Here is a 57195-nt window from a genome sequence, read left to right on the forward strand (position 1 = left end):
CAGGTCGCCATCTCCGGGGTGATCGTGAGGGTGCCGTACTCGTTGTCGGCGTGGCCGTCGGTCTCGCCGTTGGTGGTGTAGAGCTGGGCGCCCAGCTCGGGCGTGTAGCCGGGGACGGCCGGGTGGTCGATGTCGCCGAGCAGCGCGTCGTGGATCACGTCGTCCGGGCTGCGGGTGAGGGCCTGCCAGCCCACGCCGTGCAGCAGCAGCTGCGCCGCCGAGTGGTAGTTGATCAAGTAGGTGGGGCGGACCCGCTTGTAGAGGTCCAGCTGCGCGCGCGTCTCGGGCTCGGACGCTGGAGCCTTGCCGCGGTAGGTCTGGCTGGCCGGCAGCGGCGACGAGCCCTCGTTGTCGTAGCCCCACTTGTACGGGAAGTTGCGATTGAGGTCGATGCCGTCCGCGCCGGTGATCTGCCCGTCGCCGTTGTTGTCGCGGACGTTCTTGCGCCACAGCCGGAAGCCGTCCTGGAACGTCAGGTCGTAGCCGTCGACGTTGACGACCGGGATGAACCACAGCTCCGTCGTGTCGACGATCTTCGTGACATCGGCGTTCGTCCCGTAGCCCTCGACGTAGTAGTGCAGCAGCCGGCGGACCATCTCGGGGGTGATCCACTCGCGGGCGTGCTGGGCGGCCTGGTAGACCACCACGGGCCGCTTGCGGCGTCCCCCGTCATGGCCGTGCCGCTCCTTGGCGGCGACCCGGACGGCGGTGATCGGCCGACCCTTGACGGACGTGCCGATGTCCACGGCCTTCGCGATCGACGCGTGGTCGGAGGCGACTTTGAGCAGCTCTTCGCGGATGTTGCCGGGGCCGCTGTAGGGGCGGAAGACGTTCTGCGCTGCGGCCTTCGCGCGCAGGCGGGCGTCGTTCTTCGCGGTGAGGCCGAGCCCCTGCGCGTTGAGCGCGGCGGCCTGCGCGCCGCTCATGACGGCCTCGACGTGGACGCGGTCCTTCTGCGCGCTCTTGGAGAAGCGGACGTCCTCCCGGTCGAGCGCGGTGCCGTTGAGGACCTTCACCTGGTCGGAGGTCAGGTCGGCGGCGTAGACGGCCACGGCAGGGCCGGGTGCGGACGGTTTCGGGGCGGCGTCCGCGGGAGCCGCGGCGAACGTCCCGATCAGGAGCGCGGCCGCGGCGAGGACGGGCGGGAGTCTTCGGTGGAGTGTTCGATGCCGGAACTGCGTGCGCGACATTGCGCCCTCCCTGGCAGGGATCACGACGGGGGTTGCGTGATCGTCTGACAGGGGACAAAAGGCGTCAATGGGGCAAAAGTTGCCTATATCCGGATGAGGTCACCGGGCCGGGAGATGGCCGGCCAGCACCGCGCGGACGAGCCGCGCCGCGAACTCCTCGGGCTCCGCCGGGAGCCCCGCCCCCGCGAGCACCGCCTCCGGGCCGGCCAGCCGCGTCAGGAAGGCGTGCTGCTGGCAGCCTCCGAGCAGGGCCGCCGCGATGTACGGCAGCGGCGCGTCCGCCCCGATCCGCCCGGCCTCCCGCTCGGCCTCCAGGTAGCCGATCAGCGCGGAGTGCCCCATCACCGGACCGGTCGCCGCGCCCCCGGGAGGACCCGCGGGGGGACCGCCGGGCGCCCCGGGCGGCAGGTCCGCGCCGTCCTGGCCACCTCCGGTCCCCGCGCGCACCTTGGCGGCCGCCTCATTTTGTGCTTTGACGGGCCCGTTGTCGCGGAGCCAGGCGATCAGTTCGGGATCGGCCAGGACGGGCCCCGTCATCGGCAGCAGCTCGCCGTAGAAGCGGACCATGCCGGCGGCCAGCCGGACGAGGTTCTCCTCGACGGTGTTCCGCCCGGCCGACCCGGCGAGCGCGGCCATGGCGGCCCGCGCCGTCGCGGTCACCTCGGCCAGAGCCGCCGCGAACAGCGCCGTCTTGTTCGCGAAATGGTTGTAGAGGCTGCCCTCGGAGACCCCCGCGGTCCGCGCGATCTCCTTGGTCGTCGCGGCCGTGATACCGCGCGCCCGGATCACCGTGACGGCCGCGGCCAGGATCCGGTCGCGCATGGACGCCGTGCGTGCCGCCAACCCCGCGTCACCTCCCGCGTCGTCGCCCTTCAGCACCGCTTTTTCCGTGGACGTTAGCACCGGCGCGGCCCTGAGTGAGCACTCACCCGATGCTTTTCCGGGAAGTCCCGGCGACCCCGTCTAACAGGAGGTAGCGTCCCCCTCACCGCGCGTTGCCGGGACTTCGAGCGCCGCCGCTCGGGGAGGGGGACCGCATGGTCATCGCGGACTTGCTGGGGGTGGCGAGGATGGCCGCCATCACGCTGAACGAGCGCGGCCGCATCAGCCACTGGGACGACACCGCCACCCGGCTGTTCGGGGTCGGGCCGCCGCACGCGCTGGGCCGCGCGCCCGCCTCGCTGCTGCGGCTGCCGCGCGAGCACCGCGGCGCCTTCGAGCCGGAGGGCTTCGGGCACGCCTGGTGCGGCGCCTGCACGCTGCCGCGCGTCGACAACGGCGAGCCCGCCGAGGTCGGCTGGTGGGTCTACCCGATCGACGGGGCGTCGGACGGGCGCGGCGTCAGCGTGCTCGCGCTCGCCGCCGACCTGCGCCGGCTGCGCCGCGACGGGATCGGGATCACCGTCGGCGACCTGCTGCTCGCCCCGCCCGACGGCCCGGGCCCCGTACCGGGCGGGCGCCCGGCCACCGTCCGGCTGCTGCGGGTCGAGCCCGCGCTCACCGCGCCGTCCGACGACGGGTCCGACGCGTTCGCCGCCCCGCTCGCCGGGCGGCTCGCCGCGCTGCTGCCCGCGCTCGACCCGGCCGCGTTCCAGCAGATCACCTCCCGGGTGCTCGGGATCGGCTGCCCGGCCGTCTCGCTCGGCCTGACGATCCGGCTGCCGATCGTCCCGCACGCCGACCGGCCCGCGGCCGGGCCGCCGCCCGTCCCGCGGCCGCCCGGGCCGGGGCGGTCCCGCCCGGCCGGCCCCGCCCGGCGGGAGGTCCCGCCGGCCTGGGAGCCCCTCGCCTACCTGGGCGAGGCCGGCGAGCAGATCGGCAGCTCGCTCGACCATCTGCAGGCCGCCCGGACGTTCGCCGAGGTCCTCGTCCCGCGGCTCGCCGACTTCGCCGCCGTCGAACTGCTCGAACGCGTCGTCGCCGACTCGGCGCCGCCCGTCGCCGAGGTCGGCGAGACCGCGCTGATGCGCCGCGTCGCCGTCGCGCACAACGACGAGCCCGGACGCTGGGACGAGGCCGTCCCCGAGGGCGAGGCGCTGTTCCTGCCGCCCGGCACGCCGTTCGTCCAGGCCATGCGGACCGGGCGGGCCGTGCACATCCGGCGCGTCGGGCCCGCGCAGGCCGCCCGGTTCGCCGCCGCGTTCGGCGACCGCGAGCTGCGCCCCCTGCTCACCGGGCGCGCGCTGCTGATCGCCCCGCTGATCGCGCGCGGGCGGGTGCTCGGCACGTTCAAGCTGCTCCGCAAGCCCGACCGGCCCTGGTTCGACGAGCTCGACCTCACCATGGTGGACGAGCTGGCCCGCCGCGCCGCGCTGTGCATCGACAACGGGCGGCTGTACCGGCGCGAGGTCACGGTCGCCGAGCAGCTGCAGCGCAGCATGCTGCCCGACGACCCGCCCGACGTCGCCGGGGCCAGGGTCCGTTACCGCTACCGGCCCGCCGAGCAGGCCGCGCAGGTCGGCGGCGACTGGTTCGACGCCATCGCGCTGCCCGGCTGCCGCCTCGGGCTCGTCGTCGGCGACGTGATGGGGCACGGGCTCACCTCCGCGGCGATCATGGGGCAGATGCGCACCGCCGTCCGCACGCTCGCCACCGACGACATGCGGCCCGACCGGCTGCTGCGCCGGCTCGACGGGCTCGCCCGCAGGCTCGGCGAGGACTACCTCGCCACCTGCCTGTACGCGGTGTACGACCCGGTCGAGCGGCGCTGCACGTTCGCCAACGCGGGGCACGTCCCGCCGGTGCTCGTGTCCGCGGACGGCGAGAGCCGCGTGCTGCCCGTGCCGTCCGGTGTGCCGATCGGGGTGGGCGGCGAGCCGTTCGAGACGATGGAGGTCAAGGTCGACGACGGGGCGCAGCTCGTCCTGTGCACCGACGGGCTCCTCGAACGCCGCGGCCGCGACGTCGAGCAGGGCCTGGAGGAGCTGCGCGCGCGGCTCACCGGGGCGTCCGCCGACCTCGACGGCACCTGCGACGACCTGCTCGACGCGCTCGCCGCCCCCCGGCCCGCCGACGACATCGCCATCGTCGCGGTCGGGCTCGACGGCATCCCCGGGGACGAGGTCGTCACCTGGGAGCTCGAACCCGAGCCCGCCAGCGTTCCGTGGATCCGCGCGCAGGTGTCGTCCCGGCTCGCCGGCTGGGGCCTCAGCGGCCTCGGCGACACGGCGCAGGTGCTGGTCAGCGAGCTGGTCACCAACGCCCTCGTGCACGGCGCCGGCTCCCTCGGCGTCCGGCTGATCAAGGGGCGGACGCTGCTCTGCGAGGTCCACGACGACGGCACGGACCTGCCGCACCTGCGGCACGCCGACGCCACCGACGAGTCGGGCCGCGGGCTCCAGCTCGTCCACCACCTCGCCGAGCGCTGGGGCACGCACCGCACCGACACCGGCAAGATCGTGTGGGTCGAGCAGCGGCTGCCGCGCTGATCGTGGGTCCGCCTCGCCGGTTCGGGAGGTAAATGTCGCGCCGCCGCCAGATCCTCTCCGCCGTCCCCTCGGCTCTGATCGAAGGGTGCCGACTACCACCGGGGGACGAGTTTGGGTGAGAATCTGACGCTGCCCGTTCCGGAGACGCTCTACGGGACCTACGCCGTGGCGCTCGCCGAACCCCTCGACGACCCCGCGTCCCTCGCCCACGACCACGTGGCGCGGCACACTGCGCCGCCGTTGCGCGATCTCGTGCTCGGCATGCTCGGCAGCCCCATGCTCACCGTCGACCAGCGTCCCGCGGACGGCTTCCCCCCGCTGCCCACCGACCTCCTCGCCGCCTACGGCGCCGCCGCGCCCGACCTGGCGGCGGTCTCGGCCGCCGCCCACGTGATCGCCGTCCGCGCCGCGTACCGGCCGGGCCGCCCGCCCGCGCACGAATGGGCGTCCCGCACCGTCGCCGGAGCCCTCGGCGCCGTCGCCGGCGCCCCGGTGATCGACGTGCTCACCCCGCAGATCCTCACCCGCCCGCACCTGCTCCGCTCGCTGCCCGGCCCGGACGGCGCCTTCCGGCTCACCGACTGGATGCTCCTGCCGCACACGTCCGGCCCCGGCGGCTTCGTCTTCACCACCAAGGGCCTCGCCCGGTTCGGGCTCCCCGAGCTGCGGACGGAGAACGTCCCGCCCAGCCTGGTCGAACCGTGGGGCCGCCTGCTGAACGGCCTGGCCCACCGCCTCCTCAACCTGTGGCTGGACGAGGTCCCCGCCGACGCCCTCACCTTCGACGTCCCGGAGACTGTTTCCGTCGGCCTCCAGGACATCGCCGCCGCCCAGGGCACCGAAGACCCGATGCGCCGCGAGGTCCCCGTCCGGCTCCGCCTGGACCGGGGCGTCCTCACCACCGGCGACGACCCCGAGACGCTGTGCACCGCCCTCTTCGGCGACCCACCTTGCCGATGACCCTGAAGAGAGCGCAGGATCGACACCGTGAGATTCGGCCCGCGTGACCGCCCCGAGCCCGAGGACCATCCGGCCCCGGAGGGCACCGCCCGTCCACCCCACCCGGGAGACGTCCACGTAGCGGGCAAGAGCACCTCCGACTGGACTCCGCACACACCCCAACCCGAGTCGGGCGCGGCCCCGGAGGGCGCGCAGCCGCCTACACCCCCCCGGCCCCGACCACCACAGGACGCCGCGACACCGGCGGGCGAACCCCCATCGGCCTCTTGGACGCCATACGAGCCGGGCAGCGCACCCCCAGCCGGAACACCCCCCACTCGCCCCCCGGAAGCCCTAGGCCAATCCGAAGCGCCCTCGTGGAACCCGCCCGAGTCAGGCACGACCCCCGCAGACCGCGAGCGCCCCGCATGGGCGTCCCAAGAGCCTGAGGGCGCGCAGCCGCCGGGCCGGGCGACGCCCACCTCTGGTGAGGTGTGGGCGCCCCACGACTCCGGCTCTGTCGGGTCTTCTGGTGCGTCTGAGGGCGCGCCTGGATCAGAACAGTCGTGGACGCCGTCGTCGGGTACGCCGCCGGAGTCAGGCACCGCCCCTACGGACCGCGACCGCCCCGCATGGGCGTCCCAAGAGCCTGAGGGCGCGCAGTCACCAAGCCCGGCGGCATCCACTCCAAGCGAGGCGTGGGCACCCCATGACCCCATGCCCGCGAGGCTTGAGCCGGGCACTCCACCCACGGAACGTGAGCGTCCCACGTGGGCGTCAGAGGCGCCGTCAGGCCGGACATGGGCGCCGGATGACTCCACGCCCGGGGCAGAAGAGGTGGGCAGCGCGCCAACCGGAGGCGACCGTCCTACGTGGGCTTCGGAGGGTGCGCAACCGTCAGATTCGGCAGCCTCCGGTTCGAGTTCGAGCGAGACGTGGGCGCGGCACGATCCTGCTACCGGCTCTTCGGGTGGGCCGGAGTCGGAAGGTGCGACTCCTTCTGAGCCGCCCTCGTGGGCGGGGCGTGAGCCGGGCAGTGCGTCCACGGGCCGCGACCGTTCTACGTGGGCGTCGCCTGAATCGGAGGGTGCGCGGTTGCCGGGTTCGGGGGCGTCTGGTTCGGGCGAGGCTTGGGCACGGCATGATTCCGCTGCCGGCTCGGGGGCGTCCGCGTCTGAGGGGTTGTCGTCTGATTCGGTGTCGTGGGCGCCTCACGAATCTGGGGGTGCGCCAACCGGCAGTGACCGTTCTGCGTGGGCGTCGCGGGAGTCGGCTGCGCCTGGTGGGGGGCCGCCGTTTCCGGCCGAGCCGGGGCCGGTCGGCGAGCCTTCAGAGGAGCGGGCGTCGGCGTCGTGGGCGCCGGAGTCGGGGCGCTCGCCGCAGGCGCGGGCCGGCGTCCCGCGATCGGGTGCGGTGGACGAGCCGTTCTTGCCGGGGAAGGGGCTGTCGGCGGAGCCTCCCGGGGTGACCGTTCCCGATGCTCGGGTGGTGCGGCCCCGGGCCATGGCGGATCCTGCGCTTCGCAGGGCCATGGCGGACGCGTTCGTGGGCGAGTTCGTCGGCGGGGCGACGTGGCGGGCGATGCTCGCGGTGCTGGAGAGCGCGTTCCCGGGGATGGGCATCGCCTCGGGGCTCACGCGGCGCAGCGATGTGGCCATGGACCCGCTCGACCGGAGGGCGGCGGCGAAGCTCGGCGTGCCCGTGTGGCTGGACGGCGCCGGGATGGTGCTCGACCTCAGCGCCCACCACGGGATGCGGACCGTCCGGGGGCGGAGGCGGACGGTCCCGCCGCGGGCGTCCAGGCCCTACGCGGGGGCCTTCGTCATCGACACGCTGGATCCGCTGCGGTACCACCGGGCGGTGGGCGGGCCGCAGGCGCCGCGTGACGTGCCGGGAGAGGGCGCCCTGCGGGCGCCGTCCGGGGCCGAGGACGACGACGGCGGAGTCGTGATCGTCGCGAACCTCACCGAGGCGGGCGTGCGGGTGCTGGACTCGGCGGAGCTGTGGCGGTACGCGGGCCGCGTCGTCGCCGAGACGCTGCGCGGACCCGACCGGGCGCGGGTGCGGCGGGCGCTGCGGGCGCTGCGGCAGGTCGTCGTCGTCGATCCCGACCTGCGGCTCGGGCTGTGCCTGCAGATCGACGCGTCGCGGGTGCCGCGGTGCCTGCTGGCGTTCGGGGTGCGGGAGGACGGCCCCCGGTTCGTCCGGCCGTGATCAGTCGTCGGAGCGCAGCCAGGACAGGTCGCGCTGCCGGTCGGCGGGCAGTTCGCGGATGTGGTCCACGAGCTGCCACGGTTCCGGCGGCACGCTCTCGTCGTCCGGGAGCACCCCGCACAGCAGCGCGCTCTGCGTGCTCACGGCGACGAACGGGCCGAACTGGGCGATGCCGCCGCCGCGCAGCGACGCCAGCTCCGTCAGCAGTGCGTTGACGGCGGACGCGTCCTGCGGGTCGTAGAGGCCGCGGACGAAGGAGAACAGGTCCTCGGCGAGGACGTCGGGCCGCCGCCCGGACATGTGGTAGACGGTGCCCCAGTAGGTGCCGGTCGCCTGCGCGGAGCGCCGGTCGCGGATGCGGACGCGCAGCCCGCACTCGGCGGCGCACTTCTCGTACGCCTCGGCGAGCAGCGCCTCGCCCTCGCCCTCCTCGCTGAGCAGGACGCCGGTGACGACGCCCTCCTCGCGGTCCAGGCGGTCGAGCATCTCGCGGTGCAGCTCCAGGACGTCCTGCTCCACCGCGTCCAGGGAGCGGGCGAGCGCACGCTGGGCATCGCGGTCGAGGTCGATGCCGGCCAGCTCCTCGGAGATGTCGCCGAACTGCTTCTCCAGCCGCTCGACCCGCCCGGTGACGGAGTCCAGCCGCTCCAGGACCTCGGCGGGCGGCTCCTCCGGCTGGGGCGGGATGGGGATGCCCGCCGGCTCCGTGGCGTTGTCGACCACCGTCTTGAGCTCGCGGTGGTCGTCGGCGAGGTCGTCCAGCCGCCTCTGCAGCCGGCGCAGCTCCGCCAGGGCGCGCGGGAGCCGTTTGTCGGACGCGAGGTAGATCTCGCGTCCGGCGATCGCGAGGCAGAGCAGAACCAGGATCACGGTGGTCATGTGACTCCTCGGGAAGCGGGCCGCGCCCTCGACGATAACCATCCGTGGCCGGGTTGGACGAGGACGCGGCGCATCTGGTCCGAATGGTCCCGCATTTTCGGTGGTCAGCCGAAGAGGCCGCCCAGCAGGCCGCCGAGGACCTCGGCGGCGCCGCCGGCGATCTCCCCGGCGACGTCGCCCGCGATGTCCCCCGCGACGCCGCCGGCCGCGTCCGCGATCATGCCGCCGGCGACGTTCCCGGCGTATCCGGCGACGGCGTTGCCGAACGCGTCCACCGGAGCGCCCGCGACGTAGCCCGCCACGTTCGCGGCCTGTCCGGCCGCGTCGGCGGCGGCGCCGACCGCCATGGCCCCCGCGACGCCGGCGGCCGCGGCGCCGCCGACCAGCCCGGCCGCGGCGACGCCGTGGTGACCGCGGTGCCCGCGGTAGGCGGGAGGGCCGTGGTGGACGTGCACGGGCGGCGGGCCGGGGTGAGCGGGCGCGGGCGGCGGGCCGGGGTGAGCGGGCGCGGGCGGGTAGCCCGCGGGTCCGGGCGGAGCGGGCGGCGGCGGGCCGGCATGGCCCGGTGCCGGCGGGTAGGGGCCGCCGGGAACCGGGGGAGCCGGCGGAGGCGGGCCGCCGTGCGGGACGGCGCCGTACGGCGGCTGCCCCGGCGGTGGGGGCGTGGGGCCGTACCCCGGCGCGGGCGGCGGGGCGCCGTGCCCGGCCGCCCCTCCGGCGGGCGGTCCGCCGGGCGCGGGGGGCGGAGGCGGGGCGCCGTGCGGGAGATGACCGGGCGGCGGGGCGCCGAAACCGGGCGCCGGGGGGTTCCCGCCCTGGCCCGGCGGCGGAGGGGCGTGTCCGGGCATGGGCGTGTTCGCGGGCGGGGCGCCAGGGGGCGGCGGCGGGAACGCGTTCGGGCCGCCGGGGCGGCCGGGGCCCGGGTCCGCCGAGTAGGCCGGGCTCGGCGTCTCGCCGGGGGCCGGGGCCGGCGGCGGGAACTGGGCGTTGCCCGGCCGGCCGTAGGGCGCCGGAGCGTCCCCCGGCGGCGGGGGCGGGAAGGGCGTCCCGCCCCCGCCGCCGGGCGGCGGGAGCGGCGCACCGCCCCGCGGGGCGGACGAGCGCGGCAGCGCGGCGGCGGCCTCCAGCCATTCGCCGATCTTGGCGTTCCAGTCGGTCTCGGCGGCCTCGGCGTGCGCGACCTGGAACACGCCGAACGACTCGTCCCGCGGGGTGTCGCGGTCCTCGGCGCGCAGCACGAAGGCCATGCTGCGCGGGCTGGCGACGAAGCTCAGCCCGACCCCGTCGATCCGGTCGCGGTACGCGGCCGGCGGGTTGAGGTGGATCTCCTGGTGGAACGGCAGCTGCTGCGCGACCCCGCGCAGCTTGGACTCCTCGAACGTCACGTTCGCGACCTGGAAGCCGAGCCGCGCGATCGAGGCGAGCACCCACTGCTGGGACTCCAGCGGCTCGACCGAGATCGGGTCGATGTCGCCGGGGTCGGGCTGCCCGGCGACATCGACCTCGGTGCACATCCCGATCGTGAAGCCGGGCAGCTCGTGGCCGAGGACGGTCGTGAACGGCAGCTCGTACGGCAGCGGGATGGAGAACGCGAGGTCGCGCCGCTGCGCGGCGTCCAGCCGGAACCCGCGGGTGAGGGCGCCCCGGTACACCTCGGGCCCGGCGGTCTCGCCGCCGTAGCCGTTCTGCATGCGCGGCATCAGCGCGAGCGTCACGTGCCTGATCTCCACCGCCGCCGAGCCGCCGCGCAGGTGCACCTTGCCCGCGACGACACCGCCCGGTTTGCAGTTCGGCTCCGCAAGGATCGTGTCGACGGACGGCCCGCCACCCGCCATCTGCCCGTAGGACACAGGCCGTTCCCCTCTCCCGACCGCGAGGACGTCCTCCCCGCGCACGTCAGCCCGCGCACCGTAGGCCGCGCGCCCTGGGCCACGCAAGTTAGACCTTCTTCACCATGCCATCGGTTCACGCGTGCCGGGAGCGTTGTGCCGCGGGCGCCGAGGGCGGGCGGGTCAGTTCTCCTTGGCGGTCACCGTGACGGGGGCGTAGCCCAGCTCCTCCAGAGGGGTGCGGATCTGCTCCGCGTCGCCCACCGCGATGATCGTCAGCGCCTCCGGGTCGACGTGCTTGCGGTAGGCGCGGGCGACGCCGTCGGGGGTGGACGCGCGGACGGCGGCCAGGTAGGCGCTCGGGTAGCCGGAGCCCAGGCCGTTCGCGGCGGCGTCGGCCAGCTCGGCGGCCACGGCGCGGGCCGTCTCGTACTCGGCGGGCGCCCGGTCGGCGAGGGCGCGGACGGACGTGCCGTGCTCCTCCGGGTCGATGCCGCGGGAGATGACGCTGCGCAGCTCGGTCAGCGCGTCGGCGACCGCGTCGGCGGTGACCTCGGTGTGGACGGAGCCCTGCGCGATGAACAGGCCGCAGTGCCGCATCCGCAGGAGGCCCGCGCGCATGCCGTAGGTGTAGCCCTTCTCCTCGCGCAGCACCGCGTTCAGGCGGGACGTGAGGCCGCCGCCGAGGACGTGCGCCGCGACCGTCAGGGACGGCCAGTCGTGGTGCGAGCGGTCGGGGACGCCGTGCCCGAAGCTGAGGTAGGTCTGCACGGAGCCGGGGCGGTCGACGACGACGATGCGGGCCGCCGACTCGGGCGGGACGCGGTCGGCGGTGGGCAGCGGCTCGCCGGTCGCCGCCCAGGACCGCAGCGCCGACGCGAGGGCCGCGTCGGCGTCGGTGCCGGAGAGGTCGCCGGCGACCACCGCGGTGGCCTCGGCGGGGACCACGGAGCCGTAGAAGGCGCGGACGTCGGAGCCCTGCAGCGCGCCGACCGAGGACCGGGTGCCGCCCGTCGGGCGGGAGGCGCGCGCCTCCGCCGGGAACATCACCGCGCGCAGCTCGCGCATGGCCCGCGAACCCGGGTCGGCGTCCTCCTGGGCGATCTCCTCCAGGCGCTCGCGGACGAGCCGCCGGACGTCGGCGTCGTCGAGGGCCGGGCGGCGCATGACGCCGGAGAACAGGTCGAGGGCGGCGCCGAGCCGGGAGGTGGGCACGTCGAGGGCGACGCGCAGCGCGGTCAGGTCGGCGTGCGCGTAGAAGCTGGCGCCGAGGCGTTCGAAGGCGGCGGTGAGCGCGGTGCCGCCGCCGGGCTCGGTGCCCTCCATGAGGGCGTGCGCGGTGAGGGTGGCGACGCCGTCGAGGCCGGCGGGCTCGCGGCCCGCGCCGGCGTTCAGCACCAGCCGGACCGCGGCCAGGCGGCGGCCGGGCAGGTCGCAGCGCAGCGTCGCCGGGCCCGCCGGGACGCGGCCCTCGGTGCCGGCCGGGAACGCCCAGGCCGGGACGGGGCCGGGGACGGGACGGGGCTGCAGTGCCAGGCCGCTGCTCACGAGGTGCCTCCGTAGGTCAGGGCGGTGCGGGCGCCCGGGGCGAGCCAGCGGCCCGCCATCCGCTGGATCGCGTCCCCGGTGACGGCGGCGGCGCGCCCGGGGGCGGTGAAGACCCGGGCCGGGTCGTCGAACTGGGTGGCGTTCTGCGACAGCGCGTTGGCGAGGCCGGTGACCGTCTCGGTCTGCTCCAGGAAGCCGCGCTCGGCCTGCGCGGTGGCGCGGGCCGTCTCGTCGGCGTCCGGGCCGTCCGCGGCGAAGCGCTCGAGCTCCTCGTCCAGCACGGCGGCGATCTTGTCCGGTTCCGGTCCGATGGCGTCGACGATCGCCAGGGAGGGGCCGGCGGCCAGCCGGGTGACCCCGGCCCAGACCTCGGTGGCGATCTGGTCGCGCCGCACCATCCGGTCGTAGAGGCGGGAGCCGGAGCCCCCGCCGAGGATCTCGACCGCCAGTTCGGCGGCCTCGACGTCGTCGCCGCCGTCGGTCGGCAGCGTGAACATCGCGAAGTAGGCGGGGGACGGGACGTCCTCGGTGAGGGTCTCCTCGCGGACGCCGGTCAGCGGCCCGAGGTCGCCGGGGCGGGCGGCGGGCTTCTCCGGGCCGGCCGGGATGCCGCCGAAGTAGCGCTCCACCGCCTCGATGGTCGCGGCGGGGTCGACGTCGCCGACGACGGACAGGACGGCGTTGCCGGGCGCGTACCAGGTGGCGAAGAAGTCGGTGCAGTCTTCGAGGGTGGTGGCGTCCAGGTCTTCCATGGAGCCGATCGGCGTGTGCGCGTACGGGTGGCCCTCGGGGAACGTCAGCGCGCACAGCCGCTCGAAGGCCGTCCCGTAGGGCTGGTTGTCGTAGCGCTGGCGGCGCTCGTTCTTCACCACGTCGCGCTGGTTGTCGAGGTTGGCCTGGGTGAGCGCGGCGGGCAGCGTGCCCATCCGGTCGGCCTCCAGCCAGAGGGCGAGCTCCAGGTGGCTGACCGGCACCGTCTCGTAGTAGTTCGTGCGCTCGAACGACGTGCTGGCGTTGAACGCGGCGCCCGCGCTCTCCAGCAGCGCGGCGTGCTCGCCTTCCGCGACGTTCTCCGAGCCCTGGAACATCAGGTGCTCGAAGAGGTGGGCGAGGCCGGTGCGGCCGGACCGCTCGTGCCGCGAGCCCACCCCGTACCAGATGTTCACGGCGGCCAGTGGTACGACGTGGTCCTCGCAGACCACCACGCGCAGGCCATTGCCGAGCGTGTGCTCATGCAGCGGCTGTTCTGCCACGGAGCGCTCCCGTCCGTTTCGGAGTTGCGGACAGCACCGCGCGCGTCGGCGGGACGTGCCCGGGCGGCGGGCTTGATCTCGGTCTCACCGTACCGGGTGCGTCCGGCCCGGGGCGCGTTCGCGGCAACCTGTGGACGACCGGCCGGACGAAGCGGAACAGGAGCGGTCGAACGGGAGCAGAAGCGGGGGAGCAGAAGCAGGGGAGCTGAAGCGGGGGAGCGGGAGCAGGGGAGCGGAGCAGGGGAGCCGAAGAAAGGGGATCGTCAGGCTTCGGCGGCTTCGTGCGCCGCGATCGCTTCCTCCAGCGAGTCGTGCAGGACGAAGATCTTGGTGAGCTGGGTGACGTGGAACACCCGGCGCACCCGGTCGTTCACCCCCATGAACGACATCGAGCCGTCGCGCGCGCGGAGCCGGTGGTAGATGCCGACCAGCACGCCGAGGCCCGTGGAGTCCAGGAACGTCACCTCGCCGAGGTCGATGACGAGCCGGGTGCCGCCGTTGTCGATGATGTCGAGCAGCGCCTCCCGCAGCCGGGGGCTGGTGAAGACGTCGATCTCACCGCTGATCTTGACGACCGTGAGGCCCTTCTCGACGCGATGCTCGACGGCGAAGTCCACCGGTGCTCCTCTCGTCTCGCCGGGCCCGTTCGGGGGCCCGCCGGGGGGAAAATGGATAGTTACCCCTGTCGCGCGCCGTTACGCCCTTCGGTCAAGTGCGCCTTATTCAAGGGGAACGGAACAGCGCCCACACCACCTTGCCGTGGTGCAGCGCGCGCCACCCCCACCGGACGCTGAACGACTCCACGAGGTGGAGGCCGCGGCCCGTCTCGGCGATGTAGTCCGGCTCCCTGCGGCGCGGCGCGGTCCGGCTGGCGTCCATGATGCCGCAGATCAGCCAGGGGGCCTCGTGGCCGAGCCGCAGCCTTATCGCGGACGGGGCGGAGCCCAGCGGGTCGGCCGGGTCGCCGTACACGCCCTCGCGGTGCACGTCGACGCCCGGCCGCCCGCCGGAGTTCACCCCTCCGCTGTGCCGCAGCGCGTTCGTGACGAGCTCGGAGACGACGAGGCCGACGTCGTCGGAGAGCCCGGAGAGATTCCATTCGGCGAGCCGGGAGACGGCGAAGTGCCGGGCCGCGGTGACCGATTCCGGATCGGGCTCGACGGTGAACGACACCGTGGAGCCGCGCAGCTCGGTCAGCGCCGTGACGGCCGTCTCCAGCCGCGGCGGCAGATCGAGCGCCTCCGGGACGGGCATGGAGCACCCAGCGTGGCCCCGTGGGTCCGCCGGCCCCGCGACGGGGCCGAGCTCCCACCGCGTGTCGTCGTGCGCGTGGCGTGACGTCATTCCACCGGACCCCGCAGAGTGATCTCGTTGTGCAGCCGTGGCTCGGAAGTCTCGTGCGTTATCCTGCGCATCGTAGCGTGCGAATGCAAGACCCAATGCACGTGCATCCGCCTCGTGAAGGTGTGGGGGCGACGCGGATCGCACGCGAGTGAACGGAGGTAACCGCAGGACACTCATGCCAGTGGCACACTAGGTTCGCTGTCCGCCGAATAGCCGGAGGTTGGGCGTGACTCCAGAGACGCCGGGAAGCGGGTCGACGGTCCGTCGGATCCTGCTCGGGTCGCAACTGCGCCGTCTGCGGGAGCAGAAGGGCGTGACCCGTCAGGAGGCCGGCTACGTCATCCGTGCGTCGGAGTCCAAGATCAGCCGCCTGGAACTCGGCCGGGTCAGCTTCAAGGAACGCGACGTGGACGACCTGCTCACGTTGTACGGCGTCAGCGACAAGACAGAACGCGAGGCGCTGCTACAGCTTGCGCGGGAGGCCAACACTCCCGGTTGGTGGCACCGGTACAACGACGTGCTCCCCGGCTGGTTCCAGACCTATGTCGGCCTGGAAGAGTCGGCGGCGTTGATCCGCACATATGAACTGCAGTTCGTCCCGGGGCTGCTGCAGTCGGAGGGGTATGCGCGAGCGGTGATCCGCCTGGGCAACGCCGGAGCCGCCGACCATGAGATCGACCAGCGCGTTGAGCTGCGCATGCAGCGACAGGAACGCCTCACGGGCCCGGACGCTCCGCGTCTGTGGGCCGTGGTGGACGAGGGGGCGCTCAAGCGCCCCATCGGCGGTCCGGAGGTGATGCGGGGCCAGTTCGAGCACCTCATCGAGATGTCGAAGCTGCCCAACGTCACCATCCAGATCATGCCGTTCAGGTTCGGCGGCCACGCCGCCGAGGGAGGGGCCTTCACCATCCTGCGCTTTCCCGAGCAGGACCTGCCGGACGTGGTTTACGTCGAGAACCTCACCGGCGCGATGTACCTGGACAAGCGAGACGACGTCGACACCTATCTGCAGGCGATGGAACGCCTGTGCGTCGACAGTGCGACCCCGGAGCGCACCGTCGAGCTTCTCGGTGATCTTCTCAGAGAGACATGATGCTCCAATCCGATTACGACAACGGGATGCCGGCCGCCGAACTCCTCGGAGCGCGGTGGCTGAAGTCCCGGCGAAGCAACTCCCAGGGGAACTGTGTGGAAATCGCCGAACTGCCCGGTGGGCGTGTGGCGATGCGCAACTCTCGTCATCCCGACGGGCCCGCTCTCATCTACACCCGCCCGGAGATCGAGGCGCTGATCCTTGGAGCCAAGGACGGCGATTTCGACCATCTCATCGCCTCCCGCAACTGAACCAGCCAGCAAACCGCCAAGAATCGAACAGCGACGGGCCGGCTCCGGGGCGCCGAACGGCGCACCGAACGTCGGCCCGGCCGCAGAGAAGAGAAGGCCACCCTGGGCGCGGGGGTGGCCTTTCCCATTCCGCGGGCCGTGTCCTGCCGTGCCGGGCCGCGGCTCCGCGGGATCAGCCGCAGTTGCCGTAGGGCGCGCTGCGGCCGTTGCCGCCGAAGCGGACGCACGTCCCGGGCGCCTTCACGTACACCGGGCCCGCGTACCAGGAGAAGGACCCGCTGTCGGCGATCGCGCTGCCGCCCTTCTTCTGGATCCACACCGACACCGGTGACGCCTTGCCGACGTTCTTCGTCTTGATGGTGACCGCGCAGTTGTAGGTGGAGCTGTTGTAGAGCAGGTACGCGACGCCGCCGGAGACGCTGAGCGAGCGCTGCACGTAGTAGCCGCCGCCGTGGCCTCCGCTGTTGCACACCTGCTGCGGCGTGTACTTGTTGGCCGGCTCCGGGGCGGGCGTGGAGCCTCCGCCTCCTCCGCCGCCGCCCGTCCCCTTCGTGGGTTCCGGCTCGCCCGGCTTCTGCGGCGACCCCGGCTTCTGGGACGCGCCGGGGGACGCGGGCTGCCCGCTCTCGCCGGTCTGCGGCCGCCCCTGCTTCTTCTTGGCCGGGTTCTCCGCGGAGCCGCCCGCGCCGTCCGCGGTTCCGGTGTCGCCCTGGCCGCCCTGGTTCTGGTCGGGGGCCGCGACCTGCTGGTCCTTGCCCGAGTCGTGGCCGCTCCTGGTCGCCGCCCAGGCGGCGCCGCCGGCGATGACGACCGCGACCGCCGCCGCGGCGGCGATGGGCAGGAGGAGGCGCCCGCGTTTCCTGCCGCCTGCCACCTGCCCCTGGCCCTGCTCCTGGCCCTGGCCTTGAGCCGGCCCCTGCGGCGGGGCGGGCGGCAGCGGCGGAGGCGGGGCCGTCCCGCCGAACGGCGGCGGCTGCGGAGCCGTCCTGCCCCGGGCGCCGGACGGGTCGGTGACGTGGTCGGGAGGCAGCAGCGCGCCCGCCATGGCCGAGGGCGAGCCGTGCGGGTCGGTGGAGCTCCGCGGCGCTGCGTCGGCCGGCAGCCCGGGGAAGGCGGGCGGCGGCGGGATGGGCGGCGCGGCCGGGGACGCGCCGCTGGCCGCGCCGACCAGGCGCTCCTGGGCCTCCCGCGCGGTCGGGCGCTGCGCCGGCTCCTTGGCCAGGCACGCCAGCACCAGCCCGCGCATGGGCTCGGGCAGGTCGCCGAGGTCGGGCTCGCCGGTCAGGATCCGGTGCATGACCGTGGCCATCTCGTCGTTGCCGAACGCGGGACGCCCCGTCGCGGCGAAGGCCATCGTCGTGCCCCAGGCGAACATGTCCGCCGCGGGACCGACCTCGCCGCCGGTGAAGTGCTCGGGCGACATGTAGGCGGGCGTGCCGACGTTCTGCGTCTCGCCCGCCGCGCCCAGTGCCCGTGCCACGCCGAAGTCGATCACGCGGGGACCGTCAGGGCCGAGCATCACGTTGTGGGGCTTGAAGTCGCGGTGGACGATCCCGGCCTGGTGGATCGCGGTCAGCGCGGTCAGCGTGCTGATCGCGAGCCGCTCCAGCGCGCCGCCCGTGCGCGGGCCCTCCGTCCGCACGACGTGGTACAGGGACAGGCCAGGCACGTACTCGCTGACGATGTAGGGCTGGTCGCCCGCGACGTCGGCGTCGAGCACCTGCGCCGTGCAGAACCGGGCGACGCGCTTGGCGACCTCCAGTTCGCGGACGAAGCGCGCGCGGGCGGCCTCGTCGCCGGCGAGCCCGGCGTGCAGCAGCTTGATCGCGACGTGGTCGGCCGCGGGGAGCGCCCCGGTCGCGCCGGCCGGCCTGCCCAGGAAGACCGCGCCCTGCCCGCCCTCCCCGAGGCGGCCCAGGATCTCGTATCCGCCCAGCTCGGTCGGGTCGCCCGACCGCAGTGGAAGGGCGTCCGGCATCGTCCTGTCCGTCACACCACTCGCTCCCCGTCGCTTCCGGCCCACCTGTAAAGACCGTCCAGCAAGACTACGGGCACAGAATGGTAGGGGTTGCCCGCCCGGTGGCGGGCGGCATGGAACAGGACTATAGTCCGGTTGTGTCGGTGGGTTCAGTCGACCGGGGGAGGCGCCGATGGACCGCGGAGCCGCGGGCGGGCGGCGCGTCGACCTCGAACTGATGCGGACGCCGCCGCCCAAGGAGCGCGCCGACGCCGCGCGCAACCGGGTGAAGGTGCTGGACGCGGCCGCCGCGCTCTTCGCCCGGCACGGGGTCGAGTCCGTCTCCATGGACGCCGTCGCCGCCGCGGCGGGCGTCGGCAAGGGGACCCTCTTCCGCAGGTTCGGCGACAAGGCGGGCCTGGCCGCGGCCCTGCTGAACCAGCGCGAACGCGATCTGCAGGACGAGATCCTGTCCGGCCCGCCCCCGCTCGGCCCGGGCAAGGGGGACGCGCCGGTCCCGCCGTCCGACCGTTTGCACGCCTTCGCCGACGCCTACCTCGACTACGTGCTGGACCACCTCTCCCTGGTGCGCATGTCGGAGACCGCCTCACCGGGGGCGCGGTACCGCATCGGCGCCTACGGGTTCTGGCACCGGCACCTGGTGATCCTTCTCGACCAGATGGGCGAGGCGGTCGCGGACGGCGAGGCCGTGGCGCACGGGCTGCTGGCCGTCCTCGGCGCCGAGCACCTCACCGCGATGGTCGACAGCGTGGGAAGGGAACGCGCGCGCGCCGCCGTCCACACCCTCTTCAACGCGGCCGCCTGCTAGACCCCCTGGAAACGCCGAGGCCCCCGTGCGCGGTGCACGGGGGCCGGCAGAGCGTCGATCAGGCCGGGTCGGGCGTCCGCCGCTCCGGGCGGGACTCCTCCCGGCCGTCCACCTTGCCCGGTGGACCCTCCTGGGCGTGATTGCGTTCAAGCTGCGCCGCCACCGCGAGGGCTCGCAGCGACGTCGTCTTCACATGTTTGCGTCCGTTGCCGGACCGGGTGCGGGGGATGCTGCTACGCACGGTTCACCTCCGTGGACAGTGGACAGGTGGTACCGGCTCGCCGGTGATCGCACGGTAGTTGCAACCGCAAGATCCTTCCGGCTATTCCGAGTGATCGCCGCTTTTATTCACGTCCGGATCCGGCCGCGGGGCCGCCGGGCGCGCGAGCGGGCGGGGTAACGCCCCGGGATGGGAACAATCGTGCATTTTTCCCTCTAGGCGTCATCTATCACTTTGTTCACAGATCTCGCCCGGTCTGCGAGGCTGCTCCGGCCGCTCAACTGGGTACGTATCGCAAGATTCGGTTCGCCCGCCGGGCTGGTCCCGCCTTGAGCGGCTCAGCGTGGAGCCCAGGAGGCCGTCGGACGCGGGCGGACGCGCCCGATGCGTCTCCTGGGAGAGATACGTTGATCAGAAAGCTGCTCGTCGCCAACCGGGGCGAGATCGCCGTGCGCGCCTTCCGCGCGGCCTACGAACTCGGCATCGCCAGCGTCGCCGTCTACGCGCACGAGGACCGGCTGTCCCTGCACCGGCAGAAGGCGGACGAGGCGTACGAGATCGGCGAGCACGGCCACCCCGTCCGCGCCTACCTCGACGTGGACGGCATCGTGCGGACCGCGCTGCGGGTCGGCGCCGACGCGGTGTACCCCGGGTACGGGTTCCTGTCGGAGAGCCCGGAGCTGGCCGAGGCGTGCGAGCGCAACGGGATCAAGTTCGTCGGCCCGCCGTCCGGCGTGCTCAGCCTGGCCGGCAACAAGATCGAGGCGGTCGCGGCGGCGCGCCGCGCGGGCCTGCCCGTGCTGCGCTCGGCGACGCCCGCGCCGGGGGAGGAGCTGGCGGCGGCCGACGAGGTCGGCTTCCCGCTGTTCGTGAAGGCCGCGGCGGGCGGCGGCGGACGCGGGCTGCGCCGCGTCGACCACCGCGAAGACCTGGAGGCCGCCGTCGACACGGCGCGGCGGGAGGCCGAGAGCGCGTTCGGCGACCCGACCGTCTTCCTGGAGCAGGCGGTGGACCGGCCCCGCCACATCGAGGTGCAGGTCCTCGCGGACGGCGCCGGGCACATCGTGCACCTGCGCGAACGCGACTGCTCGGTGCAGCGCCGCCACCAGAAGGTCGTCGAGACCGCGCCCGCGCCCCGGCTGGACCCGGCCGTCGCGGCGCGGCTCTGCGAGGACGCGGTGAGGTTCGCGCGCGAGATCGGCTACGAGAACGCGGGCACCGTCGAGTTCCTCGTGGACGAGCGCGGCGAGCACGTGTTCATCGAGATGAACCCGCGCATCCAGGTGGAGCACACCGTCACCGAGGAGGTCACCGGCGTCGACCTCGTGCAGAGCCAGCTGCGCATCGCGGGCGGCGAGACCCTCGCCGACCTCGGCATCGCCCAGGAGAACGTCACCGTCAGCGGCTTCGCCGTGCAGTGCCGCATCACCACCGAGGACCCGGCGAACGGGTTCCGCCCCGACACCGGGAAGATCTCCGCGTACCGGTCCCCGGGCGGCGCCGGGGTGCGGCTCGACACCGGCACCGCCTACGGCGGCGCGATCGTGTCCCCGCACTTCGACTCGCTGCTGGTGAAGCTGACCTGCCGGGGCCGCACGTTCGAGGAGGCGGTGCGCCGGGCGCGCCGGGCCGTCGCCGAGTTCCGCATCCGCGGGGTCGCGTCCAACATCCCGTTCCTGCAGGCCCTGCTGGACGAGCCGGACTTCCGCGCGGGCGGCGTCACGACGTCCTACATCGCCGACCACCCCGAGCTGCTGACGGCCCGGTCGAGCGGCGACCGCGCGACCCGGCTCGTCCGGTACCTGGCGGACGTGACCGTCAACAAGCCGCACGGCGACGCGCCGACCGACCTGGACCCGGCGACGAAGCTGCCGCCGCTCGGCCTGGACGGCCCCCTCCCCGACGGGTCGCGCGACCGGCTGCTGGCCCTCGGGCCGCGGGCGTTCGCCGAGCAGCTCCGGAACCAGGACGCCCTGGCCGTCACCGACACGACCTTCCGGGACGCGCACCAGTCGCTCCTGGCGACGCGCGTACGCACCTACGACCTTCTCACCGCCGCGCCCTACCTCGCCCGTATGACGCCGCAGCTTCTCTCCATCGAGGCTTGGGGCGGGGCGACCTACGACGTCGCGCTCCGCTTCCTGGGCGAATCGCCGTGGGACAGGCTCGCCGCGATCCGTGAAGCCGCCCCGAACCTGTGCATCCAGATGCTTCTGCGCGGGCGCAACACCGTCGGCTACACGCCGTACCCCGATTCCGTCGCGCGCGCCTTCGTGAAGGAGGCCGCCAGTACGGGCGTCGACATCTTCCGCGTGTTCGACGCGCTGAACGACGTGGAGCGCATGCGTCCGGCCATCGACGCCGTCCTCCAGACCCACGCCCTGGTCGAAGGGACGCTCTGCTACACCGGCGACCTGTCGTCCCCGGACGAGAACATCTACACGCTCGACTACTACCTGCGGGTCGCCGAGGAACTGGTCGAGGCGGGCGTCCACGTCCTGTGCATCAAGGACATGGCCGGCCTGCTCCGCGCGCCCGCCGCGCGCACACTGGTCAAGGCCCTGCGCGAGCGTTTCGACCTGCCCGTCCACCTCCACACCCACGACACGGCCGGCGGCCAGATCGGCACCTACATCGCCGCCATCGAAGCCGGTGTCGACGCAGTGGACGGGGCGGCCGCGCCCCTCTCGGGCACCACGAGCCAGCCGCCTCTCCAGGCGATCGTGGCGGCGACGGACTTCACCGACCGCGCCACCGGGCTCGACCTCGGCGCGCTCACCGCGATGGAGCCGTACTGGGAGGCCGTCCGCAAGCTGTACGCGCCGTTCGAGATGGGGCTCCCGTCTCCGACCGGGCGGGTGTACGAGCACGAGATCCCCGGCGGCCAGCTGTCCAACCTGCGGCAGCAGGCGGTCGCGCTCGGCCTCGGCGACCGCTTCGAGGAGATCGAGCGCTGCTACGCGGCGGCCGACGCCATTCTCGGGCGGCTCGTGAAGGTCACCCCGTCCAGCAAGGTCGTCGGCGACCTGGCACTGCACCTCGTCGCCGCCGGCGCCGACCCCGGCGACTTCGCCCAGAACCCGGACCGCTACGACATCCCCGACAGCGTGATCGGGTTCCTCAACGGCGAGCTGGGCGACCCGCCGGGCGGCTGGCCCGAGCCCTTCCGCACCAAGGCCCTCGCGGGCCGCCACCACACGCCCGCCAGGGCCGAACTGGACGGCGCCGAGGAGAAGGCCCTGGCCGGACCGGAGGTGAGGGACACCCTCGACCGGCTCCTGTTCCCCGGCCCGGCGAAGGACTACCGCGAGACCCGCGCCGCCTACGGCGACGTCTCCGTCCTCCCCACGGGCCCGTTCCTCTACGGCCTGCGGACCGGGCACGAGGTCGCGTTCGACCTCGAACCCGGCGTCCGCGTGCTCGCCGGGCTGGAGGCCGTCGGCGACGTCGACGAGGCGGGCGTCCGGCAGGTCATCTGCACGGTGAACGGCCAGCTGCGCACGCTCTCCGTCCGCGACAAGTCCGTCGTGTCGGACGCGCCGCCGGTCGAGCGCGCCGACCCGTCCGACCCCGGCCACGTCGCCGCCCCGTTCGACGGCTCGGTCACCCTGCGCGCCGCCAAGGGCGACGAGGTCGCCGCCGGCGACGTGGTCGCCACGATCGAGGCCATGAAGATGGAGGCCGCCATCACCGCCCCGGTGGCCGGCACGGTGGCCCGCCTGGCCGTCCCCGAAGCCACCCCCGTCCAGGCGGGCGACCTGCTGCTCGTGATCCAGCCCGCCTGAGCATGAGCGCGCGCCCCCGCACCCGCGACCGCCGCGCGCGGGTGCGGGGCACGGCAGTTCGCGTGCCGCGTCCCGCCATCGGGAAGCCCGCTATTGGGAAGCCCGCTATTGGGAAGCGGGGCGGACGGCGTAGCCGGACAGGGCCGGGGACAGCATGTCGAAGGCCATCCGCGCCGACTTGGCCAGGGCCGCGGCGATCTCTTCGTCCGGCTCGTTGTCGAGCGTCCGGCGCAGGGCCTCCTGGAACAGGACGCGGTGGACGGCGGCCAGCTGCGCGGCGGCCAGGCGGGGGAGCGGGTCGTCCGGGTGGGCGGCGGTCTCCGCGGCGAGGACGGCGGCCAGGGCGTTCTCGCGCTCCTCGTGCAGCTCGCGCAGCCGGGCGACCAGCGCGGGGCTCTCGGTGATCATGCGGGCGAAGTCGGGGCCGGAGAAGCCGATGACCGGGTCGTGCCGGGCGGCGGCGTCCAGGAAGGCGCGGCGCAGCGCGGCGAGCGCCGACTCGCCCGGCGCCCGCTCGGCGACCGTGCGCGCCAGCAGGCCGGTGAACTCCTCGTGCAGGTCGAGGGCGAGGTCCTCCTTGCGCGGGAAGTAGTTCGTCACCGTCATCTTCGCGACCTGGGCCGCGGCCGCGACGTCGGCGATCGTCACCTGGTCGAAGCCGTGCCGCAGGAAGAGGCGCGTCGCCTGGTCGGAGATGTTCTGCCTCGTCTGCCGCTTCTTCATCTCCCGCAGTCCCATGCCGGCCATCCTTACACACTTCGACCTAAGTTTGTGCTTGACATAAAACTTTATCGATCCTAAGTTTATGTCGCAAGGCGGGCGGGTACCGAGATCGCGTGACCCTTTCCCTCCCGGCCGGACGAGCAAAGGACACCGCCCTGAACGCCAGCCACGCCCCGAGCGCGTCCCCCCGCGCGACCGTGAACCTCGTCGACCCGATGAAGGACTACCTGTCCCGCATCGGGCGCACCGCGCTGCTCACCGCCGAGCAGGAGGTCGACCTGGCCAAGCGCATCGAGGCCGGCCTGTTCGCCCGCGAGCGACTCGAAACGCTCGGCGACGACCTCAGCCTCCAGGACAAGGAGGACCTGGAGTGGATCGCCGCCGACGGCGCGCGCGCCAAACAGCACATGGTCGAGGCCAACCTGCGCCTCGTCGTGTCGCTCGCCAAGCGCTACATGGGCCACGGCCTGCCGCTGAACGACCTCGTCCAGGAGGGGAACCTCGGGCTGATCCGGGCCGTGGAGAAGTTCGAGTACCGCCGGGGCCTGAAGTTCTCCACCTACGCAGTCTGGTGGATCAAGCAGGCGATCAGCCGCGCGCTCGCCGACCAGAGCCGCACCATCCGCATCCCCGTGCACGTCGTCGAGGTGCTCAACCGGATGACGCGCGTCCGGCGGCGGATGATGCAGGACCTCGGCCGCGAGCCCACCTCGCAGGAGCTGGCCGCCGAACTGGACGTCACGGTCGAGAAGGTCGAGTGGCTGCGGCGCCAGGCCCGCGAGCCGCTGTCGCTGCACACTCCGCTCGGCGAGGACGGCGACGGCGAGCTCGGCGACGTCATCGAGGACCCGGAGGGCGGCGACCCCGCGGACGTCGTCGCGTCCTCGATGCTGCGCGGCAAGCTCGACGCCGTCCTGGAGACGCTCACCGAGCGGGAGGCCGGGGTCATCTCGATGCGGTTCGGGCTGGCCGGCGGCGAGCCGAAGACCCTCGAAGAGGTCGGCAAGGTCTACGGGGTGACGCGCGAGCGCATCCGGCAGATCGAGTCGAAGGGCATGCACAAGCTGCGCCACCCGTCCCGCCGCGAGACCCTCGCCGACCTGCTCAGCTGACCCCCGCCCGGGGCCGCGCGGCCCGGTTCCGCGGTTGAACCCGGCCGTTGGATTCTCACGTATCGGGATGACAGAGCGGTTGATCGCCGAGGACACTTTTCCTCAGGACGTTCCGTGCGTGGAGAGTTGGCGATGGTGGCGAGGCGGTCAGTGCGTTTCGCGGCGGCCGCGGGCGCCGCGGCGGCGGTCGCGCTCGCGTCGGCCCGGCTCCCGGCGGCTGCCGCGGAACCGGACGCCCCGCCCGCCGCGGCGGCGGTGCGCCGCCCGCCGACCATGCCGTTCGACCCGGTCAAGCTCCGCGCCACCCTGGACGCCACCCGCGACGCGGGCATGTACGGGCTGTTCTCCGAGGCCCGCGACGGGCGCACCGCGTGGGACGGGGCGTCCGGCGCCGCCGACGTGCGGACGGGACGCCCGGTCACGCCCGGCATGCGGCAGCGCGTCGGCGGCATCACCGAGTCGTTCGTCGCCGCCGCGATCCTCCAGCAGGTGGAGAAGGGGCAGATCAGCCTCGACGCATCGGTCTCCCAGTACCTTCCCGGCCTCATCCCCGGGCGGCTGGGGCAGCAGATCACGGTGCGCATGCTGCTCAACCACACCAGCGGGATCGGTGACTACGTCATCACGGCGTTCCCGTCGCTGAAGGAGCTGTCGCCGAAGAGCCTGGACGAGTTCCGCTTCCGCGGCGTCCCGCCGGAGCGGCTCATCCAGTGGGGGCTGAGCGCGCCCCGCACCGGGATGCCGGGGGAGCGCTGGTCGCACTCCAACACCGACTACGTCATCGCCGGGCGGCTCCTGGAGAAGGTGACGGGAACCAGCGCGGAGCAGTACATCACGCGGCACGTCATCCGGAAGGCCGGGCTCAGGCACACGTACTTCCCGGACTCGCCCTGGGTGGTCGGGCCGCACCCGCGGATGTACGAATCGCTGTACCAGCATGTGAAACCGCCCCGCGATTACAGCGTCTTCGACATGAGCTGGGCCTGGACGGCGGGCGCCCTGGTCTCCACCATGGACGACCTCAACCGCTTCTACCGCGGGCTCCTCACCGGCCGCATCGTCGGCGAGGACGCGCTGTCGCAGATGAAGCGCACGGTCCCCGTGAAGGACGCCGACGGCGACGTCCTGATGAACTACGGCCTCGGCCTCTACTCGCTCGACCTGCCGTGCGGGACGTTCTGGGGCCACGACGGCGCCGTCTTCGGGGCCGGCACCCAGTCGCTGACGTCCGCCGGCGGCGCGCGCCAGGTCTCGGTCGCGCTGAACCTGACGAATTACCGGCAGCCCGACGCCAACGGCACGCCCGTCCCGATCGACAGCGCGCTCGCCGCGCACGTCGTGGAGGCCCTCTGCGGCACGCAGCCCGCGATGCGGACGGCGGCCCCCGGCGCCCCGTTCCGGCTGCTGCCGCTCCAGTTCGCCCGGACCGCCCGCTGACTGTCGGCGGGGTCGCCTAGGGTCCCGGGCATGCCGAGTGCGACCGAGACGCGGGACACCGCCGCCTGGGAGAAGATCGCGGCCCTCATCGAGGGCGGAGACCCCGACGCCGTCGCGGACGCCGTCCGCGGCCTCGACGACGCCGGGCGGCGCGCGGTCGCCAGGGCGCTGCCGGGCCACGTCAAGGCGGTGCGGGCCCGCCGCGAGCCGTGGGAGGGCATCGACGAGTACGCGGCCGCCTTCCGCGCGGCGGGCGCCGGGACGCTGGGCGGCGCCTCCGCGGTCGCGGCGTGGCTGACCAGGCGCGAGTTCAACTCGCGCTGGGCGGGCGAGCACACCGACACCGGCCGGCTCCTGGAGCTGTGGGCCGGCCGCGACGACGCGTGGCTGGCCGACCTGGCGCGGCGGCTGACGCTCCGGCTGCGCGGTCCCCGGCACATCGGCCTCGACCTCGTCCTGGCGCTGCTCGCCGAGACCGGGATCGAACCGCCCGACCACGATCCCCTCGTCGTCGGCTGGGTGTCGTCCGGGCCGCCCCGCGCGAACGATCCGCTGCTGCCGTTCCTGCTGCCGCGCGTCTTCGAGGCGGACGGCGCCGGCCGGGAGCTGCGCGACGACCGGTCCTGGGTCCGGACGCTCGCGACGCTCGCCGGGCGCGGCGCGGTCGACCGCCGGATGCTGCTGGACGGCTGCGTCCGCCGGTTCCTGCGCGGCGGGACGCTCCTCGACCTGCGCTTCTTCGTCCGCCTGCACGGCCTGCTCATGCCGGCCGACCCCGCCGAGCGGGAGCGGGAGATCATCGAGTACGCCCGCGACTACGTGCGGCTGCTGCCCGCCGCGCCCGGCCCCGTCGCCGACCTGGCCCTCGGCCTGCTGATGGAGCCCGCGGAGCTGCCGTCCCGGTACGTCGTCGAGGCCCTGGACGGCGTCCTCTTCCGCGCCGAGTCCGGGCTGGTGAGGTCCGGGCTGTCCTGGCTGGAGAAGACCGTCCGGGCCAGGCCCGAGCTCGCCGGCGACTGCGCCGCCGCCCTCGCCCAGGCGTTCGGGCACGAGTCGTACACCGTCCGGGAACGGGCGGTCAGGATCGCGCTCAAGCTCCCCGAGGGCGCCGGCACCGCCGCGCTCGCCGACGCCGTCCCGCTGCTCCCGCCGGACTTCGGCGCCAGGGCCGCCGCCCGCTTCGGCGGCGCGGTCGCCGGACCCGAGCCCGGCGACGACCCGCCGCCCGCCTTCGCCTTCACGCCCCCCGCCCCGCACCCGCTCCCCCCGCCGCCCGCGCCGATCACCCGTCCGATGGAGCTGGCCGAGGCGCTCGGCGGCCACCACATCGGCTGGCCGGCGATCGAAGCGGTCCTGGACGCGTTCGTCCGGCTCGTCCGGGAGAGCCCCGGCAACGTGCGCGCCGCGCTCCGGCTCGCCGCCAGGCCGGACGCCTACCCGCCGCTGGACGAGCCGGGCGGCTGGCGCTGGCCCGACCAGTGGCTCGAGGCGGCCGCCCGCCTGCTGACCGGCTCGGCGCCGGTGCCCGCCGACTGGCGCGGCCGCCTGCCGGTCGTCCAGGACGGCGTCTCCCCGCACGTGATCCAGCTGCACCGGTGCGCGGAGGTCGCCGCCGCCGTCGTGGACGGGACGCCGCCGCCGCTGCTGCTCGCCGTCCCCACCGAGCCGACCGGCCACATCGACCCGGGCACGTTCGTGGCGCGGCTGGAGACCCTGGAGGCCGCCCGCGCCGAACCCGGGCCCGCCGACCTCCAGCAGGCCCTGCTGCGGCTGCCGCGGGAGGCCGGCGCGGACGCCGCCCGGCGCGCGTCCGCGCTCGCCTCGCCCGCCGGGCGGGTCGCGGCGCGCTGGCTGGCCGGGGGCGGGCGGCCCGTCCCCGAGGTGTCGATGCGCCCGCTGGAGGACGGCCGCCCCGAGCCCGTGATCGACGCCGCGCCCACGGGCCTGCCGCTGGTCGACGCGGTGTTCACGGCCCCGTCCCCGTTCGCCGGCGGGTCCCACGGGTTCTACCGGCACGACTGGCCCTACCTGCTGCCGTCCGACCCCGAGGTCGTCGCCGCGCACGTCCTGCCGCACCTGCGGGCCGCGGGATTCGGCCCCGGCGTCCGGGTCGGCGAGTTCGTCCGGCTCACCGCGGGCGACGGCCCGTTCGCCGAGGCCGTCGCGCACTTCCTGGCGCGGCAGCTCGTGGAGCGGCGCGCCGAGGACGCCGACGGGGCGCTGCTCACCATGGCCGCCCGCGGCGACCTGCCCGCCGCCGCGCTCGGGCGGCACATCGGGCTGCTCGTCCGCGGCGGCGAGATCCGCCCGGTGCGGATCTTCGAGGCGCTCGAACGCGCGGCGGACGCGGGCGCCTACGCCCAGGTCTGGGCGGCCGTGGCCGCCGCCCTGCCGGTCCTCTGCCCCGGGCCGGGGGAGCGGCCGGTGAACTCCCTCGACCGCCTGATCGCCCTCGGCCGCAGGACCGCGCGCTGGTCCGGCGCCCGCGGAGCGGTGCCCGGGATCGAGGAGCTCGCCGCGCGCAAGGGGTCGTCCAACGTCGTCCGCGAGGCCCGCGCGCTGTCCGCGCAGCTCGCCGCCGCCCCGTAGCCGGGGCCGGCCGGGCAGCCCGTCAGGCGAGGTCGGAGGGGTCGGTGTTGGCGCCGCACAGCACGACCACCACCCGCTCATCCGGGGACGGCCGGTAGGCGCCGCAGCGGAGCGCGGCGAGCGCGGCGGCGGTGCCGTGCTCGACGGCCAGGCGGTACTCGCCCCACAGGTGCCGGCGCGCCTCGACGATCGCCTCGTCGGAGACCAGGAGCGGCCGCACGCCGGTGCGGGACGCTACGGAGAACGCGATGTCGCCCAGCCGGGTCGCGCCGAGCGAGTCGGCGGCGATCCCGGACACGTCCACGTCCACGGGGCGCCCCTCGCGGAGGGCCCGCTCCATGGTCGGGATGGTCTCGGGCTCGACGCCGGCGACGCGCGCCCGCCCTTCGAGGGCCGCGGCGACGCCCGCGATCAGCCCGCCGCCGCCGACCGCGATGAGGACGGTGTCGACCTCGCCGCCGGTCTGCTCCAGGATCTCCAGGCCCAGCGTCCCCTGCCCGGCGCAGACCTCGGGCAGGTCGTAGGCGTGGCAGAACAGCGCCCCTGTGTCGGCGGCGCGCTTGGTGGCGGCGTCCTGCGCGTCGGCGTAGCGCGTCCCGACCTGGACGACCGCGGCGCCGAGCGCCCGCAGCCGGGCGACCTTCACGGCGGGCGCCGTCTCCGGGACGTACACCTCGGCGGGCACGCCCGCCTGCGCCGCCGCGTACGCGAACGCGAGGCCCGCGTTGCCGCCGGACGCCGCGACGACGCCGGCCGCCGGGAGCCGCCCCTCGTCCCGCGCGGCGAGGATGTGGTTGAACGCGCCCCGCGCCTTGAACGACCCCGTGTGCTGGACGAGTTCGAGCTTCAGCCACATCCGCGCGGCCGGCCCGGGCTCGACCTCCATCATCGGCGTGCGCCGAACCCGACCCGCGATCCGCCGAGCCGCGGCCTGGACATCCGAATGAGCGATCACCGGCACTCCCTCTCCGAGTTCCCTAAGTAGCAGAACACACTTTGAGTCATGACCGCTCGGCGGCGGGCAGTGCGGGTCACCGGTTCCCGAGCGCGGCGGCCCGGGCGAGGAGGGCCTTGCGCTCGGGCGCGTTGCGGGTCAGCCCGGCGGCGCGCTCGAACTCCGCGCGGGCCTCGTCCAGCCGGCCGAGGCGCTCCAGGAGGTCGCCGCGGACGCTCGGCAGCAGGTGGTACCCGCGCAGGGCGGGCTCGTCCACCAGCGCGTCGGTGATCTGCAGGCCCTTCTCCGGGCCGTGGGCTCGGCCGACCGCCACGGCGCGGTTCAGCTCCACGACGGGGGACGGGGCGACGGTCGCGAGGATCTCGTAGAGGGAGGAGATCTGCGCCCAGTCGGTGTCCTCGGGGGCGGGGGCCTGCGCGTGGGTCGCGGCGATCGCCGCCTGCAGGACGTACGGGCCGGGCGGCTCGCCGATGTCCTTGGCGCGGAGCAGGGCGGCGAAGCCGCGGTGGATGAGGAGCCGGTCCCAGCGGCCGCGGTCCTGCTCCAGGAGCGGGACGGGCTCGCCGGACGGCCCGGTGCGCGCGCGTGTCCGGGACGCCTGGATCTCCATCAGCGCGACCAGCCCGTGCACCTCGGGTTCGCGCGGTGCGAGGCCGGCGAGTACGCGCCCGAGGCGCAGCGCCTCCCGGCACAGGTCCGCCCGCACCCAGGAGTCGCCGGCGGTGGCCGCGTACCCCTCGTTGAAGATCAGGTAGATGACCTCCAGGACGGACGACAGCCGCGCCTCGCGGTCCGGCCCGGTGGGGACCTCGAACGGCACGCCGGCCTCCGCCAGCGTCCGCTTGGCCCGGACGATCCGCTGTGCCACGGTCGCCTCGGAGACGAGGAACGCGCGCGCGATCTCGTCGGTGGTGAGGCCGCCGAGCATCCGCAGCGTCAGCGCCACCCGCGCCTGCACCGACAGCACCGGATGGCAGGCCGTGAAGATCAGCCGCAGGAGGTCGTCCTCGATGTCCTCGTCGTCCGGGACCTCGATCTCCGCGGGCGCCCGGTCCTCCAGGTCGCGCCCGATCTCCGCGATCTTGTCGTCCAGTCGCCGCTGCCGGCGGATGCGGTCGATGGCGCGGCGCTTGCCGACGGCCATGAGCCAGGCGCCCGGGTTGTCCGGGACGCCTGACTCCGGCCACTGTTCGAGCGCGGCGACCAGTGCGTCCTGCGCGAGTTCCTCGGCGAGCCCGATGTCGTGCACCATGCGGGCGAGCCCGGCGATGATGCGCGCGGCCTCCAGCCGCCACACCGCGTCGATGCTCGCGTGCACGTCGGGTGCGCTCGAAGAGGTCACGCCGCCGATGAGAGCACCCGCACCGGCCGCCGCGCAAGCTCAGCGGCCGCCGCCGGGGACCCCGGGCGGGATCCCCGCCGGCGTCACTGCCCGGGGAACGGGTCGTCCGGGCCGAACACCTGCTTGATGACGCCCTCGCCGTCGCCGACGATCGAGTAGAACCGCTTGGACAGCTCGATCGCCTCCTCGCGGTTGCGCGCCTCGATGAGCGCGAAGCCGACGACGCCCTCCTTGGCCTCGGTGAACGGGCCGTCCGTCACGGTGACCTTGCCCCCGGACGAGGTGATGCGGGTGCCGTAGGGCTCCAGCCCGCCGGTCGCGAGGAGCACCCCCGACTTGGCCATCTCCTCGATGAACTTGCCCATCTCCTGCTGGAGCTTCTCGTCCGGCGGGGCGTCGTTCCCGCCGGTGTCCGTGGTCATCATCAGGAACCGCATGGGTGCCTCCAAGGTCGTGTACTGCTCTGTCGTCGGTCCGGGTCATCCCCGGACTCTGCCAACGCGTCGAAGAAGGGAGGCCCGGATCGACATCCGGTCCCGGCCTTTTTCAAGTTTTTTCTCGGAGTCTGGATCCTGCCAGGTCAGCGCCCGGCAAGCTGAGAACGGCACCGCCCGTCGCCGCAGATCACGACAAACGGGGAGGTATGGGGCAGGTGGGCAAGCGTCCCGCCGTCGAGTAGCGTCTCCATGTAAGAAGGTTTCCTGCGCGCCGAGGAGGATTTCCGTGGGAGAGTCAGCACCGGGCGCCGGTGCACGGCCCGGACCCGACATCGACGACACCGTGCCGCAGTCCGCGCGCATCTGGAACTACTGGCTCGGCGGCAAGGACAACTACCCGGTCGACCGCGCCGCGGGCGACCAGTTCGTGTCCGTCTATCCGCAGATCGTGGACGTCGCCCGGCACTCGCGGGCCTTCCTCTCCCGGGCCGTCCGCCACATGGCGGGCAGCGCGGGGATCCGGCAGTTCCTCGACATCGGCACCGGCCTGCCGACCGTCGACAACACCCACGAGGTCGCCCAGCGCGCCGCGCCGGAGGCCCGCATCGTCTACGTCGACAACGACCCGCTCGTCCTCTCGCACGCCCGCGCCCTGCTGGCCGGCGGGCCGGAGGGCGCCACCAGCTACGTCGACGCCGACCTGCGCGACCCCGACCGCATCCTCGCCGAGGCCGCCCGGACGCTCGACCTCGGCCGCCCGGTCGGGCTGATGCTGCTGAACATCCTCGGGCACATCGCCGACTGCGACGAGGCGCGCTCGATCGTCCGGCACCTGATGGACGCGCTGCCGGCCGGCAGCCACCTGGCGGTCGCGGACGGCACCGACGTCATCACCGGCGAGGCGTTCCGGACGGCGATCGAGCTGTGGAACCAGGCCAGCGACACCCCCTACCACCTGCGCACCCCAGAGCTGATCGGCGGCTACTTCGAGGGGCTGGAGATCCTGGAGCCGGGCGTCGTGCCGGTGTCGCGGTGGCGCGCCGAGCCCGGCCCGTTCGGCGAGCCGGACGAGGTGGACGAGTTCTGCGCCGTGGGGGTGAAGTCTTGAGCCTCCGCGGACGCCGGGACGAGCCGCCCCATACCGCCTCCGGCCGCGGCGCGGCCGGCTTCGCCGCACCGGGCCTGCGGGACGCCGGGCCGACCGTGCTGCGGATGGTCGTCGGCGCGCAGCTGCGCCGGTTCCGCGAGGCCGCCGGGATCTCCACCGAGGACGCCGGCTACGAGATCCGCGGCTCGCACTCCAAGATCAGCCGGATGGAGCTGGGCCGCGTCGGCTTCAAGGAGCGCGACGTCGCCGACCTCCTCACCTTCTACGGCGTGACCGACGCCGGCGTCCGCGAGACGCTGCTGGAACTGGCCGAGCACGCCAACGCCCCCGGCTGGTGGCAGGCGTACGGCGACGTCGTGCCCGCCTGGTTCGAGCCCTACCTCGGGCTGGAGCAGGGCGCCGACCTCGTCCGCGTGTACGAGGTCCAGGACGTCCCGGACCTGCTCCAGACGCCGGAGTACGCCGGCGCCCTCCTCGCCGCCCGCCACCCGGAGGCGCGCCCGGAGGAGATCGAGCGGCGGGTCGAGCTGCGCATGGCGCGCCGCCGCGTGTTCGAGCGCCCCGTGCCGCTGAAGCTGTGGGCCGTGCTGGACGAGGCGGTGCTGTGCCGCACCGTGGGCGGCCCGGCGACGATGCGCGCGCAGATCGAGCACCTGATCGCGATGGCGGAGCGGCCGAACGTCAGCGTGCAGGTCCTGCCGTTCAGCTCCGGGGGCCACGCGGCCGAGAGCGGCCGGGTGACGCTGCTGCGGTTCGCCGAGGACGAGCTGCCCGACGTCGTCTACCTGGAGCAGCTCACCGGCGCCCTCTACCCCGACCGGACGGCCGACATCGCCCGCTACCGGGACGTCCTGAACCGCCTCGGCGTGCAGGCCGAACCCCCGTCCCGCACGCCGGAGATCCTCCGGGACCTCCTCGCCCGCTGACCCGCGCCGCCCGCCTGTGCCGCCGACCTATGCCGCCGCCCTGCGCCGCCGGCCTATGCCGCGGCCGGGACGTAGGTCGCGATGATGACGCCGGTCTCGAAGGTCCTGGTCCCGGCGAGCGTGAAGGACCCCGAGAAGTCCTTGCGGGTGAGGAGCTCCTCGGGGTCGCCGGTTCCGGCGAACACCGGGTGGATCCACAGCCTCAGCTCGTCCAGCAGGCCGTGCCGGACGAGCATGCGCGACACCGGGCCGAACCCGTACTGCAGGATGTCCCGGCCGTCCTGCTCCTTGAGCCTGGTGAGCTCGGCGACGGCCCCGGCGCGGGGGATCGCCGTGGTGTCGCCCCATCCCGGCTTCCTCAGGGAGTCGGACACGACGTAGTGCGGCAGCGTGTTCATCCGGACGCCGAAGTCGCCGGTCGCCTTCTCCATCGCCGGCCACGACCGCGAGAAGCCGTCGAACGTCCTGCGCCCCATCAGCAGGGCGCCGCAGGAGAACAGCAGCTCCCGCGCGTAGGCGGCGGCCTCGTCCTTGAAGTACGCCGCCGTCCAGTTCTGCGGGTTCTCGATGACGCCGTCCAGCGACACGTACGTCGAGTTGATGATCTTGCGCATGATGCCTCCGTGGCTCGGCTCGTGCTGCACTTCTCGCGTCCGGCGGCCACGGGCGCCACCGCGTTTGCGCGATCCTTACGGTCCCTTGCGCACCTCTCGGAGCCCCGCACGGGAGCCCGGGGAGACCCCCTCGCGGGCCGGCCCGGCCGCCGGCCGTGGACGGTTTGCTGGGCGATTTGTCATATATTTCGAGTGCGTTGCGGAAAGTTACGGAACGGTCGCGGACCCTTGTGGCCCGCACCACATTTATTTGATCATGAGCGGCTGTGTGGCGACGGGGGCTTGTACTGCGGCGGATGGCCGGCGATCGGACGCTGGTGCTGGCCGCCTGCGCGACCGCGCTGTTCGCCACCACCGTCCTCGCGGCCCTGGTCGGCTACACCGGGTCGGTGACCCGCGAAGGGCTGCGGCGCACCCTGGCCGACGCGACGTTCGCCTCCGTGGGGGCGACGATCGGCACGCACGTGCCCGCGAACGGCCTCACCGAGGTGCGGGGACGGGTCGACCGCACTCTCAAGCAGATCTACCGGGACGTGCCGCTGTCCGTCTCGATGAGCGTGCGCAGCGACTCCTACACGCTCCCCGGGCAGGAGAAGAGCGACCACCCCGAGCTGACCGCGTTCGGGACCTACACCGGCATCGAGAAGCACGCCCGGCTCACCAAGGGGCGCTGGCCCGGTGCGACCCCCGGTGACGTCGAGGCGGTGCTGCCCGCCGCCGCCGCGAAGGCCATCGGCGCCGACGTGGACGACGTCCTCACGCTGCACGGGCGCGTCGACAAGAAGTCGGTGGTGAAGGTCCGCGTCGTCGGGCTGTTCGAGGTCCCCGACCCGCAGCACTACTTCTGGCAGGGCGACCGGCTCGTCACGACCGGCGTCGAGCAGCTCGACTACACCACGTACGGGCCGTTCGTGGTGCCGCCCGATGTGTTCGCCGCGAAGTTCACCGGCACCGGCGCCGACGCCCGCTTCACCGTCATGCCGGACCTGCGCGGCGTCGGGTCCGGCGACCTCGCTCCGCTCGGCGACCGCGTCGCACACGCCGCCGACACCTTCGAGGACGCCGGCGGGGCGCAGTTCACCGTCGTGACGAAGCTCCCCGAACTGACCGGGCAGCTGGGCGGCGCCGTGCTCGTGGCACGTTCCACGATGCTGATCCCGGTGATCCAGCTCGTCCTGCTGGCCGGGTGCGCGTGGCTGCTGGTGGCCCGGCTGCTCGCCGACCACCGGCGCGGCGAGGTCGCGCTGCTGCGCACCCGCGGCATGGGGATGCGCCAGCTCGCCCGGCTCGGGCTGCTCGAAGGGCTGCTGATCGCGCTGCCCGCCGCGGTGCTCGGCCCGCTGCTCGCCCGCCCGCTGCTGCGGCTCGCCGGGCACGCCCCCGCGGTGCGGGCGTCCGGGCTGCGGCTGGACGCCGGGTCCGCGGCCCCGCTGTGGGCCGTGTCGGTGCTGACGGCGCTGGCGTGCGCGGTCGCCCTGACCGTCCCGACGCTGCGCGGCGCGAACCGCACGTTCGTCGAGGCCCAGGCCGGGATCGGCCGGCAGGGCCGCGGCGGGCTGCGCGGCTCCGGCGTCGACCTGGCGCTGCTGATCGTCGCCGGGCTCGCGATCTGGCAGCTCACCCGGTACGGGGCGGACGGCGCGGGCGGCACTGGGGACGGGACGTCCGGCGTCGACCCGTTCATCGTGTCCGGCCCCGCGCTGGCGCTGCTCGCCGGCGGGGTGCTGCTGCTGCGGGTCGTGCCGGGGGTGTCGCGCGTCGCCGAGCGGGTCGCGACGCGGGCCCGCGGGCTCGTGCCCGTCCTCGGCACCCGGCAGGTCGGGCGGCGCCAGCTCCGGTACGCGGGGCCGGTGCTGCTGCTGGTCATGGCGATGGCCGTGGGGGTGCTGTCGGTCACGACGATGGCGACCTGGCGGAAGTCGCAGACCGACCAGGCCGACTTCCAGAGCGGCGCCGACCTGCGGCTCACCCCCTCCACCGGCGGCGGGGGCCCGGCGGTGCTCGGCCAGGGCGGCCGGTTCGCGGCGCTGCCCGGCGTCACGGCCGCCACGGCCGTGCTGCGCACCGAGGCCGACCTCGGCAACGAGCCCGCGACGCTGCTCGCCGCCGACACCGGCACGCTCGGGCGCGTGCTGCGCGTCCAGCCCGGCCTGCGGAGCGACCTGCGGCTTGACGAACTGGCCGCGGCGCGACCCGCCGCCCCCTCGCTGGCCGTCCCGGGCAAGCCGAAGCGGCTGATGTTCGACCTGAAGCTCACCCGCACCGGCCCCACGCCGGGCGGCGAGGAGCCCGCGGCGGACACCGACTACAAGGTCGCGGTCACCGTCGTGGACGCGCACGGGCTGGCCCGGACGGCCGAGCTGCCCGGATTCCCCGCCGACGGCCACGAGCACACGGTCGCGCTGGACACCGCCGCGCTCGCCGGGCCGGGCGGCGTGCCGTCCTACCCGCTGTCGGTCCGGGGCGTCCACTACGCCTACGACGACAACGCCTACACGGGGCCGCTCGACCTGGCGGTCCTGGGCGTGCGCGGCGACGGCACCGGGGACGCCCGGACGCCCGCCGACCTCCGCTGGGACGTGTTCGCCTACTCGCCCGACCCGTCCAAGCCCCTGAAACCGCATCTGAAGGACGCGAAGGACGGGACGGAGGCCGGCGGTGCGCTCGCGGACATCGCGATGCCCGCGACCGCCGACCCCAACCCGAGCCGCGGCATCTACAGCAGCGCGACCGGCGCGACCGTCCACGCGATCCTCAGCACGCCCGCGCCGCCGAAGCACGGGGTGCAGAACACCGACCTGAAGCCCGCCGTGCCCGGCGTCATCACCGGCGAGATGGCGGAACGCGCCAAGGTCGGCGTCGGCGGCACCGTCACCGTCAGCACCGTGGACGGCGACCAGCCGGTCAAGGTCGTGGGGATCGCGCCCGCGCTGCCGACCGTGCCGCCCGGCCGCCCCGGCGTCCTCGTGGACCTGCCGACGCTCACCCAGAGCCGGCTCGCCGGCGACGGCGTCGCCACCGAGACCGTCCAGCCCGGCGAATGGTGGGCGGCGGTGCGCGGCGGGCGCACCGCCCCGGCCGTCCATGCGCTCGCGGACCATCCGCAGTGGGGCGAGGTCGCCGCCGACCGCGTCGAGACGCGCGCAGAACTGCGGGACGCCCCGCTCGGCGCGGCGCTGCAGGGCGCGCTCGTGCTCGGCTTCGGCGCCGCGCTCGCCTTCGCCGTCATCGCGTTCGTCGTCAACGCCGCGGTCACCGCGGGCGAGCGGACCCGGGAGTTCGCGGTGCTGCGCGCCCTCGGCGTCCATCCGAAGCAGGTCGCCGGGATGCTCGCGATCGAGCAGGCGTACCTGGTCGCGCTCGGCCTGCTCGGCGGGACGTTCCTCGGCCTGGTCGTGGCGCGGCTCGTCGTCCCGCACGTGGTGCTGAGCGTGCAGGCCGCCGACCCGTACCCGCCCGCCGAGCTCGTCGTCCAGTGGCCCGTGGTGCTGGCCGTGCTCGCCGGCGTCGCCGCGGTGCTCGGGCTCGTGCTTCCGCCGGTGATGCGGATCCTGCGGCGCCGGAACCTCGGCGCCGGACTGCGCGTGGGGGAGGACCGATGAGAGGCCCCGCCCTGCCGATGGGGGGCTCCGCCGTGCGGCTGGCCCGGGCGCAGTGGGCGCCGCTCGCCGCGCTGGCCGTGCTGTCGCTGCTCTCGGCGCTGCTCGCGGTCGCCGTCCCCGCCCGCACCGCCGCCGGGTACGACCGCGCCGCGGCCGCCGCCATCGGGCCGACCGCCGACCTGCGGGTGGAGGGCCAGGCGCAGGGCGGCGCCGCGTGGTCGGCGATCCCGAGCCAGGCGGCCCTGGAGTCCGGCACCATCACCTGGCAGCAGATGCTGCCGCGGTCGCTCGCCGGGGTGACCGGCGAGCCGGAGGCGTCCATCACCACGGAGCGGATGGCCGTCGACGGCCGGTTCGCCGCGCCCCGGCTGCTCTACCTGAGCTGGGACTTCGGCGCGTGGCAGCGCATCCGGCTCGTCGCCGGCGAGCGCGCGTACAACCCGGCGACCGAGACCGGCGGCGACATCCGCGTCATGGTCGCCAAGGAGTACGCCGACGAGCTCGGCTACAAGGTCGGCGACCGGATCCGCGCCGACGGCGCCACCGCCAGGATCACCGGCCTGTACGTGCCCGCGGACCCCGGCGACCCGTTCTGGGCGCCGCGCGCCCGCATGCTGCACGTGGTCAAGGAGTCGCTCGGCGGCGACGGGCTCCAGGGCGACGCGGGCACCGCGCTGATGGACCCCGGCGGGTACTCGCGGGTCGCGCGCGGCGGCGACGTCCAGTTCCTGTTCAGCTGGCGGTTTCCGATCCGCGGCGGCGAGGTCGACGCCGGCGCCGCCGGCGCCATGGCCGGCGACCTCGACGCGTTCCGCTCCGCGGTCCGCGGCCACGGCGGGATCTTCCCGTGCGACGTCGTCACGCCGCTCGACAAGCGGCTGACCGCGTTCGCCGGGCGGCTGCACACCGCGCGGTCGGTGCTCGGGCTGGCGCTCGGCGGGCTCGTCGCCGTCACCGCCGGGGTGCTGCTCCTCGCCGCCGGGCTGCTCGGCGAGCGGCTCCGCCCCGTCCTCGGCACGATGCGGGCGCGCGGCGCGTCGCTGCGGCAGCTCGCCGTCCCCGCCTGCGGGCTGACCGCGCTCGCCGTCGTCCCGCCCGCCGCGCTCGGGTACGCCGCGGGGCGGCTGCTGGACCTCGGCCCGCCGCAGCCGGCCTTCGCGTACGCGATCGCCGCGCTGGTCGCGGCCGCGCTGCTCATCTCCGCCGCCATGGTCTGGCGGGAGCGGGGCGGCGGCCTCGGCTCGGTCGCCGACCGCCGCGACGACCTCGTCACCGTGCGGCCGTCGCCGCGCCGGCTCGTCCTGGACGGCCTGCTGGTCGCGCTCGCCGTGATCGGCGTCGTGCTGCTGCGCCGGCGCGGCGCCGCCGCCGGGACCGACCCGCTGGTCGCCGCCGTCCCGGTGCTGCTCGGCGCGGCGCTCGGCGTGGTCGTCCTGCGCGGCTACCCGTACCTGCTGCGCGCCGCCGGGCCGGTCCTGCGGCGGCGCAGCGGCGCGGTCGCGTTCCTCGGCCTGGCCCGCGCGTCCCGGCAGAACCTGGTCGGGGCGCTGCCGCTGGCCGTCCTGCTGCTGGCCGCGACCGTCGCCGGCTTCACCGCGACCGTGGACACCGCGCTGCGGGACGGGCAGGCGCGCGCGTCCTGGTGGGAGACCGGGGCGGACGCGCGGGTCGAGGCGGGGCCGGTGGACGACGCGGCGCTGGCCCGCATCCGCGCGCTGCCCGGCGTGACCGGCGCCGTCCCCGCCCGGATCATCACGGGCGTGTCCGCGGCCTCGAACCCGGCGCCGATGACCGTGGTCGGCGTGGACCTCGACGCCTACCGGAGACTCGCGCCGTCCGTGCCGGGCATTCCGTCGGGCTCGGGCGTCCTGCTGTCGCCGCTCGCCGCCCGCACCGTCGGCATGGGGCCGCTGACGCTGAGCCGCCCCGGAATGACGCCGATCAACGTCAGGCCCGCGGGGCGCATCGAGCATTTCCCCGGCCAGGGGGAGGGCACCGCGTTCGCCGTCGTCCCGTACAAGCTGGTGGCGGGCGAGAAGGGATTCCCCTCCCAGGTGTTCGTCACCGGCGACGTGGACGCCCGGAAGCTGCGCGCCGCCTCCGGGCGGGACGTCCAGCTGCGGCGGGACGTCCTGCGGAACCTGACGCGCGGCCCCATGGTGACCGTCGTCCACGAGACGTTCCGGGACGGCGCGCTCATCGGCGGCGTGTTCGGCCTGCTCGCGGTGCTGCTCGTCCTGGTCGTCGGCGCCCGCGCCCGCGGCCGCACCGTCGCCCAGCTTCGCGCCCTCGGCCTCAGCCGGCGGCAGAGCCGCGGCCTCGCCCTGGTCGAGATCGCGCCCGTCCTGCTCTGCGCGGTCGGCGCCGGATGGGTGCTCGGCCTGCTCTTGCCCGACATCACCGGCCCGGTCGTCGACCTGCGGCCCTACACGGGCGGCTTCGCCGCCACCGCGCACACGCCCGGCCCGGCCGCGCTCCTCGGCCTCGCCGGGGCTCTGCTGCTGGCGGCCGCCGCGGCGGTCGCCGTCGACCGCCTCTTCGACACCCGCCCCGGAACAGCACTGAGAACGGGGGACTGATGGCCAACGCACCCGACCTCGCCGAACTGGAGCGCCGCGCCGCCGAACGCGGACCCGTCTACGGCGAGGGCGCGCACATCGTCTGCGACAACCTCGTCCGCATCTACAAGACCGACGGCATCGAGGTCGTCGCCCTCCAGGGGCTCGACCTGCTCGTCGACCCGGGCGAACTCGTCGCCATCGTCGGCGCGTCGGGCTCCGGGAAGTCGACCCTGCTGAACATCCTGTCCGGCCTGGACGTCCCCACCGCCGGGGTCGCCCGCGTCGCCGGCTCCGACCTGCTCACCATGACGTCCAAGGAACGGCTGCGGTTCCGCCGCGAGCAGGTCGGGTTCATCTGGCAGCAGACGTCCCGCAACCTGCTCCCGTACCTGACGGCCGTGCAGAACGTCGAGCTGCCCATGAAGTTCGCCGGGCGCTCCCGCCGCTCCCGCGCGACCCGCGCCGCCGAGCTGCTGGGCATGCTGGACGTCGGCGACTGCGCGAACCGGCGCCCCGCCGAACTGTCCGGCGGCCAGCAGCAGCGCATCGCGATCGCGGTGGCCGTCGCGAACGAGCCCCAGGTCGTCCTGGCCGACGAGCCCACCGGCGAGCTGGACACCGCCACCGCCGCGGGCGTCTTCGCCGCGCTCCGCCGCGTCAACGAGGAGCTCGGCACCACCACCGTCGTCGTCACCCACGACGCGCAGGTGGCCGAGCGCGTCGACCGCACCGTCGGCATCCGCGACGGCCGCACCAGCGTCGAGGTCCGCCGCGGCGGCGGCACCGCCGAGGAGTACGCCCTCCTCGACCGCGCCGGCCGCGTCCAGCTGCCCGCCGCGTTCACCGAGGCCCTCGACATGCGCGACCGCGTCCGCCTCGCACTGGAAAGCGACCACGTCGGCGTCTGGCCGGACCGGGAGGAGACCCCATGACGATGGTGGCCGTGGAGAACCTGACCCGCACCTACCGCACCGGCAAGATCGAGGTCCCGGCGCTGCGCGGCGCGTCCTTCACCGTCGACGCCGGCGAACTGGTCGCCATCAAGGGCCGCTCCGGCTCCGGCAAGACGACCCTCCTCAACCTGATCGGCGGCCTGGACACCCCGGACGGCGGCACCGTCCACGTGGACGGCCGCGAGGTGGGTGCGCTGCCGGAGAACGACCTCCTGGCCCTGCGCCGCGACCACATCGGCTACGTCTTCCAGTCCCACGGCCTGATCCCGGTGCTGTCGGCCGCCGAGAACGTCGAGGTCCCCCTACGCCTCGTCCGCAAGGACCCGGCCGAACGCGACGAGCGGGTGCGCGTCCTGCTGTCCCTCGTCGGCCTCGCGGACCACGCGGCCCAGCGCCCCTACGAGCTGTCCGGCGGCCAACGCCAACGAGTAGCCATAGCCAGAGCCCTGGCAAACCGCCCCCGCCTGCTCCTGGCCGACGAACCCACCGGCCAGCTCGACTCCGAAACAGCCGCCGCAATAATGCCCCTGCTGCGCGCCGTAGTAGCCAGCGAAGGCGTGACGGTCCTCGTGGCGACCCACGACCAGGCGCTCCTCTCGGAGGCCGACCGAGTGCTGAACCTGGAAGACGGCGTGATAACCGAAGTCCCCGTCCCCGCCTGACGTCAACCGACCGGGATCGTGTAAGCCAGTTCGTACCGGTCGACGGGAACCACGATGTCGGCGGTCTCGACCGCGCGGTCGCCGGTATGGGTGCGCTGGATCAGCATCACGATGGAGCCCATCGGCTCACCGAGCCGCTCTGCCTCGTCCGCCAGAACGGCCCGCGCCGTCACCACCTCGGTGGCCGGCGCGACCTCGTGTCCAATGGCCCGCATCCGGGCGACCACTTCGGCACCCGCGTACGGTCCCTCCTCTGGCAGCATCACCGGCGTTCCACGCGTGATCTCCAGCGGCTCCCACGAGGTGGAGAGCATGACGGGCCGCTCGTCCGCCATCACTGTGGCGTTGCGTCCCGGATGGGCGCGTATCGCAGTGACGGACGCCGGGGCAGGAGCTTGGAAGCCTCCGGACGCGGCGCTGGACGCGGTGTCCGAGTACGGGCGGGGGTTGTTCATCGTCGAGCAGACCGCCGACAAGATCGGCCACGACATCACCGAGTCCGGTCAAACCATGTGGGCGGAGTTCGCCTGGGACGTGGAGTCATGAGGCTGGGCCGCTGGAGGACAGGCTTGCAGGCGACGTGCGACCGATCCAGGAGGATACGGCTCGAGCGCTCGCGCGGAAGTATGGCGTCCTGCCTGCGGCTGCGCCCGGGGCCGGTTGGCGGGCGGGTGGGGTGGGAAGTGATCGTTCATGGCGACTGTGGTTCTGGTGGGGACGCTCGATACCAAGGGGCCGGAGTACGAGTGGCTCCGGGAGCGGGTGCGGGAGCTCGGGTGCGAGGTCGTGCTCGTGGACGCGGGGGTCGGGGCGTCCGAGGTCGACGCCGATGTCCCGGCCGAGGAGGTCGCGCGCGCCGGCGGCGCGTCGCTGAGCGCGTTGCGGGACGCCGGGGACCGCGGGGCCGCCGTCACCGCCATGGGGGAGGGCGCGGCGGCCGTCCTCGCGGGGCTGGAGCGCATCGACGCCGTTCTCGCGGTGGGCGGGAGCGGGGGTTCCTCCATCGCGGCCCGGGCCGTCCGGGACCTTCCCATCGGGCTGCCCAAGGTGATCGTGTCGACGATGGCGGCCGGGGACGTCTCGCCCTACGTGGGCGCCAAGGACGTGACCCTGATGTACAGCGTCGTCGACATCGCGGGCGTCAACCGGGTGTCGCGGCTGATCCTCGGGAACGCGGCCGCCGCGGCCGCCGGGATGGCGAAGGCCCGCGAACGGGCGGCGCCCGCCGCGGACGAGCGGCCGCTGGTCGGGGCGTCCATGTTCGGCGTCACCACCCCGGCGGTGGACGCGGCGCGAGAGCGGCTGGACGAGCTGGGCTACGAGGTGCTCGTCTTCCACGCGACCGGGGCCGGCGGGCGGGCGCTCGAAGGGCTCGTGGAGAGCGGGCTGCTGGCCGGCGTGCTCGACCTGACCACGACCGAGCTGGCCGACGATCTGGTGGGCGGCGTCCTGTCGGCCGGGCCCGAGCGGCTCACCGCGGCGGGGCGGCTCGGGGTCCCGCAGGTCGTGGCGCCCGGCGCCCTGGACATGGTCAACTTCGGGCCGCGGGAGACGGTCCCGGAGCGGTTCGAGGGCCGCGACCTGTACGTCCACAACCCGACCGTGACGCTGATGCGGACGACGCGGGACGAGATGGCCGAGCTGGGCCGGCGGATCGCCGGCAAGCTGCGGGACGCGACCGGGCCGACCGTGCTGTTCCTGCCGCTCGGCGGCGTGTCGGCGCTGGACGCGCCGGGGATGCCCTTCCACGATCCGGAGGCGGACGAGGCGTGCTTCGCGGCCATGGAGGGCGCCGTGGAGACGGAGAGGCTCGACATGAACATCAACGATCCGGCGTTCGGCCGCGCGATGGCCGACCGGCTGCACGAGATGATCTCGGGGGGATCGCAGTGAACCGCGACACCGTTCTCTTCCGGCTGCGCAACGCCGTCCAGGAGGGCAAGCCGATCATCGGCGCCGGGGCGGGCACCGGGCTGTCCGCGAAATGCGCCGAGGCCGGCGGCGTCGACCTGATCATCATCTACAACTCCGGCCGCTACCGGATGGCGGGGCGCGGCTCCCTGGCCGGGCTGCTGCCCTACGGGGACGCCAACCAGATCGTGGTGGAGATGGCGTCCGAGGTGCTTCCGGTCGTCAAGGAGACGCCCGTCCTCGCGGGGGTCTGCGGCACCGACCCGTTCCGGGTGATGCCCGTGTTCCTCGACCAGCTGAAGGCCATGGGGTTCGCGGGCGTGCAGAACTTCCCGACCGTGGGTCTCTACGACGGGGTCTTCCGGCAGAACCTCGAAGAGACCGGCATGGGGTACGACCTGGAGATCGAGATGATCCGCCAGGCCCACCAGCGCGGACTCGTCACCGCGCCCTACGTGTTCGACGCGGCCCAGGCGCGGGCGATGGCGGAGGCCGGCGCGGACGTCCTCGTCCCGCACGTCGGGCTGACGACGAAGGGCAGCATCGGCGCGGGCACGGCGCTGACGCTGGACGAGGCGGTCGAGCGCGTCCAGGCCATGCGGGACGCCGCGGCCGCCGTGCGGCCCGACGTCCTCGTGCTGTGCCACGGCGGCCCCATCGCCGAGCCGGACGACGCCGCCTACGTGCTGTCGCGCACGCGGGGCGTCGTCGGCTTCTTCGGGGCCTCGTCCGTCGAGCGGCTGCCGACCGAGAAGGCGATCACCGAGCAGGTGGCGGCCTTCAAGAACCTGGAGATCTGAATGCTGGTCAACCCTGGCGACGTGACGACGATGACCTTCGACTGGGGGTCCATCAAATGGTTCGTCACCCCGTCGAGCGTGGAGGGCGCGAGCAGCACGCTGGGCGAGGTGATCGTCAACCCGGGCAAGGGGCACGCGCGGCACAACCACCCGAACGCCGAGGAGGTCATCTACGTGATCTCCGGTGAGGCCACGCAGATGGTGGACGACGGCGAGCCGTTCCCCATCCGGGAGGGCGACGCGGTGCACATCCCGAAGGGCGTCTGGCACTCGACGCACAACACGACGTGGCGGCCGCTCCGGCTCATCGTGACCTACACGCCGGGCGGCGAGGAGAAGGCGCTGGAGGGAGCCCCCGACTTCCGGCTCCACGAGGCCGGCGCGGTGCCGGAGTGGTCGCGGGCCTAGGCGCGCGACCAGGCGTCCAGGCCGTCTTCGGTGAGGAGGACGTCGAACGCCGCGTCGGCGCCGCCCGCCAGGGGCCCGCGCGGGCCGAGGGTCGAGGGGCGGACGGGCGGCGGGTCGGCCCGGCGGTAGCGCATCAGGGCCGCCGTGTAGGCGCCGGAGAGGGCCTCGGGCGCCGCGGCGGCCAGGTCGGTGGCCAGGCCCGACAGCGTGACGACGTCCGGGTCCAGGGCGTTGACCAGGGCGCCCATGCCCCGGCCGAGGGCGCGGGCCGCTCCCGCGACGGCCTCCCGGGCCTCGGGTGAGGATGACGCGAGGATCTCCGCGGCCGCCGTGCGGGGGTCGCGGGGCGGCGGGCGGTGCAGGGCGCGGGACATGGCGCGGCCGTCCACCTCCAGGTCCCAGCAGCCGCGCGCGCCGCACGGGCATTCGAGGGCGGGGTCGCCGAAGGGCATGTGGCCGAACTCGCCGCCCGCGCCCGTCGCGCCGTCCACCGGGCGCCCGTCCACGACGAGGATGCCGCCGACCCCGACCTCCACCGTCAGGTGCAGGACGACCCGTGAGCCCGCGCCGGCTCCGCGCCGCGCCTCCGCCAGGCCGGCGAGCGAGGCGTCGTTGCCGACCAGCAGCGGGATCCCGGCGGGTTTGAGCGCCTCCAGGGAGACGTCGCGCCACCCCATGCCGGACGCCTGGACGACCGTCGTCCCGCTGACCGTCCCCGCGACGCAGGCGGACACCGCGCGCAGCCGCCGCCCGTAGCGGGCGTGCAGCGCGGCGACGTGCCCGGCCAGCAGTCCGACGACCTCGGGCGAGCCGGTGTGGCGGCCGTCGGACTCGGCCAGCACGCCGCCGCCCAGCTCGACGGCCGCCACCCGCCACGCCTCGTGGCTGATGTCCACCACGCACACGAGCGGACCGTCCGGATGCGCGGTGAGCACGGGGGACGGCCGGCCGCGGCCGCCGGTGCGGGGCGGCAGGTCCTCGCCGACGAGCCGGGACGCCTTGAGCCGGCTCGTGATCTCGGTGGCGGACCCGCTGCTCAGCCCCAGCGCGCGGGAGGCGTCCGCGCGCGTCGCGGCCGGGTGCGCATGGACGTACCGGAGCACCGCCAGCGCGCCCTGGCTGCGCAGTGCCCGTGCGGAGTGCGCGGTCTTCGGCTGCATGGTGACATCCTGGCCCCAACCGTTTATGCTCGTTGCACGAGCATAATGCGGAAGGCGCGCGATGGACATCGACAGGGGCCCGGAGCCGGCCACCGGGCGCAGAACCGGGACCTTCGGGCTCTACGCGTCCTTCGGGTGCCTCGGCTACCTGCTGACCGCGCTCGGCGCGATCCTGCCCGAGCTGCGGGAGGAGCGCGGGCTGCCGCGCGCCGAGGTCGCGCTCTACCCGTCGGCGTTCGCGCTCGGGCTGGTCGTGATCGGCCTGGTCGGGCACCACCTGGCGGCCCGGCTCGGCCGGTACGCCCTGCCGGCGGCCCTGGCCGCCCTCGTCGGCGGCGCCGCGATCCTGGCCGCCGGCGGCGGACGGCTCGGGGCCGGGCTCGGCGCCCTCGTCCTCGGGCTCGGCGGCGCGGGGCTCGTCCAGCTCGTCCCGGCGGCGCTGCGGGCCGCCGCGCACCCCGGCGACGGAACGGTCCAGATCGGGCTGGCGAACGCGGTCGCCAGCGGGGCGTCCGTGCTCTCCCCGATCCTCATCGGGGCCGCCCTGGCCTACGGCCTCGGATGGCGGGCGCCCTTCGCGATCCCGCCCCTCGCGGTGGCCGCCGCCCTCCTCCTCGTCGCCTTCCGTCCGCCCTCGGCGGGACGGGCCGCGCCCGGCGAAGCCGAGCCGCGGGGCGGCGGTGCCCGCCAAGGGGCTCCGCGGGCGTTCTGGGGCAGGTGGGCCGATCTCGTGCTCGCCGTCGGCGTGGAGTTCTGCATGGTCTTCTGGGCCGCCGACTTCCTCGGCGACGTGAAAGGGCTCGGCTCGGGGGCGGCGGCCACGCTGTCGGCGGCGTTCGTGCTGGGCATGGCGGTCGGGCGCACCGCGTCCGGGCCGGTCGTCCGCGCCATGGGACGCCCCGACCGGCTGCTCGCCGCGAGCGCGCTGACCGGCGTCGCCGGGTTCGCGGTCCTGTGGACGGCGCCCGCCCCGGTCGCCGTCGCCGGGCTGCTGGTCACCGGGCTCGGCATGGCCCTGCTCTACCCCGTGCTCCTCGCGCGGGCGCTCGCCGCCTGGCCGGAGCGGCCCGTCCGGGCCGCCGCCCGCTGCGCGCTCGCGTCCGGCGTCGCGATCGGCGCCGCGCCGCTCGCGCTCGGGACGCTCGCCGACCTCACCACGCTGCGCGCCGCCGTCTTCGTCGCCCCGGCGCTCCTGGTGGTCCTGCTCGTCCGCTGCGGACGGCGGCTCGGCGCCGGCCCGGTCAGCGGATGATCCTGCCGCGCACGTAGACCCAGCCGCCGTCCCCCCGGACGAACCGGCTGACCTCGTGCAACTCCCCGGGCTCGGCGCCCGCGAGGTAGTGGGCGCGGAACTCGACGACGCCCTTCTCGTCGTCCGGCCCGCCGTCCTCCTCCCGGACGATCTCAAGCCGCGTCCAGTGCAGGCCGTCCTCGAATCCCACCCGCTCCGGACGCGTCGCCGGGTGCCACGTCCTCAGCAGGTAAGCCTCGTCCTCGACGGCGAAAGCGCTGAACCGCGAGCGCATCAGCTCCCCGGCCGTCCCGGCCGCGGCCTCGCCCCGGTGCAGCCGCCCGCAGCAATCCCGATACCGGGAGCCGAGCCCACACGGACATTTCTTCGCCACATGGGCATTCTGCCTTGCGGGACGGTGTGCGCGCGGCGACCATGGGCGCCATGTCCGCCAATGAGACGCCCGAAATCGACACTTCCCGCCCGCACTCGGCCCGCATGTGGAACTACTGGGTCGGCGGCAAGGACTACTACGAGATCGACAAGCAGGTCGGCGACCAGGTCGCCGCCGCGTACCCGGGCGTCAGCGACGTCGCCAGGCACTCCCGCGTCGCGCTGGGCCGCATGGTCCGGTATCTCACCGCCGAGGAGGGCATCCGGCAGTTCCTCGACGTCGGCACCGGGCTGCCGACCCACGACAACACCCACGAGGTCGCCCAGCGCATCGCGCCCGAGTCGCGCGTGGTGTACGTCGACAACGACCCGCTCGTCCTGGTGCACGCGCGGGCGCTCCTGGTCGGGCGCCCGGAGGGGAGGACCGACTACATCGAGTGCGACGTCCGCGACCCGGAGCGGATCCTGGCCGGGGCCGCCCGCACCCTCGACTTCACCCGGCCCATCGGCCTGATCATGTTCGGGATCATGGGCAACGTGGTCGACGACGACGAGGCGTACGCCATCGTCCGCCGGTTCGTGGACGCGCTCGCCCCGGGCAGCTTCCTGGCCCTCAACGACGGCACCGGCAGCGTCGACAAGCAGGCGCGCGAGGAGGCCATCAGGATCGCCGTGGAGCGCGGCTCGACCCCCTACATCGACCGTTCGCCCGAGCAGCTCGCCGAGTTCTTCACCGGCCTGGAACTCCTCGAACCGGGCATCGTGTCCACGTCCCGGTGGCGGCCCGAGGCCACCCCGTTCGGCGCGCCGCCGGAGGTGGACGCCGCCTGCGGTCTCGGCCGCAAACCGTGATCCTCCGCGGACGTGTCGGATCCGGCCCCGCGCCGATCGTCTAGGAGGTGACAACGGCCGAACGCCCCCGCACGGGGCCGGAGGGAGCACCTCATGGACCTGACGATGAACACGATCGACATCGTGGTGTCCGACATGGACGCCGCCGTCGCCTTCTACCGCCGCCTCGGCATCGAGTTCAAGGTGGACTCCGCCCACCCCGACCACGCGGACTGCGACCTGCCCGGCGGCCTGCACCTGATGCTCGACACCGAGGGCTTCCGCGGCCCCACGGTCGACGGCTGGACGAAGCCGTCCGGCGGCCCCCGCAACTTCCTCGCCTTCCAGGCCGCGACCCCGGCGGACGTGGACGCCAAGTACGCGGAACTGACCGAGGCGGGGTACACCGGAGCCAAGGAGCCGTGGGACGCGTTCTGGGGCATGCGGTACGCGACCGTCCTCGACCCGGACGGCAACGGCATCGACCTGTACGCGCCGCTGCCCGCGGGCTGAGCGGCGCCGAGCGAGCCGGCCGCCGAGCGAACGGAGGGAACGGGCGCCGATGAAATACGTGCTCATGTTCGTCGAGACCGAGGAGTACGCCAAGGAGCTGGCCGCCATGAGCGACGACGAGCGCCAGGCCGCCTACGAGCAGGTCGCGCAGTGGTTCGCCCGGCACGCCGCGCAGATCACCCACCACGGGCGGCTGCAGCCCGCGCACACGGCCACCACCATGCGGCTGGACGGGACGGAGCCGCTGCTCACCGACGGCCCGTTCGTCGAGGGCAAGGAGATCGTCAGCGGCTACGCCGAGCTGGAGGTCGCCGACCTGGACGAGGCCCTCGCCGTCGCCCGCGACTGGCCCGCCTGCCCGGTGATCGAGATCCGCCCGCTCACCTGACGGACGACCGCCGATGGACAGGGTGCACGACGAGCTGACCCGCGTGCTGCGCGAGCACGCGGGCCGGCTGACGGCCTGCCTGATCCGGACGCTCGGCGACTTCTCCGCCGCCGAGGACGTGATGCAGGACGCCGTCGAGACCGCGCTGAAGCGCTGGCCCGCCGAGGGCATACCGGACCATCCGGACGCCTGGCTGCTCACGACCGCCCGCCGCCGCGGCATCGACCTGCTGCGCCGCCAGGCCAACTACCGCGAGAAGCTGGCCCGGCTGCAGTGGCCGGTGCCGAGCGAGCCCGACGACCGGCTCAAGCTCGTCTTCACCTGCTGCCACCCGGCGCTGCCCGTGCCGGCCCAGGTCGCGCTCACCCTGCGCACGGTGTGCGGGCTGACGACCGAGCAGATCGCCGCCGCCTTCCTCGTCCCGGAGACGACCGTCGCGCAGCGCATCACCCGCGCCAAACGCAAGATCACCGACGCGGGCATCCCGTACCGGATCCCGCCGGACGGCGAGCTCCACGAGCGCCTGAACCAGGTCCTCGCCGTGGTGTACCTGCTGTTCAACGAGGGCTACCTGACGAGCGGAGGGGAGCGCCCGCACGCCCGCGACCTGGCGGACGACGCGCAATGGCTCGCGGAGAACCTCGCCTGGCTGATGCCGCGGCAGCCCGAGGTGCTGGGGCTGCTCGCGCTCATCCGGCTGCACCAGGCGCGCACCGCGGCCCGCTTCGACGCCGGCGGGCGGCTCGTCCTGCTCCGCGACCAGGACCGCGGGCGCTGGGACCACGCCGCCGTCAAGGAGGCGACCCGGCTGCTCGAACGCGCCGCCGCGATGCGCCGCCCCGGCCCCTACCAGATCCAGGCCGCGATCGTCGCGTGCCACGCGGAGGCCCCCACCTGGGACGACACCGACTGGACGCAGATCCTCGTCCTCTACGACATGCTGCTGAGCATGACGCGGACGCCGGTCGTCCGCCTGCACCGCGCCATCGCGCTCCGCTACGTCCGGGGCCCGCAGGCCGCCCTGGACGAACTGGACCCGCTCGCGCGCGCCCTGGACGGCCACCACCTCTACCACGCCACCCGCGCCGAACTCCTGCGCGACCTCGGCCGGCAGCGCGAGGCCCACACGGCCGACCGCCGTGCCCTCGCCCTCACCTCCAACCCGGCCCAGCAGGCCCTCATCACCGACCGCCTCGCCTGGACCTGAGCGGGCTCCGCGGACGGAGCGCCGGACGCCTCCGGGTACCGTTTCGCCGTATCCCGGCCACAGCCGGGCCGGTACCGGGACCGTCGCCTCGTCATCCAGTGAGCGCCTGTGCAGACCCTGATCATCGACAACTACGACTCGTTCACGCACAACCTCGTCCAGCACGTGGCGGAGGCGGGGTCCGAGCCCGTCGTCATGCGCAACGACGAGGCGGAGTGGAGCCCCGGCCTGCTGGAGCCGTTCGACAACGTCGTCATCTCGCCGGGCCCCGGCTCGCCGGAGCGCCGCGAGGACTTCGGGATCTGCGCGGACGTGATCAGGCACGCCCGGATCCCGCTGCTCGGGGTGTGCCTCGGCCACCAAGGGATCTGCCACGTGTTCGGGGGACGCGTCCGGCCCGCTCCGGAGGTCCGGCACGGGCTGTCGTCGTGGGTCGAGCACACGGGCGCCGACCTGTTCGACGGGGTGCCGTCGCCGTTCTCGGCGGTGCGGTACCACTCGCTGGCCGTGGACGGGCTGCCGCCGGTGCTGGAGCCGGTGGCGTGGACGTCCGACGGGGTGCTGATGGGCGTCCGGCACAGGCGGCGGCCGATCTGGGGCGTCCAGTTCCACCCCGAATCGGTGTGCACGGATCACGGGCGCCGCATCATCGCGAACTTCCTGGCGCAGAGCGCCCGCGCCGAGGTGGAACCCCGCCGCGCCCCGGCCGTGGCGCGCGGCGAAGCCGCGGCGGGGACGGGGCCGAAGTCCTTCAAGGTGATCGCGCGGCGCCTCGGCGCCCCGGCGGTGGCCGAGGACGTCTTCGGCGCGCTGTTCGCCTCGTCCGACCGGGCGTTCTGGCTGGACAGCAGCCGGACCGGCGAGCACGGCGGGCGGTTCTCGTTCATGGGCGACGCCGGCGGCCCGCTGGCGCGGTCCGTCTTCTTCGACGTGGAGACGGGCGAGCTGACCGTCGAGTCGGCGAGCGGGCGGACGCGGATCGAGCGCGCGTCCTTCTTCGACTGGATCGACGCCGACGTGCGCGCGCACGCCGCGGAGGTCCCGGACGTGCCGTTCGGGTTCACCCTGGGCTGGGTGGGATATCTCGGCTATGAGCTGAAGGCCGAGACCGGCGGCGCCAGGGCGCACCGCTCCCCGCACCCCGACGCCGCCATGATCTTCGCCGACCGGGCCGTGGCGTTCGACCACGCGGACGGATCCGTCCACCTCATGGCGCTGTGCCGGGTCGGGGACGAGCGGGACGCGCTGGCCTGGCTCGACGGTACGGAGGCGCGCCTGGCCGCCTTGCCCGTCCCCGCCGCGCCCGCCCCGCGCACCGGGGCGCCGGCGCCGGCGCTGCGGCACGGGCGCGCACGCTACCTCGACAAGATCGCGGAATGCCGGCGGGAGATCGTCGCCGGGGAGACCTACGAGGTGTGCCTCACCAACATGCTGACGGCGCGGGTGCGCGCCGACCCGTGGGACCTCTACCGGCGGCTGCGGCGGAGCGACCCGGTGCCGTTCGGCGCCCTGCTGCGGTTCGGCGACCTGTCGGTGCTGAGCTCCTCTCCCGAGCGCTTCCTGCGGGTGACGGCGGACGGGCAGGCCGAGTCGAAGCCGATCAAGGGGACCCGGCCGCGCTCGCCCGACCCGGCCGCGGACCGGCGGCTGCGCGAGGAGCTCGCGCGCAGCGCCAAGGACCGCGCCGAGAACCTCATGATCGTCGACCTCGTCCGGCACGATCTCGGGGGAGTCGCCGAGACCGGGTCGGTCGCCGCCGGCCCGGTCTTCGACGTGGAGAGCTACACGACCGTCCACCAGCTGGTGAGCACCGTGCGGGCCAGGCTCCGCCCGGACGTCTCGGCGGTGGGGTGCGTGCGGGCGGCGTTCCCGGGCGGCTCGATGACGGGGGCTCCGAAGATCCGCACCATGCGGATCATCGACCGCCTGGAGGAGGGGCCGCGCGGCGTGTACTCGGGGGCCATCGGGTACTTCTCGCTGTCCGGCGCGGCCGACTTCAGCATCGTGATCCGCACGGCCGTCGCCTCGGCGTCCACCGGGCGCGTCGAGTTCGGCATCGGCGGCGCCATCACCGCGCTGTCCGACCCGGCCGCCGAGTTCGAGGAGACCGCGGTCAAGGCCGCGCCGCTGCTCCGGCTGCTCGGCGCCCCCTTCCCCGATCTCCCGGACGGTCCGGTCTCCGAAGCGGCTCTGGTGAGCGAGGTCTGAGACGGCGCGCTGGGCCGCGGTTCACACCGGACTGCGATCGCGAGGCCGGCCGCGGCGGCGTTGACAGGCGGCCGCGTCCGCTGTAAGCCGAGGAAGGGGCGGGGCGGGAGCGCGAGACCGCCCCGCCCCTTCCGTGTCACTCGCCGTCGCAGGCGGGAGTGACGGTCTCCGGCGAACCGGTGCCGATGAACCCGAACGTGGCGGTGGCCCCGGGCGCCAGCGCGCCGTTCCAGGACTCGTTCGCCGCGGTGACCGCCGCGCCGTCCTGGGTCACCTCGGCGCCCCAGAACTGGGAGACGGCCTGGCCGCCGCCGAACGTCCAGGACACCTTCCACGCCGTGATCGCCGCCGAGCCGGTGTTCTCGACGGTGACCTCGCCCTGGAAACCGCCTCCCCACGACCCGGTCGTCTTGTAGGCGGCTGTGCAGCCGCCGTCGGACGGGGGAGGAGTGGTGGGAGGCTCGCTGGTCGGAGGCTCGGTCGTGGGCGGGTCGCTGGTGACCGGCGGAGTCGTCGGCGTGGTGTCGGAGGTGTCGCCGTAGATGATGCCCCGCCCGTTGGTGCCCAGGTAGACACGCCCGTAGATACGGGGATCACCGGTCAGCGCCTCGCCGGCGTTGCCGTACTGGTGCTGGTCGTCGTTGATGCGCGTCCAGTGCGCGCCGGCGTCGTTCGACCGGAACAGCCCCGTGGTGCCGTCGACCGTCCCGACCAGGTAGACCGCGGGGTAGTCCGCCCCGGGGGCGGCCTTCCCGAACCCGACGTTGACCGCCTTGGAGATGCTCGCCGCCTTGGTGAAGCTCGCGCCCGAGTCGGTCGAATGGAACAGGCCGGTGTCGCCCGCGAGCCAGATGTCGCCCTCCTCGCCGGGGACGGCCTTGAAGTGGACGCTGCTGGACGGCAGCCCGGACGCCGCCGTCGCCGAGAACGACTGCCCGCCGTTCGTGCTGACGTAGAACCTGCCTCCGGAGAAGGCGTAGAACTTGCTCGCGTTCACCCGGTCGGATTCGACGATCGCGTTCGCGGGCACACCGGACGACTGGCTCCAGGAGTTCCCGAACCCGACCGAGTAGACGACCTGCCGGCCGCTGTCGCCGGGCGCCCACACGAACCGGCTCCCGTCCGCCGCCGCGGCGACGGTGCCGCCGTTGTCGACACCGCCGGGCTCGGTGCCCTGGAACCAGTTGGCCCCGCCATCGGTCGAGAACGCGACATGGCTGTCGTTCGGGCGGTCGGAGTCGGTGAAATTGCCCGCCCGCACCATGACGCTCGGATCGGCCTCGGCGTAGTCGAGACTGGTCGTGCTGGTGAAGACGGGCTGGGTGAACATCGCCGCCGGGACGGACCCGAGATCGGTGTGCCGGAACCCGCCGATGTCGCCGAGCCCGCTGACCAGCGGCGCCCCGGACGGCGGGCTGATCAGGTCGAGGACCGCGGTCTCCTCCAGCCCCTTCACCATCGGCTTGATCGTGATCTGGTCGCCGGCGTCCCACCGGGTGAGGTTCTCGGTGCCGTAGATCGTCGCGCCCGTCCCGTACATCAGCCGGTCGGAGTCGAACGGGTCGATCTCCACCGACTCGTTCATCCAGCCGAGCTTCGGGGTCACCTCGGGCGGCGACGGGTCGGTGCCGAACGTCAGCCACGGAACGCCGGAGATGTCCTGTGTGTAGCGGAAACTGCGGTTCGGATAGCTCGTCCAGTCCCAGATGCGGGTCCAGGACGCGCCGCCGTCGGTGCTCCGCCACATGATCATGTCGGGCCACCAGGACACCTGCGTGGCCACCATCAGCGTCCCGGGATGCCGCCGGTCGATCGTCAGCCCGCTGTAACCGAAGTAGTCGTCGGAACTGCTCGACGGGATCGGGCTGATCTGCGTCCACGCGCCCGACTGGGTGTCGAGCTTCCATACGTCGCCCTTGGCGCCGCTGTACGGGCCGGCCGTGTCGCTCGTGGCGATGTAGAGCACGTGGCCGGCGGCGTCCAGCACGCCCTTGTGGGCGATGTAGCCGGTGGGCTGCCCGGGCACGGACTGCCACGTCGCGCCCGCGTCCGTGCTCCGGTAGACGGTGTTCTCCTTGTCGGCCACGCCCACGTAGATGGTCTTGCTCGGGCTGCCGGCCGTCCCGCTGCTCTCGTCGAACGTCACCCACACGACGCCGGGCCGGTGGCTGCCGTAGCCGGTGCCGTCGCCCGGGTCGTCGGAGTAGTCGCCGGGATTGGTGAAGCTGTTCACCTTCGCCCACGTCGCACCGCGGTCGGTGCTCCGCCACAGCCCGTGCCCCTCGGGCGTCCCCAGGTAGAGGACCCGGTTGTCGTTCGGATCGACCGCGAGCCGCTCGCCCATGCCGCGCCCCGGCATGTTCCCGCCGAGCTTGAACGGCAGTTCCGCCGCCTGCCACGTCTTGCCCCGATCGGCCGATCGCAGCACCGCGCCGTTGTTGGGGTCCCAGTCATTGGTGTACATGCCGACGGCCGCGTACACGCGGTCCGCGTCCACCGGGTCGGCGGCCAGGCTGATGACGCCGTTGTACCCCCACTTGTCCCAGCCGACCCAGTCCAGCAGCGGCACCCATTGCCTCCCCGACTGGTCCCACCGGTAGGCGCCGCCTATGTCCGTGCGGGCATAGATGAGGTTCTTCTCCTTGCGGCTGAAGACGATGCCGGGCACGAACCCGCCCCCGTCGATCCGCACGTTCTTCCACGTGTACGTCTCGGCCGCGGCCGCGGGACGGACCGCGACGGCGGCCACCACCGCCACCGTCGAGGCGACCAGCGCCAGCGCCGCCGCCACGGCCGCCGCGGCGCCGGCGAGCGATCTCCGTGTGGCCATGAACCCTCCTTGTGATCCCGGTGCCCTGGAGGCTGGTCGAAGCGCTTCGATTCGTCAACGCTCTTCCTCGCCCCTCAGCCGGCGACCTCCTCACCTGCGTAAACGGAGGGCTGGACGTGAAAACCCGGGAAAAGTGCGCGCGGCCACCGCCGGCCCTTCGGGCGGGTCGGCGGTGGCCGGCGCCGTATCGGCCGCCTGTGCCGGTCAGCTGAAGGTGAACCAGTTGATGTTGACGAAGTCGGCCGGCTGGCCGCTGGAGAAGGTGATGTAGACGGTGTGCCTGCCGGTCACGCCCGACATGTTGGCGGGCACCGTCCGCCAGCTCTGCCAGCCGCCGGTGTTGGCGATGGCGAACTCGCCCATCACCTGGCCGGTCGGGCTGTCCAGCCTGACCTGCACCAGGCCGCTGACCCCGCCCGGCGCGCCGGAGGCGACGCGGGCCTTGAACTGGGTCGCCGGGGTGCCGCCGAAGTCGACGTTGTCGTAGCGGAGCCAGTCGCCGTTGCCGATGTAGCCGACGTTCTGGCCGCCCCCGCTGTCGGTCGTGCTCTCGACCTGCGTGCCCGACTGGGCCTGGTAGTTCTCCGCCTGGATGGTCGAGCGGGCGTCGACCGTGTCGCCCGTCGGGGGCGGGGTGGTGGAGCCGCCGCCGTCACCGCTCTGCCAGACCGCCACGTAGTCGACGACCATGGGCCGTCCCGAGACGGTGTCCCCGGTGGGGGTGCCGAAGCCGGCGACGCCGTTCGGGAAGCCGCCGCCCATGGCCACGTTGAGCAGCAGGAAGTAGCCGGAGTGCCCGGTCATGTTCGCCCATGTGGTCGCGTCGAGCTGGTTCTGGCTGATGCTGTGGAACTGCTGTCCGTCCACGTACCAGCGGAGCTGGTTGGGGCTGACGCTGCGGTCCCACTCGAAGCGGTAGGTGTGCATCGCCGACTGGCAGGACGAGCCCGGGCAGGCGCGGTTCGCGCCGATCCCGTTGGTCTCGTTGCACGCGCCGCCGGGGTTGGTGCCGCAGTGCAGGACGCCCCAGACGGAGTTGATCCCGTTGACGTTCTCCATGATGTCGAACTCGCCGATCGCCGGCCAGTTCTGGTAGTTGCCCCGGTACGGGGAGCCCAGGGCCCAGAACGCGGGCCAGTAGCCGAGGGCCTGGTTGCCGGTGACGTTCGGCATCTGGATGCGCCCCTCGATGCGCAGGACGCGGCCGTCGGCGGGCTTGAAGTTCGTCCGCTGGGTCTCGATGCGGGCCGACGTCCACTCGCCCGAGGAGCTCTTGACCGGGGTGATCCGCAGGTTGCCGCCGCCGTCCAGGCTGACGTTGGCCGGGTCGGAGGTGTAGCGCTGGATCTCTCCGGTGCCCCAGTTGCCCGGGCCTCCTGGATAGCCGTGGCCGGTGTCGATGATCCAGTTCGCGGACGAGGGGAGCGAGCCGGCCGGGCCGTTGAAGTCGTCGCTCCAGACCAGGCTCCAGCCCGAGGGGGGCGGCGGGACGGAGGCGCCGGCGGTCGGCGAGATCACGGCGGTGGCGACCGCCG

Annotated in this window: 46 protein-coding genes (2 of these 46 cut by a window edge); 26 read left to right on the top strand and 20 right to left on the bottom strand. The window is 74.1% G+C overall.

Going from position 1 to position 57195, the window contains the following annotated elements:
• Nucleotides 1-1190: the 5' end (the start) of a M14 family metallopeptidase gene (locus tag ABTW95_RS08995; protein ID WP_500225810.1), read on the bottom strand. It extends 1951 nt beyond the left edge of the window; 1190 of the gene's 3141 nt are visible here — the first part of the coding sequence; it begins with the start codon at nt 1188-1190; the stop codon falls past the left edge of the window.
• Nucleotides 1191-1289: 99 nt separating this feature from the next.
• Entirely contained in the window at nt 1290-2033 is a 744-nt protein-coding gene (locus ABTW95_RS09000) for a TetR/AcrR family transcriptional regulator (RefSeq protein ID WP_396447262.1), read from the bottom strand.
• A gap of 194 nt (nt 2034-2227) precedes the next feature.
• Here ABTW95_RS09000 and ABTW95_RS09005 point away from each other — a divergent pair, with 194 nt between their 5' ends.
• From ABTW95_RS09005 to ABTW95_RS09015, 3 genes are all read left to right on the top strand, one after another.
• Complete coding sequence (locus ABTW95_RS09005; RefSeq protein WP_500225812.1) at nt 2228-4618, top strand: SpoIIE family protein phosphatase; 2391 nt, start codon at nt 2228-2230, stop codon at nt 4616-4618.
• A gap of 111 nt (nt 4619-4729) precedes the next feature.
• A complete protein-coding gene (locus ABTW95_RS09010; RefSeq protein ID WP_396447260.1) occupies nt 4730-5578 on the top strand; it encodes a hypothetical protein in 849 nt (282 codons plus the stop codon).
• A gap of 1482 nt (nt 5579-7060) precedes the next feature.
• Entirely contained in the window at nt 7061-7771 is a 711-nt protein-coding gene (locus ABTW95_RS09015; protein ID WP_500225814.1) for a hypothetical protein, read from the top strand.
• Here ABTW95_RS09015 and ABTW95_RS09020 read toward each other — a convergent pair whose 3' ends face one another.
• The 6 genes from ABTW95_RS09020 to ABTW95_RS09045 form a co-directional block, all read right to left on the bottom strand.
• On the bottom strand, nt 7772-8650 hold the full coding sequence (locus ABTW95_RS09020) for a hypothetical protein (RefSeq protein WP_396447258.1): 879 nt from the start codon (nt 8648-8650) through the stop codon (nt 7772-7774).
• A gap of 104 nt (nt 8651-8754) precedes the next feature.
• Nucleotides 8755-10500, bottom strand: a complete 1746-nt coding sequence (locus tag ABTW95_RS09025) for a sporulation protein (protein ID WP_500225816.1) — start codon at nt 10498-10500, stop codon at nt 8755-8757.
• Between the two features lie 162 nt (nt 10501-10662).
• On the bottom strand, nt 10663-12027 hold the full coding sequence (locus ABTW95_RS09030; RefSeq protein ID WP_500225818.1) for a M16 family metallopeptidase: 1365 nt from the start codon (nt 12025-12027) through the stop codon (nt 10663-10665).
• Complete coding sequence (locus ABTW95_RS09035) at nt 12024-13280, bottom strand: M16 family metallopeptidase (RefSeq protein ID WP_396447255.1); 1257 nt, start codon at nt 13278-13280, stop codon at nt 12024-12026. Before ABTW95_RS09035 ends, ABTW95_RS09030 begins: the two co-directional genes overlap by 4 nt.
• A 263-nt stretch (nt 13281-13543) precedes the next feature.
• The gene (locus tag ABTW95_RS09040; RefSeq protein WP_396447254.1) at nt 13544-13897 is read right to left on the bottom strand and encodes an STAS domain-containing protein; all 354 of its coding nucleotides are present in this window, start codon (nt 13895-13897) and stop codon (nt 13544-13546) included.
• Nucleotides 13898-14003: 106 nt separating this feature from the next.
• Nucleotides 14004-14534, bottom strand: a complete 531-nt coding sequence (locus ABTW95_RS09045; protein ID WP_396447253.1) for an ATP-binding protein — start codon at nt 14532-14534, stop codon at nt 14004-14006.
• A 316-nt stretch (nt 14535-14850) separates the two neighbouring features.
• Here ABTW95_RS09045 and ABTW95_RS09050 point away from each other — a divergent pair, with 316 nt between their 5' ends.
• Both ABTW95_RS09050 and ABTW95_RS09055 read left to right on the top strand, forming a co-directional pair.
• Nucleotides 14851-15717, top strand: a complete 867-nt coding sequence (locus ABTW95_RS09050; RefSeq protein WP_500225819.1) for a Sco1979 family transcriptional regulator — start codon at nt 14851-14853, stop codon at nt 15715-15717.
• Nucleotides 15714-15968 (top strand): DUF397 domain-containing protein, encoded by a 255-nt coding sequence (locus tag ABTW95_RS09055; RefSeq protein ID WP_396447251.1) that lies wholly within the window; start codon nt 15714-15716, stop codon nt 15966-15968. The genes ABTW95_RS09050 and ABTW95_RS09055 overlap by 4 nt, the downstream gene beginning before the upstream one ends.
• Nucleotides 15969-16140: 172 nt before the next feature.
• Here ABTW95_RS09055 and ABTW95_RS09060 read toward each other — a convergent pair whose 3' ends face one another.
• The gene (locus tag ABTW95_RS09060) at nt 16141-17961 is read right to left on the bottom strand and encodes a serine/threonine protein kinase (protein WP_396454385.1); all 1821 of its coding nucleotides are present in this window, start codon (nt 17959-17961) and stop codon (nt 16141-16143) included.
• Between the two features lie 157 nt (nt 17962-18118).
• Between ABTW95_RS09060 and ABTW95_RS09065 the strand changes: the two genes are divergently transcribed.
• Nucleotides 18119-18754: a TetR/AcrR family transcriptional regulator gene (locus tag ABTW95_RS09065; RefSeq protein WP_396447248.1), complete on the top strand. Its 636-nt coding sequence runs from the start codon at nt 18119-18121 to the stop codon at nt 18752-18754.
• Between the two features lie 58 nt (nt 18755-18812).
• On the opposite strand, the gene ABTW95_RS09070 is transcribed toward ABTW95_RS09065, so the two are convergent.
• A complete protein-coding gene (locus ABTW95_RS09070) occupies nt 18813-18995 on the bottom strand; it encodes a hypothetical protein (protein ID WP_396452885.1) in 183 nt (60 codons plus the stop codon).
• A gap of 386 nt (nt 18996-19381) precedes the next feature.
• On the opposite strand from ABTW95_RS09070, the gene ABTW95_RS09075 reads away from it, so the two are divergent.
• Nucleotides 19382-22759 carry a pyruvate carboxylase gene (locus tag ABTW95_RS09075; protein ID WP_500225822.1) on the top strand — a complete coding sequence of 1126 codons (3378 nt, stop codon included), beginning with the start codon at nt 19382-19384 and terminating at the stop codon, nt 22757-22759.
• Nucleotides 22760-22864: 105 nt separating this feature from the next.
• Here ABTW95_RS09075 and ABTW95_RS09080 read toward each other — a convergent pair whose 3' ends face one another.
• On the bottom strand, nt 22865-23497 hold the full coding sequence (locus ABTW95_RS09080) for a TetR/AcrR family transcriptional regulator (protein ID WP_500225823.1): 633 nt from the start codon (nt 23495-23497) through the stop codon (nt 22865-22867).
• Between the two features lie 98 nt (nt 23498-23595).
• Between ABTW95_RS09080 and ABTW95_RS09085 the strand changes: the two genes are divergently transcribed.
• The 3 genes from ABTW95_RS09085 to ABTW95_RS09095 all read left to right on the top strand — a co-directional run bounded on the left by ABTW95_RS09085 (nt 23596) and on the right by ABTW95_RS09095 (nt 28620).
• Nucleotides 23596-24594, top strand: a complete 999-nt coding sequence (locus ABTW95_RS09085) for an RNA polymerase sigma factor (RefSeq protein ID WP_396452880.1) — start codon at nt 23596-23598, stop codon at nt 24592-24594.
• A gap of 150 nt (nt 24595-24744) precedes the next feature.
• Nucleotides 24745-26031: a serine hydrolase domain-containing protein gene (locus ABTW95_RS09090; protein ID WP_500225826.1), complete on the top strand. Its 1287-nt coding sequence runs from the start codon at nt 24745-24747 to the stop codon at nt 26029-26031.
• Nucleotides 26032-26061: 30 nt separating this feature from the next.
• A complete protein-coding gene (locus tag ABTW95_RS09095) occupies nt 26062-28620 on the top strand; it encodes a hypothetical protein (RefSeq protein ID WP_500225828.1) in 2559 nt (852 codons plus the stop codon).
• 22 nt (nt 28621-28642) lie between these two features.
• Here the strand turns inward: ABTW95_RS09095 and ABTW95_RS09100 are convergent, their stop codons facing one another.
• The 3 genes from ABTW95_RS09100 to ABTW95_RS09110 form a co-directional block, all read right to left on the bottom strand.
• The gene (locus ABTW95_RS09100) at nt 28643-29581 is read right to left on the bottom strand and encodes a threonine/serine dehydratase (RefSeq protein ID WP_500225829.1); all 939 of its coding nucleotides are present in this window, start codon (nt 29579-29581) and stop codon (nt 28643-28645) included.
• Between the two features lie 70 nt (nt 29582-29651).
• Nucleotides 29652-30827, bottom strand: a complete 1176-nt coding sequence (locus ABTW95_RS09105; RefSeq protein ID WP_396452095.1) for an RNA polymerase sigma factor — start codon at nt 30825-30827, stop codon at nt 29652-29654.
• Nucleotides 30828-31000: 173 nt separating this feature from the next.
• On the bottom strand, nt 31001-31354 hold the full coding sequence (locus tag ABTW95_RS09110) for a YciI family protein (RefSeq protein ID WP_396452081.1): 354 nt from the start codon (nt 31352-31354) through the stop codon (nt 31001-31003).
• 280 nt (nt 31355-31634) lie between these two features.
• Between ABTW95_RS09110 and ABTW95_RS09115 the strand changes: the two genes are divergently transcribed.
• Entirely contained in the window at nt 31635-32462 is an 828-nt protein-coding gene (locus ABTW95_RS09115; RefSeq protein WP_500225930.1) for an SAM-dependent methyltransferase, read from the top strand.
• A complete protein-coding gene (locus ABTW95_RS09120; protein ID WP_396452083.1) occupies nt 32459-33388 on the top strand; it encodes a Sco1979 family transcriptional regulator in 930 nt (309 codons plus the stop codon). The genes ABTW95_RS09115 and ABTW95_RS09120 overlap by 4 nt, the downstream gene beginning before the upstream one ends.
• Before the next feature lie 53 nt (nt 33389-33441).
• Here the strand turns inward: ABTW95_RS09120 and ABTW95_RS09125 are convergent, their stop codons facing one another.
• Nucleotides 33442-34002, bottom strand: coding sequence for a dihydrofolate reductase family protein (locus tag ABTW95_RS09125; RefSeq protein WP_396452085.1), 561 nt, complete (start codon nt 34000-34002; stop codon nt 33442-33444).
• Between the two features lie 296 nt (nt 34003-34298).
• Between ABTW95_RS09125 and ABTW95_RS09130 the strand changes: the two genes are divergently transcribed.
• From ABTW95_RS09130 to ABTW95_RS09145, 4 genes are read left to right on the top strand one after another with little or no spacing between them, the layout of a single operon-like run.
• Nucleotides 34299-37604, top strand: coding sequence for an ABC transporter permease (locus ABTW95_RS09130; protein WP_500225831.1), 3306 nt, complete (start codon nt 34299-34301; stop codon nt 37602-37604).
• The gene (locus ABTW95_RS09135; RefSeq protein WP_500225832.1) at nt 37601-40183 is read left to right on the top strand and encodes an FtsX-like permease family protein; all 2583 of its coding nucleotides are present in this window, start codon (nt 37601-37603) and stop codon (nt 40181-40183) included. The genes ABTW95_RS09130 and ABTW95_RS09135 overlap by 4 nt, the downstream gene beginning before the upstream one ends.
• Nucleotides 40183-41097: an ABC transporter ATP-binding protein gene (locus ABTW95_RS09140; protein ID WP_396452091.1), complete on the top strand. Its 915-nt coding sequence runs from the start codon at nt 40183-40185 to the stop codon at nt 41095-41097. The genes ABTW95_RS09135 and ABTW95_RS09140 overlap by 1 nt, the downstream gene beginning before the upstream one ends.
• Complete coding sequence (locus ABTW95_RS09145) at nt 41094-41780, top strand: ABC transporter ATP-binding protein (protein WP_500225834.1); 687 nt, start codon at nt 41094-41096, stop codon at nt 41778-41780. The genes ABTW95_RS09140 and ABTW95_RS09145 overlap by 4 nt, the downstream gene beginning before the upstream one ends.
• Before the next feature lie 2 nt (nt 41781-41782).
• Here ABTW95_RS09145 and ABTW95_RS09150 read toward each other — a convergent pair whose 3' ends face one another.
• Entirely contained in the window at nt 41783-42115 is a 333-nt protein-coding gene (locus tag ABTW95_RS09150) for a UTRA domain-containing protein (RefSeq protein WP_500225836.1), read from the bottom strand.
• Between the two features lie 37 nt (nt 42116-42152).
• Here ABTW95_RS09150 and ABTW95_RS09155 point away from each other — a divergent pair, with 37 nt between their 5' ends.
• From ABTW95_RS09155 to ABTW95_RS09170, 4 genes are all read left to right on the top strand, one after another.
• Nucleotides 42153-42326: an ATP-binding protein gene (locus tag ABTW95_RS09155; protein WP_500225837.1), complete on the top strand. Its 174-nt coding sequence runs from the start codon at nt 42153-42155 to the stop codon at nt 42324-42326.
• Nucleotides 42327-42473: 147 nt separating this feature from the next.
• Nucleotides 42474-43673, top strand: coding sequence for a Tm-1-like ATP-binding domain-containing protein (locus tag ABTW95_RS09160; protein ID WP_500225839.1), 1200 nt, complete (start codon nt 42474-42476; stop codon nt 43671-43673).
• Nucleotides 43670-44491 (top strand): phosphoenolpyruvate hydrolase family protein, encoded by an 822-nt coding sequence (locus ABTW95_RS09165; protein ID WP_500225840.1) that lies wholly within the window; start codon nt 43670-43672, stop codon nt 44489-44491. Before ABTW95_RS09160 ends, ABTW95_RS09165 begins: the two co-directional genes overlap by 4 nt.
• Nucleotides 44492-44899, top strand: coding sequence for a cupin domain-containing protein (locus tag ABTW95_RS09170; protein ID WP_500225842.1), 408 nt, complete (start codon nt 44492-44494; stop codon nt 44897-44899).
• Here the strand turns inward: ABTW95_RS09170 and ABTW95_RS09175 are convergent.
• A complete protein-coding gene (locus ABTW95_RS09175; RefSeq protein WP_500225844.1) occupies nt 44896-46059 on the bottom strand; it encodes an ROK family transcriptional regulator in 1164 nt (387 codons plus the stop codon). The two genes, ABTW95_RS09170 and ABTW95_RS09175, sit on opposite strands and share 4 nt — an antisense overlap.
• Nucleotides 46060-46120: 61 nt before the next feature.
• Here ABTW95_RS09175 and ABTW95_RS09180 point away from each other — a divergent pair, with 61 nt between their 5' ends.
• Nucleotides 46121-47311: an MFS transporter gene (locus ABTW95_RS09180; protein WP_500225846.1), complete on the top strand. Its 1191-nt coding sequence runs from the start codon at nt 46121-46123 to the stop codon at nt 47309-47311.
• Here the strand turns inward: ABTW95_RS09180 and ABTW95_RS09185 are convergent.
• Nucleotides 47301-47684, bottom strand: coding sequence for a YchJ family protein (locus ABTW95_RS09185; RefSeq protein WP_500225847.1), 384 nt, complete (start codon nt 47682-47684; stop codon nt 47301-47303). The two genes, ABTW95_RS09180 and ABTW95_RS09185, sit on opposite strands and share 11 nt — an antisense overlap.
• A gap of 50 nt (nt 47685-47734) precedes the next feature.
• On the opposite strand from ABTW95_RS09185, the gene ABTW95_RS09190 reads away from it, so the two are divergent.
• From ABTW95_RS09190 to pabB, 5 genes are all read left to right on the top strand, one after another.
• Nucleotides 47735-48535, top strand: a complete 801-nt coding sequence (locus tag ABTW95_RS09190) for an SAM-dependent methyltransferase (protein WP_396449122.1) — start codon at nt 47735-47737, stop codon at nt 48533-48535.
• A 93-nt stretch (nt 48536-48628) separates the two neighbouring features.
• Nucleotides 48629-49027, top strand: a complete 399-nt coding sequence (locus tag ABTW95_RS09195; RefSeq protein ID WP_396449123.1) for a VOC family protein — start codon at nt 48629-48631, stop codon at nt 49025-49027.
• A gap of 49 nt (nt 49028-49076) precedes the next feature.
• Nucleotides 49077-49415: a YciI family protein gene (locus tag ABTW95_RS09200; protein WP_396449124.1), complete on the top strand. Its 339-nt coding sequence runs from the start codon at nt 49077-49079 to the stop codon at nt 49413-49415.
• A gap of 13 nt (nt 49416-49428) precedes the next feature.
• Nucleotides 49429-50622 carry an RNA polymerase sigma factor gene (locus tag ABTW95_RS09205; RefSeq protein WP_500225849.1) on the top strand — a complete coding sequence of 398 codons (1194 nt, stop codon included), beginning with the start codon at nt 49429-49431 and terminating at the stop codon, nt 50620-50622.
• A gap of 108 nt (nt 50623-50730) precedes the next feature.
• Entirely contained in the window at nt 50731-52830 is a 2100-nt protein-coding gene (pabB, locus tag ABTW95_RS09210; RefSeq protein WP_500225851.1) for an aminodeoxychorismate synthase component I, read from the top strand.
• 136 nt (nt 52831-52966) lie between these two features.
• On the opposite strand, the gene ABTW95_RS09215 is transcribed toward pabB, so the two are convergent.
• A complete protein-coding gene (locus ABTW95_RS09215) occupies nt 52967-55660 on the bottom strand; it encodes a cellulose binding domain-containing protein (protein ID WP_500225852.1) in 2694 nt (897 codons plus the stop codon).
• Nucleotides 55661-55864: 204 nt separating this feature from the next.
• Nucleotides 55865-57195, bottom strand: the 3' portion of a protein-coding gene (locus ABTW95_RS09220) for a glycoside hydrolase family 16 protein (protein ID WP_396449128.1). The gene runs 70 nt beyond the window's last position; 1331 of the gene's 1401 nt are visible here — the last part of the coding sequence; its start codon lies beyond the right edge, outside the window; the stop codon is at nt 55865-55867.

Source organism: Spirillospora sp. NPDC127506, from assembly GCF_040302145.1.
Lineage (GTDB): Bacteria > Actinomycetota > Actinomycetes > Streptosporangiales > Streptosporangiaceae > Spirillospora.

What these genes read in the sequence shown, in the direction of transcription:
- ABTW95_RS09005 (WP_500225812.1), top strand. Translation starts at nt 2,228, where the DNA reads ATGGTCATCGCGGACTTGCTGGGGGTGGCGAGGATGGCCGCCATCACG.
- ABTW95_RS09015 (WP_500225814.1), top strand. Translation starts at nt 7,061, where the DNA reads ATGGCGGATCCTGCGCTTCGCAGGGCCATGGCGGACGCGTTCGTGGGC.
- ABTW95_RS09020 (WP_396447258.1), bottom strand. Translation starts at nt 8,650, where the DNA reads ATGACCACCGTGATCCTGGTTCTGCTCTGCCTCGCGATCGCCGGACGC.
- ABTW95_RS09045 (WP_396447253.1), bottom strand. Translation starts at nt 14,534, where the DNA reads ATGCCCGTCCCGGAGGCGCTCGATCTGCCGCCGCGGCTGGAGACGGCC.
- ABTW95_RS09055 (WP_396447251.1), top strand. Translation starts at nt 15,714, where the DNA reads ATGATGCTCCAATCCGATTACGACAACGGGATGCCGGCCGCCGAACTC.
- ABTW95_RS09065 (WP_396447248.1), top strand. Translation starts at nt 18,119, where the DNA reads ATGGACCGCGGAGCCGCGGGCGGGCGGCGCGTCGACCTCGAACTGATG.
- ABTW95_RS09080 (WP_500225823.1), bottom strand. Translation starts at nt 23,497, where the DNA reads ATGGGACTGCGGGAGATGAAGAAGCGGCAGACGAGGCAGAACATCTCC.
- ABTW95_RS09095 (WP_500225828.1), top strand. Translation starts at nt 26,062, where the DNA reads ATGCCGAGTGCGACCGAGACGCGGGACACCGCCGCCTGGGAGAAGATC.
- ABTW95_RS09105 (WP_396452095.1), bottom strand. Translation starts at nt 30,827, where the DNA reads ATGGTGCACGACATCGGGCTCGCCGAGGAACTCGCGCAGGACGCACTG.
- ABTW95_RS09110 (WP_396452081.1), bottom strand. Translation starts at nt 31,354, where the DNA reads ATGCGGTTCCTGATGATGACCACGGACACCGGCGGGAACGACGCCCCG.
- ABTW95_RS09125 (WP_396452085.1), bottom strand. Translation starts at nt 34,002, where the DNA reads ATGCGCAAGATCATCAACTCGACGTACGTGTCGCTGGACGGCGTCATC.
- ABTW95_RS09130 (WP_500225831.1), top strand. Translation starts at nt 34,299, where the DNA reads ATGGCCGGCGATCGGACGCTGGTGCTGGCCGCCTGCGCGACCGCGCTG.
- ABTW95_RS09135 (WP_500225832.1), top strand. Translation starts at nt 37,601, where the DNA reads ATGAGAGGCCCCGCCCTGCCGATGGGGGGCTCCGCCGTGCGGCTGGCC.
- ABTW95_RS09140 (WP_396452091.1), top strand. Translation starts at nt 40,183, where the DNA reads ATGGCCAACGCACCCGACCTCGCCGAACTGGAGCGCCGCGCCGCCGAA.
- ABTW95_RS09145 (WP_500225834.1), top strand. Translation starts at nt 41,094, where the DNA reads ATGACGATGGTGGCCGTGGAGAACCTGACCCGCACCTACCGCACCGGC.
- ABTW95_RS09150 (WP_500225836.1), bottom strand. Translation starts at nt 42,115, where the DNA reads ATGGCGGACGAGCGGCCCGTCATGCTCTCCACCTCGTGGGAGCCGCTG.
- ABTW95_RS09160 (WP_500225839.1), top strand. Translation starts at nt 42,474, where the DNA reads ATGGCGACTGTGGTTCTGGTGGGGACGCTCGATACCAAGGGGCCGGAG.
- ABTW95_RS09170 (WP_500225842.1), top strand. Translation starts at nt 44,492, where the DNA reads ATGCTGGTCAACCCTGGCGACGTGACGACGATGACCTTCGACTGGGGG.
- ABTW95_RS09175 (WP_500225844.1), bottom strand. Translation starts at nt 46,059, where the DNA reads ATGCAGCCGAAGACCGCGCACTCCGCACGGGCACTGCGCAGCCAGGGC.
- ABTW95_RS09180 (WP_500225846.1), top strand. Translation starts at nt 46,121, where the DNA reads ATGGACATCGACAGGGGCCCGGAGCCGGCCACCGGGCGCAGAACCGGG.
- ABTW95_RS09190 (WP_396449122.1), top strand. Translation starts at nt 47,735, where the DNA reads ATGTCCGCCAATGAGACGCCCGAAATCGACACTTCCCGCCCGCACTCG.
- ABTW95_RS09195 (WP_396449123.1), top strand. Translation starts at nt 48,629, where the DNA reads ATGGACCTGACGATGAACACGATCGACATCGTGGTGTCCGACATGGAC.
- ABTW95_RS09200 (WP_396449124.1), top strand. Translation starts at nt 49,077, where the DNA reads ATGAAATACGTGCTCATGTTCGTCGAGACCGAGGAGTACGCCAAGGAG.
- ABTW95_RS09205 (WP_500225849.1), top strand. Translation starts at nt 49,429, where the DNA reads ATGGACAGGGTGCACGACGAGCTGACCCGCGTGCTGCGCGAGCACGCG.
- ABTW95_RS09215 (WP_500225852.1), bottom strand. Translation starts at nt 55,660, where the DNA reads ATGGCCACACGGAGATCGCTCGCCGGCGCCGCGGCGGCCGTGGCGGCG.